At 41.3% G+C, this 57,671-nt stretch carries 59 protein-coding genes and 3 pseudogenes (2 of these 62 only partly in view); 13 read left to right on the top strand and 49 right to left on the bottom strand.

The annotated features are described in order from the left end of the window. The 32 genes from BTR_RS06680 to BTR_RS06835 all read right to left on the bottom strand — a co-directional run. Positions 1-626: the 5' portion of a baseplate assembly protein gene (locus tag BTR_RS06680; protein WP_012231802.1), read on the bottom strand. The gene continues 241 nt to the left of window position 1, outside the view; only the first 626 of its 867 coding nucleotides appear in the window; the start codon lies at positions 624-626; the stop codon falls past the left edge of the window. Beyond that, positions 613-999 carry a GPW/gp25 family protein gene (locus BTR_RS06685; RefSeq protein WP_012231803.1) on the bottom strand — a complete coding sequence of 129 codons (387 nt, stop codon included), beginning with the start codon at positions 997-999 and terminating at the stop codon, positions 613-615. Before BTR_RS06685 ends, BTR_RS06680 begins: the two co-directional genes overlap by 14 nt. 3 nt (positions 1,000-1,002) lie before the next feature. Further along, entirely contained in the window at positions 1,003-1,203 is a 201-nt protein-coding gene (locus tag BTR_RS06690) for a hypothetical protein (RefSeq protein WP_012231804.1), read from the bottom strand. 12 nt (positions 1,204-1,215) lie between these two features. Continuing rightward, entirely contained in the window at positions 1,216-1,809 is a 594-nt protein-coding gene (locus BTR_RS06695; RefSeq protein WP_012231805.1) for a phage baseplate assembly protein V, read from the bottom strand. Continuing rightward, positions 1,806-2,327: a hypothetical protein gene (locus tag BTR_RS06700; RefSeq protein WP_038473602.1), complete on the bottom strand. Its 522-nt coding sequence runs from the start codon at positions 2,325-2,327 to the stop codon at positions 1,806-1,808. The genes BTR_RS06695 and BTR_RS06700 overlap by 4 nt, the downstream gene beginning before the upstream one ends. Then, positions 2,324-2,818 carry a phage virion morphogenesis family protein gene (locus tag BTR_RS06705; RefSeq protein WP_012231807.1) on the bottom strand — a complete coding sequence of 165 codons (495 nt, stop codon included), beginning with the start codon at positions 2,816-2,818 and terminating at the stop codon, positions 2,324-2,326. Before BTR_RS06705 ends, BTR_RS06700 begins: the two co-directional genes overlap by 4 nt. A 1-nt stretch (position 2,819) precedes the next feature. Then, complete coding sequence (locus BTR_RS06710) at positions 2,820-3,245, bottom strand: gp436 family protein (protein WP_012231808.1); 426 nt, start codon at positions 3,243-3,245, stop codon at positions 2,820-2,822. Between the two features lie 15 nt (positions 3,246-3,260). Beyond that, complete coding sequence (locus tag BTR_RS06715; protein WP_012231809.1) at positions 3,261-4,226, bottom strand: major capsid protein; 966 nt, start codon at positions 4,224-4,226, stop codon at positions 3,261-3,263. A 12-nt stretch (positions 4,227-4,238) separates the two neighbouring features. Continuing rightward, positions 4,239-4,580, bottom strand: coding sequence for a DUF2190 family protein (locus BTR_RS06720; RefSeq protein WP_012231810.1), 342 nt, complete (start codon positions 4,578-4,580; stop codon positions 4,239-4,241). Beyond that, positions 4,577-5,626 carry a phage protease gene (locus tag BTR_RS06725; RefSeq protein WP_012231811.1) on the bottom strand — a complete coding sequence of 350 codons (1,050 nt, stop codon included), beginning with the start codon at positions 5,624-5,626 and terminating at the stop codon, positions 4,577-4,579. The genes BTR_RS06720 and BTR_RS06725 overlap by 4 nt, the downstream gene beginning before the upstream one ends. A 611-nt stretch (positions 5,627-6,237) precedes the next feature. Further along, positions 6,238-7,443 (bottom strand): phage head morphogenesis protein, encoded by a 1,206-nt coding sequence (locus tag BTR_RS06730; protein ID WP_012231812.1) that lies wholly within the window; start codon positions 7,441-7,443, stop codon positions 6,238-6,240. Then, positions 7,436-9,013, bottom strand: a complete 1,578-nt coding sequence (locus BTR_RS06735; protein WP_012231813.1) for a DUF935 domain-containing protein — start codon at positions 9,011-9,013, stop codon at positions 7,436-7,438. Before BTR_RS06735 ends, BTR_RS06730 begins: the two co-directional genes overlap by 8 nt. 12 nt (positions 9,014-9,025) lie before the next feature. Then, positions 9,026-10,648: a hypothetical protein gene (locus BTR_RS06740; protein ID WP_012231814.1), complete on the bottom strand. Its 1,623-nt coding sequence runs from the start codon at positions 10,646-10,648 to the stop codon at positions 9,026-9,028. Beyond that, positions 10,641-11,222, bottom strand: a complete 582-nt coding sequence (locus tag BTR_RS06745; RefSeq protein WP_012231815.1) for a phage protein Gp27 family protein — start codon at positions 11,220-11,222, stop codon at positions 10,641-10,643. The genes BTR_RS06740 and BTR_RS06745 overlap by 8 nt, the downstream gene beginning before the upstream one ends. Then, complete coding sequence (locus BTR_RS06750) at positions 11,185-11,541, bottom strand: VpaChn25_0724 family phage protein (RefSeq protein WP_012231816.1); 357 nt, start codon at positions 11,539-11,541, stop codon at positions 11,185-11,187. The genes BTR_RS06745 and BTR_RS06750 overlap by 38 nt, the downstream gene beginning before the upstream one ends. Continuing rightward, entirely contained in the window at positions 11,538-11,852 is a 315-nt protein-coding gene (locus tag BTR_RS06755) for a DUF2730 family protein (protein ID WP_012231817.1), read from the bottom strand. Before BTR_RS06755 ends, BTR_RS06750 begins: the two co-directional genes overlap by 4 nt. Before the next feature lie 9 nt (positions 11,853-11,861). Then, entirely contained in the window at positions 11,862-12,086 is a 225-nt protein-coding gene (locus BTR_RS12640) for a hypothetical protein (RefSeq protein ID WP_038473613.1), read from the bottom strand. After that, on the bottom strand, positions 12,052-12,393 hold the full coding sequence (locus BTR_RS06765) for a hypothetical protein (RefSeq protein WP_012231818.1): 342 nt from the start codon (positions 12,391-12,393) through the stop codon (positions 12,052-12,054). Before BTR_RS06765 ends, BTR_RS12640 begins: the two co-directional genes overlap by 35 nt. Continuing rightward, the gene (locus BTR_RS06770) at positions 12,386-12,673 is read right to left on the bottom strand and encodes a hypothetical protein (RefSeq protein ID WP_012231819.1); all 288 of its coding nucleotides are present in this window, start codon (positions 12,671-12,673) and stop codon (positions 12,386-12,388) included. Before BTR_RS06770 ends, BTR_RS06765 begins: the two co-directional genes overlap by 8 nt. Then, positions 12,670-13,251 carry a glycoside hydrolase family 19 protein gene (locus BTR_RS06775; RefSeq protein WP_012231820.1) on the bottom strand — a complete coding sequence of 194 codons (582 nt, stop codon included), beginning with the start codon at positions 13,249-13,251 and terminating at the stop codon, positions 12,670-12,672. The genes BTR_RS06770 and BTR_RS06775 overlap by 4 nt, the downstream gene beginning before the upstream one ends. An 86-nt stretch (positions 13,252-13,337) precedes the next feature. After that, complete coding sequence (locus BTR_RS06780) at positions 13,338-13,745, bottom strand: helix-turn-helix domain-containing protein (protein ID WP_012231821.1); 408 nt, start codon at positions 13,743-13,745, stop codon at positions 13,338-13,340. Positions 13,746-13,751: 6 nt separating this feature from the next. Further along, the gene (locus tag BTR_RS06785; protein ID WP_012231822.1) at positions 13,752-14,369 is read right to left on the bottom strand and encodes a regulatory protein GemA; all 618 of its coding nucleotides are present in this window, start codon (positions 14,367-14,369) and stop codon (positions 13,752-13,754) included. A gap of 10 nt (positions 14,370-14,379) precedes the next feature. Further along, the gene (locus BTR_RS06790) at positions 14,380-15,003 is read right to left on the bottom strand and encodes a DUF3164 family protein (protein WP_012231823.1); all 624 of its coding nucleotides are present in this window, start codon (positions 15,001-15,003) and stop codon (positions 14,380-14,382) included. 14 nt (positions 15,004-15,017) lie between these two features. After that, the gene (locus tag BTR_RS06795) at positions 15,018-15,269 is read right to left on the bottom strand and encodes a hypothetical protein (protein ID WP_012231824.1); all 252 of its coding nucleotides are present in this window, start codon (positions 15,267-15,269) and stop codon (positions 15,018-15,020) included. After that, positions 15,266-15,535 carry a hypothetical protein gene (locus BTR_RS06800; RefSeq protein WP_012231825.1) on the bottom strand — a complete coding sequence of 90 codons (270 nt, stop codon included), beginning with the start codon at positions 15,533-15,535 and terminating at the stop codon, positions 15,266-15,268. Before BTR_RS06800 ends, BTR_RS06795 begins: the two co-directional genes overlap by 4 nt. Beyond that, on the bottom strand, positions 15,532-16,563 hold the full coding sequence (locus BTR_RS06805; protein ID WP_012231826.1) for an AAA family ATPase: 1,032 nt from the start codon (positions 16,561-16,563) through the stop codon (positions 15,532-15,534). The genes BTR_RS06800 and BTR_RS06805 overlap by 4 nt, the downstream gene beginning before the upstream one ends. A gap of 357 nt (positions 16,564-16,920) precedes the next feature. Continuing rightward, the gene (locus BTR_RS06815; protein ID WP_012231827.1) at positions 16,921-18,891 is read right to left on the bottom strand and encodes a transposase domain-containing protein; all 1,971 of its coding nucleotides are present in this window, start codon (positions 18,889-18,891) and stop codon (positions 16,921-16,923) included. Next, positions 18,888-19,346 (bottom strand): hypothetical protein, encoded by a 459-nt coding sequence (locus BTR_RS06820; protein ID WP_012231828.1) that lies wholly within the window; start codon positions 19,344-19,346, stop codon positions 18,888-18,890. Before BTR_RS06820 ends, BTR_RS06815 begins: the two co-directional genes overlap by 4 nt. Next, entirely contained in the window at positions 19,343-20,359 is a 1,017-nt protein-coding gene (locus BTR_RS06825) for a ParB/RepB/Spo0J family partition protein (protein WP_012231829.1), read from the bottom strand. Before BTR_RS06825 ends, BTR_RS06820 begins: the two co-directional genes overlap by 4 nt. Then, entirely contained in the window at positions 20,359-20,757 is a 399-nt protein-coding gene (locus BTR_RS06830; protein ID WP_012231830.1) for a hypothetical protein, read from the bottom strand. Before BTR_RS06830 ends, BTR_RS06825 begins: the two co-directional genes overlap by 1 nt. Further along, positions 20,741-20,878 carry a hypothetical protein gene (locus BTR_RS13140; RefSeq protein WP_169309789.1) on the bottom strand — a complete coding sequence of 46 codons (138 nt, stop codon included), beginning with the start codon at positions 20,876-20,878 and terminating at the stop codon, positions 20,741-20,743. The genes BTR_RS06830 and BTR_RS13140 overlap by 17 nt, the downstream gene beginning before the upstream one ends. Positions 20,879-20,954: 76 nt before the next feature. After that, positions 20,955-21,248 (bottom strand): helix-turn-helix domain-containing protein, encoded by a 294-nt coding sequence (locus tag BTR_RS06835; protein WP_038473706.1) that lies wholly within the window; start codon positions 21,246-21,248, stop codon positions 20,955-20,957. A 152-nt stretch (positions 21,249-21,400) separates the two neighbouring features. Between BTR_RS06835 and BTR_RS06840 the strand changes: the two genes are divergently transcribed. Next, positions 21,401-21,931 (top strand): helix-turn-helix domain-containing protein, encoded by a 531-nt coding sequence (locus BTR_RS06840; RefSeq protein WP_012231832.1) that lies wholly within the window; start codon positions 21,401-21,403, stop codon positions 21,929-21,931. A 460-nt stretch (positions 21,932-22,391) separates the two neighbouring features. Beyond that, positions 22,392-23,144: pseudogene (locus BTR_RS06845) on the top strand (MFS transporter); the annotation flags it as partial. A gap of 44 nt (positions 23,145-23,188) precedes the next feature. Here the strand turns inward: BTR_RS06845 and BTR_RS06850 are convergent. After that, positions 23,189-24,388: an MFS transporter gene (locus BTR_RS06850; RefSeq protein WP_012231928.1), complete on the bottom strand. Its 1,200-nt coding sequence runs from the start codon at positions 24,386-24,388 to the stop codon at positions 23,189-23,191. Positions 24,389-25,579: 1,191 nt separating this feature from the next. Then, a complete protein-coding gene (tgt, locus tag BTR_RS06855) occupies positions 25,580-26,698 on the bottom strand; it encodes a tRNA guanosine(34) transglycosylase Tgt (protein WP_012231929.1) in 1,119 nt (372 codons plus the stop codon). 1,147 nt (positions 26,699-27,845) lie between these two features. Here tgt and BTR_RS13835 point away from each other — a divergent pair. Continuing rightward, a complete protein-coding gene (locus tag BTR_RS13835; protein ID WP_012231930.1) occupies positions 27,846-28,034 on the top strand; it encodes a putative integrase DNA protein in 189 nt (62 codons plus the stop codon). A 58-nt stretch (positions 28,035-28,092) separates the two neighbouring features. Next, complete coding sequence (locus BTR_RS13840; protein WP_012231931.1) at positions 28,093-28,221, top strand: hypothetical protein; 129 nt, start codon at positions 28,093-28,095, stop codon at positions 28,219-28,221. Between the two features lie 462 nt (positions 28,222-28,683). Here BTR_RS13840 and BTR_RS06870 read toward each other — a convergent pair whose 3' ends face one another. The 5 genes and pseudogenes from BTR_RS06870 to ssb form a co-directional block, all read right to left on the bottom strand. Further along, positions 28,684-29,196, bottom strand: a complete 513-nt coding sequence (locus tag BTR_RS06870) for a peptidylprolyl isomerase (protein ID WP_012231932.1) — start codon at positions 29,194-29,196, stop codon at positions 28,684-28,686. A gap of 18 nt (positions 29,197-29,214) precedes the next feature. After that, on the bottom strand, positions 29,215-29,817 hold the full coding sequence (locus BTR_RS06875; protein WP_012231933.1) for a peptidylprolyl isomerase: 603 nt from the start codon (positions 29,815-29,817) through the stop codon (positions 29,215-29,217). Next, positions 29,807-30,326 (bottom strand): annotated as a pseudogene (coaD, locus tag BTR_RS06880) (pantetheine-phosphate adenylyltransferase). Before coaD ends, BTR_RS06875 begins: the two are co-directional and overlap by 11 nt. A 24-nt stretch (positions 30,327-30,350) precedes the next feature. Next, positions 30,351-33,134, bottom strand: coding sequence for a DNA gyrase subunit A (gene gyrA, locus BTR_RS06885; RefSeq protein ID WP_038473713.1), 2,784 nt, complete (start codon positions 33,132-33,134; stop codon positions 30,351-30,353). Positions 33,135-33,374: 240 nt separating this feature from the next. After that, the gene (gene ssb / locus BTR_RS06890; protein WP_012231936.1) at positions 33,375-33,881 is read right to left on the bottom strand and encodes a single-stranded DNA-binding protein; all 507 of its coding nucleotides are present in this window, start codon (positions 33,879-33,881) and stop codon (positions 33,375-33,377) included. Positions 33,882-34,213: 332 nt separating this feature from the next. Here ssb and uvrA point away from each other — a divergent pair, with 332 nt between their 5' ends. The 4 genes from uvrA to BTR_RS06910 all read left to right on the top strand — a co-directional run bounded on the left by uvrA (position 34,214) and on the right by BTR_RS06910 (position 40,706). Then, the gene (gene uvrA / locus BTR_RS06895) at positions 34,214-37,129 is read left to right on the top strand and encodes an excinuclease ABC subunit UvrA (protein WP_012231937.1); all 2,916 of its coding nucleotides are present in this window, start codon (positions 34,214-34,216) and stop codon (positions 37,127-37,129) included. Positions 37,130-38,190: 1,061 nt separating this feature from the next. Continuing rightward, positions 38,191-38,529 (top strand): P-II family nitrogen regulator, encoded by a 339-nt coding sequence (locus BTR_RS06900; RefSeq protein ID WP_012231938.1) that lies wholly within the window; start codon positions 38,191-38,193, stop codon positions 38,527-38,529. Between the two features lie 57 nt (positions 38,530-38,586). Next, complete coding sequence (gene glnA / locus BTR_RS06905) at positions 38,587-39,996, top strand: type I glutamate--ammonia ligase (protein WP_012231939.1); 1,410 nt, start codon at positions 38,587-38,589, stop codon at positions 39,994-39,996. 164 nt (positions 39,997-40,160) lie between these two features. Then, the gene (locus tag BTR_RS06910; RefSeq protein WP_012231940.1) at positions 40,161-40,706 is read left to right on the top strand and encodes a hypothetical protein; all 546 of its coding nucleotides are present in this window, start codon (positions 40,161-40,163) and stop codon (positions 40,704-40,706) included. A 10-nt stretch (positions 40,707-40,716) separates the two neighbouring features. On the opposite strand, the gene BTR_RS06915 is transcribed toward BTR_RS06910, so the two are convergent. Beyond that, entirely contained in the window at positions 40,717-41,499 is a 783-nt protein-coding gene (locus BTR_RS06915) for an ATP12 family chaperone protein (RefSeq protein ID WP_012231941.1), read from the bottom strand. A gap of 750 nt (positions 41,500-42,249) precedes the next feature. On the opposite strand from BTR_RS06915, the gene BTR_RS13270 reads away from it, so the two are divergent. Genes BTR_RS13270 through BTR_RS06935 form a run of 5 tightly spaced genes read left to right on the top strand, consistent with a single transcriptional unit; the run spans position 42,250 to position 46,204 of the window. Next, entirely contained in the window at positions 42,250-42,444 is a 195-nt protein-coding gene (locus BTR_RS13270; protein WP_049776840.1) for a hypothetical protein, read from the top strand. A 53-nt stretch (positions 42,445-42,497) separates the two neighbouring features. Continuing rightward, on the top strand, positions 42,498-42,806 hold the full coding sequence (locus BTR_RS13275) for a prephenate dehydratase domain-containing protein (RefSeq protein WP_012231942.1): 309 nt from the start codon (positions 42,498-42,500) through the stop codon (positions 42,804-42,806). Then, positions 42,793-43,998 (top strand): DUF6421 family protein, encoded by a 1,206-nt coding sequence (locus BTR_RS06925; protein WP_012231943.1) that lies wholly within the window; start codon positions 42,793-42,795, stop codon positions 43,996-43,998. The genes BTR_RS13275 and BTR_RS06925 overlap by 14 nt, the downstream gene beginning before the upstream one ends. Then, positions 43,995-44,942, top strand: coding sequence for a DMT family transporter (locus BTR_RS06930; RefSeq protein WP_081458164.1), 948 nt, complete (start codon positions 43,995-43,997; stop codon positions 44,940-44,942). Before BTR_RS06925 ends, BTR_RS06930 begins: the two co-directional genes overlap by 4 nt. After that, complete coding sequence (locus BTR_RS06935; RefSeq protein WP_012231945.1) at positions 44,939-46,204, top strand: ATP-grasp domain-containing protein; 1,266 nt, start codon at positions 44,939-44,941, stop codon at positions 46,202-46,204. Before BTR_RS06930 ends, BTR_RS06935 begins: the two co-directional genes overlap by 4 nt. Before the next feature lie 861 nt (positions 46,205-47,065). Here BTR_RS06935 and BTR_RS06940 read toward each other — a convergent pair. The 9 genes and pseudogenes from BTR_RS06940 to BTR_RS06980 form a co-directional block, all read right to left on the bottom strand. Next, complete coding sequence (locus BTR_RS06940; protein ID WP_012231946.1) at positions 47,066-49,819, bottom strand: autotransporter outer membrane beta-barrel domain-containing protein; 2,754 nt, start codon at positions 49,817-49,819, stop codon at positions 47,066-47,068. A gap of 1,305 nt (positions 49,820-51,124) precedes the next feature. Next, entirely contained in the window at positions 51,125-51,574 is a 450-nt protein-coding gene (locus BTR_RS06945) for a hypothetical protein (protein ID WP_012231947.1), read from the bottom strand. A 146-nt stretch (positions 51,575-51,720) separates the two neighbouring features. Continuing rightward, positions 51,721-52,122 (bottom strand): hypothetical protein, encoded by a 402-nt coding sequence (locus BTR_RS06950; protein ID WP_012231948.1) that lies wholly within the window; start codon positions 52,120-52,122, stop codon positions 51,721-51,723. A 366-nt stretch (positions 52,123-52,488) separates the two neighbouring features. After that, positions 52,489-52,896 (bottom strand): hypothetical protein, encoded by a 408-nt coding sequence (locus BTR_RS06955; RefSeq protein WP_038473718.1) that lies wholly within the window; start codon positions 52,894-52,896, stop codon positions 52,489-52,491. Beyond that, positions 52,893-53,651, bottom strand: a complete 759-nt coding sequence (locus tag BTR_RS06960) for a hypothetical protein (RefSeq protein WP_012231950.1) — start codon at positions 53,649-53,651, stop codon at positions 52,893-52,895. Before BTR_RS06960 ends, BTR_RS06955 begins: the two co-directional genes overlap by 4 nt. Positions 53,652-53,663: 12 nt before the next feature. Then, positions 53,664-54,068: a hypothetical protein gene (locus BTR_RS06965; protein WP_012231951.1), complete on the bottom strand. Its 405-nt coding sequence runs from the start codon at positions 54,066-54,068 to the stop codon at positions 53,664-53,666. Beyond that, on the bottom strand, positions 54,065-54,832 hold the full coding sequence (locus tag BTR_RS06970; protein WP_012231952.1) for a filamentous hemagglutinin: 768 nt from the start codon (positions 54,830-54,832) through the stop codon (positions 54,065-54,067). The genes BTR_RS06965 and BTR_RS06970 overlap by 4 nt, the downstream gene beginning before the upstream one ends. A 12-nt stretch (positions 54,833-54,844) precedes the next feature. Continuing rightward, a complete protein-coding gene (locus tag BTR_RS06975; RefSeq protein ID WP_012231953.1) occupies positions 54,845-55,249 on the bottom strand; it encodes a hypothetical protein in 405 nt (134 codons plus the stop codon). Next, a pseudogene (locus BTR_RS06980) lies at positions 55,246-57,671 on the bottom strand (hemagglutinin repeat-containing protein) (its annotated part continues 610 nt past the right edge of the window); the annotation flags it as partial. The pseudogene BTR_RS06980 and the gene BTR_RS06975, both read right to left, overlap by 4 nt.

Raw genomic sequence — 57,671 nt, forward strand, 5'->3', positions numbered from 1 at the left:
CAAAGATCAGCCGAAATATCGATCACCCGCTGCACGGCACTTTTGACCAAGAGAGTATCATTGGTCATTTTTACCTGTTCTTCATCAAGGGCTGCTTGCACCTTGGCAATCAAAGCCTCATCAGCCACCCCTGATGGGCTGTCACTAAAAAGCGCCACATGAATGAGCGGGCTTTTACCCTCACGATAAACAAAAGCATCTTTGACATGGATATCGCTGGAGAGGGCAAAATATTGGTAGCGGGGCACTGTGCCCCCTGTGGAATGCCCTTGCCTATTTAAGCGAATGCGGCGGCGAAACCGCGCATCATCTTCATCTAAAAGGCGCGTAACCCCATGAAAATCTCCCAAATGGTCTAAACTTGTCCCACGCGCAAATTCCAGTAAATTGTCTCGCGCTACTTCATTAATCCGTTGGCGCAACAGCAACTCTTCATAAGCAGCCGCTTGTAATTGTATGACCACGGGGTCATAAGCGGTCTTTTCCACATTATAGGGAATATGATGAGCTGCAAAAACATCCACCAAACGCGCAATCTTTTGCTCTAAAATTACTTCAACACAAAGCTCTTCAATAATTTGTGGCAGAGGGAGTTGTGAAAAGGGTAAATGTTCAAGCTCTGCCATAAAAAACCTCTAAAGGAAATTGCCTCTCTTGCCCATGGGACCAATCCCCCAAATGTCCATCGGGATAAAAAACACCCCTTAAAACAAAGTGGAATGTCCCCTCGCGCGTTGCTTTGGTCAGATCAATCCTTTGCAATGAGAACCCAGGCTCTCCGCATTCTGGATTATCGAGCGCGCAGGCAATGGCTTGATAAAGACGTAAGATTGTTGCAGGATCAGCATTGGCATCTTGGAATTCTCTGACATCACACCCATAATGGCGACGCAAAACCCGTGTTCCTATCCTTGTCATTAAACATTTATGGAGTGATTGTTGGCAATGATCCCAACCATATAAGAGAGAGCCATCCTTTTCGCTCACCCCACAACGCATGGTTTAAGCCCCTTTGCTTGTCTTTGTGGTAGAAACGGTTGGGGCCGCAGCAACAACGGGGGCTGTTTTTTCAGCAATCTGACCAAGAAGCAAAGGGTATTTTGCTGCCTCACCGCTTAAACGGATTTCTTCACCCTTGCCTGGTGAACGGTTGCCTGCAACAAAATCGGCATTGGTTAAAACAACATAAGTGTTCTCATGCATGATAAAACTCCTTTAAAGGGGGGAAGAGGTTGTGGAAGGACCGATTTTGACCCCGCCGTGTTTATGGCTTGCGCCAACAGAAATTTGATTGTGCTGCAAATCTTCTGCTTCAATCTGTACACTGCCCGTTAATGCAACACGGGTTGCTTGATGAGAAAGCACCAGACCTTGTGCACTCAAATGGATTTGGTTTTCTCCATGGGAGAGAATAAGTTCATCTTTTGTCATCCGCAAAGCGCCCCCCGCATAACAGAGCGCAAGCTCTTGCGGCGAGCGTGCGGGGTTAGGCATATCCTCACTATAGCTATCGCGTACAACCAGAGAGGCGGAGCCAATTTCACCATGGGGGTTCAACAACCGCACCGGATCACCAACATTGAAAGGCATATTGCTGGAAACAGCCCCCGCCGCTTCTTGTGCTTGCAGCCAAGGCGATAAAACCGCTTGTCCATTGGCACTCTCAGAGAAAAGTTTCACCCGCACCCTATGACCATCAACTTCTGCAACCCGCCCGATCATGTGTTGGTTGGCAAGACAGCGTTCAAGCGCATCAAGACGCTTCATAATTTGTCGAAAGGTATCGCTTAAGAGATGTGCATCATTCATGCCCCCACCTCATTGTCTAAATAAATCAACCCAGCTTTGAGTTGTCCCGCATCAGCAAAAATATCCTGTCCCAAATGATATAAATCTTGGTGCCATTCCACCACACTGATCGATACACCACGCTGCTTAATCGCCGCAGAGATAATGGGATCAATTGACACATCCCGCGGGGCACTTAAATGTGTCAATCCCCACAATTGTCCGCTATGGCATAAAACCGCGATAGCTTCTGCCAAAAGCCAACTTTGGATATCACGCTCTTTACCCGTGGTAATAATAAAAGCCCCTAAATGGAGATCCGCACTCTGCTGTCCAGACGCCACAGAAGTTAAGCGACTTTCTAAAACCGCAACACGCACAGCTGGTGCCACAAGCATTTGTGTTTCAAGCTCTTCTAAATTAAAGCGTCCAAATTGACAGGCACAATCGCGCACATCTGGCAAAGCGCGTTTAAGGCTCTTTATCACCGCCTCACGAAACGCATTAATACGCCCTGCTTGCTTGATCATTTGACTCACGAAAAGATCCTTCCCAACCAATCCTCTGCTGCTTTGACAATTTCCACTTTATTTTGCTCTGAAAGCCCCAAATAAGGGCGCGCCGGCATGGTCACTTGCGGCACACACACAAAACGCTGTGCTTTGCTGCTTTTCAGAAAAAAGCGAAGGGTTTTGCCATTTTTGGGGCGAATAACCCCACCCAATTGATGAATCCGCGCATAAACCAACCCACTCCCCACCATCACCTTTTCTGGTGAAGCTTTCATATCAATGGAGCGTGAGAGCGCCCCACTGGCAAAAAGAATGGAGGTACGGGCATGATTGTTTTTCCACTTTTCTCCTTGGGGAGAGGTTTTTTCACTTTGAATCCGCCGCCTTGTGCTCTCTTGAATGAGGCGTCCAACCCCTTGTGCTAAAGTCCCCATCGAGCTATCAGCTCCCTTTTGTAAAAAGGATAAGGCCGCTTCAAGCCCTGTCTCTTTAATCTCAATATGGGTTGAAACAGACATGTTACCTTCCCATCAAACGCGGTTTAGCAGTAAAAAAAGCCCCATCACGCACGGGACCATCTTCGCTCATAATTTTAGGCTCATCGCCCCCCAAACCCGCCTTGCCTTCCGCAATGCGTTTCAGCAAATCAACCGCCTGTTTGTAACGATCTTCAATGGTGGTGGTCAGTGCCGTATGGCGTATGGCTAAATTATAAACAGCAATATTGACACAAATCATGCTGAGAGCCGCCGGCTGTCCAACAATGGGGACACAGTAGCGATGAGACAAATGCACATCAATCTCACCACTTGCTTGGTTTAGAGCAAGGGCAATAGCTTGATCTAAAAGCACTGGATCAGAATTCTCATCATCAAAAGCACATAAGTCTTTTAAGAAATCATCACCCCAGAGCTCTTCAATCAATGTTTTGCTTGCATACGCCATCTTTTAAAGATTCCCTTAAACAACATCTTGCAGCAACACACCGGCATCTTTTGCAGCGACCAATTCACACACCCGTTCACCCACACGCACCCGTTTACCACCCGATAAACCAATATCTGGATCAGAGATCACCCCAGAGATACGCTCACCCAATTGAGCACTAAAGCCCCAGCTAATCACCGAACCATCCGCCTGTTGCTTGGTAGGATCAATATAAAGCAGAGCAATCTTATTGCCCCAAACGCGCGCCAATTGCGCCGTACGCCCTTTGCGAGCTAAATTCACTTGCGATTCACCAATGAGTAAACGATCGGGGTGTATTTCCATCAGATCAGCAAATTGCGCTTTGGTGACAAAACCATCAGCAGTACCACCCCCTTTAACGGCTTTGATGATTTTAGGGTGGCGTTTGAGTTTTGACCAAACAACTTTGCCCATCACAAGGGTGTTGGGCGTATAGATGAGACTTTTATCCATGGCCTCATCTAAAACAGCATAAGGGTCTGATTTCTCATAATCACTAAACTTATCCTCGCCTTTAAGCGTCATCACCCGCTCTGGCGCATAATTTTTATTGTCTTGCACAAGCGCTGCCACCCGCACTTCACGCCCCAATTCCAGCAAATTGGCAAGTCCTTCCACAGCTGTCTTTTCGGGGTTATAACGAGAGCGCTTTTCTGCCCGTGCGCGAGCTGCTGCCTCAATATCGGAATTGGGAATGAGATCATCAAGCCCGTAATCTTTGACACTGGCTTCCCGTTCAAAGGCAGAAAATTCTACCACATTCGGGCGTCCTTTTCGCCCAACCTCAAGTTCAGGAACGGTAAAATTTTCCGCTAGAGGAAACTCACTATATTTAAACACCTCACTTAAAACAGAAACGCGGGGCAAAACTTTATCGCCAATAAGAGAACCTGCTGGATTGCGATACCCAATAGCAATGGCGGTAAGTGTTGGATCAATGGGAAAAGGTCTATTCATTTTTAGCCTCGATTAATTAATTTTAAAAGAAATAACATCACCAGCAGAGCCATCACTCATGGCAATACCAATGGTGCGGTCTGCTGCTTCTGCCTTTATGGCGTGCCCTTTGGGGTCAGAGGTCAAAAAATCACCAAAGGAAACATTGCCCCCACAGATCACTTCGCCCCAGCCACATTGACCAACATCAAGCATCTCACCAGCCTTTGCACTCAAAGAGCCGGCAGTGCCTAATAATTTATCACCCTTTCCAGAAGCCGTTGCCACCATTCCCTCAGTTCGTGCTGCAACAATGCAATAAGGTGAAATTTCCCCAGCAGCGCGAAAAGATTTAATCAAAATCATCGTACTCATAATGGGCGCTCCTTTTGTTCACAAATATGATCGACCGCTTGGCTAATAGTGATGTCGAAGCCTTTTTTCTTCTGCTCTTCCTGATAATGACGTGCCGCAACAGCAACCTCTTCTGGCGCAAGCTTTGGTTCTTGTGCTAAGGCACACACTTCTAGAGGGCTTGTTGAGGCAAGCGCCGGCAATTTTTCTATCAAACTTTTAAAATGCTCCATCCCCCCTTCAAGGCTACAGAGCGCACGATATTCTGCGCGGGCTGCCGGCAAAATCTTGCCCTCTTCAATGGTCTTGTCTAAAAGACTCTCAATGGCACTGTTTTTTTGCTCTTCTTGCAAAAGCGCTAAATCTTCTCGCGCTTTTTTTAATTGGGTGCAAAGTTCCACGCGTTCCTTTTCGCGCGCTTTAAGCGTTGCTAAAACCTCATCCGCTTTAGCATCTTCTGCCAACGATAGTGCACTGGCAATGGCTGTCAAATCCATCATTTTCTCCGTCAAAGTTATAGGGGGTATTTTGGGCTGTTCACGGCTTAAAGCCGTCATCACAAGGGCTGGACGATTGACCAGTCCAGCACCGGCTAAATTTAAAATTTCACCTTTCTTGGAATGGCGAAACTCAGGCGAAAGATAGCGATATTCTCGAGCAATAATTTTTTTGGTAGCCATATCTGTCCATTTAACCCGTCCCCAAATCGCACCATCCCGCTCTGCTAATTCTTCAATCCAGCCGCTTGCCGGCGCTTCCAAGCCATTTCTCGCACGGTGATGTTGTCCATGCTCATAATCAATCACAAGCGGTCCTTTATTGGCTGCAAAGGCTTTTAAAATAGTTTGCGGATTATAATGCCATTGTCGTCCATCACGTGCCTTCACATGGGGCGCTTTGGGCAACAACTCTACCCACTCAGGCGCTTGGCTAATGGTGGCGTCTTCAAATGAAATGTCTTGGCATAAAACGTCTGGACAGAGATCTATTAACGCAGCATGAAATGTCTCATCATAAAATGTCTGGGCATCCCCATCTTTTTGATCTTCGTGAAATTCCTGTTCCATACATTGCCTATTGCTTTACAATTGTCATTGGCAATACAATGCATGAAACCGCTTCACCTTATAAGTCTGACAGTGTCAGTCAAAAGAGCATTTCTCAAAAAAGCACTCTTTTCCCTATTATTCTCCTTGTGAGAGAAACCCCCGTGCTAAACCATCCCATAAAATCGTTTTCAAAGGCACTTCAAAGGCGATAGAGCGCCGTTGTGAAGTGAGAGGTACAAATTATCACTCCACACAACAAAGCCTCTCTCAAGCCGTTTTTTTTTAAAGATTGCTTTTGAACGTTGAAACTGTTAGATTACCCACGAGGCGTGAGCCAGTTTTGCCAGGACGGTTTTACCGGATCTGCGAGGAGTTGACCGCCCTCCACGCCTTCCCGTTTTCCCCATCTCGACCCTTCTCCGCAAAGCCAACATGGTTTTTCTCAAAGTGCGTTTTTTTAAAGATTGCTTTTAAACTTTTAAACTGTTAGATTACCCGCGAGGCGTGAGCCAGTTATACCAGGACGGCTTTGCCGGATCTGCGAGGAGTTGACCGCCCTCCACGCCTTCTCATTTTTCCTCACACACCAGTTCCTTCTTTGCAAAGCCAACAGAGCTTTACGGTGTTCTTTACAACAACCGTTCATCCTTCTTTTCAGCCGCATCCAATAAGCGTCCAATTTCTCTAGAGCTCTTTTTATGCATGGAGGTCAACCACCATTCTTGTTTGCTTGCTACCCATTTGACCACAAAGCGCCACCATGCCCCACCACTTTCACCAAAAAACATAACACCCTGCGTATCTTTGCGTCTGATAACGCCATGGGGGCGAATGAGTGTTTGAATGGCACCACGAAAATCCTCCAAGTGAAGAGCTCGTGCTTGATGCTCTAACAAAATATGTTTTACGCTGTCTGAAGATAAGCGAATAAGAGAGTCCTCCGCTGCAAAAACATCACGCACCTTTTGGATCATGGGGGCAATGGGAATAAATCCACGTGGCATATGTCCTTCAAACATGGCTTCCAAAAGGGGTGAGCCCACAATATCTTCAATGGCAATGCGTTTCTGATTGTCCCCCATGGCGTCAATTTTATCACTCAAAAAATTGCTTAAATTTTGCGCACGATGTTTTCCAGGATTCAAATGCCAACCAGGATCAATCCCCTTTGGTATCTTTTCAACGCGCCCCGTCCGCTTATTGCGCCAAACCCGCGTCTCCACATGGGGTGGCGCTGCCCCCTCTTCATAGCCTAAATTGTCTGCTTCATAACGGCTTACCTGTCGCACACTGCATTTACACCGCCAGCCATTGGGTGGATAAAGCCAATCCCAAATGGGATCATCAACAGGTGCCGTAAACCCCACCCAACTTTCATGTTCCAAACGCTTATGTTCTGAACTCGACAACGCATAGGTGAGATAAGGCAAAAATTCTTTATTATTTTGTGTGCGCTCCCACTCACCTGCCGCATGCGCACTCATGGTATTGGCCCAATAAACCGTTTCTAAGCGCCGCGGGCTGCCCAATTGCACCACACTCTTTTCACCCGTTTTCGGATCACGCGCTAATTTTTTCCCCCACCACCCTTTTTCCTGCAAAATCGGCATTAAATTTTTTTGAAACTCTTGAAAAGGAACTTGATGCTTTATCGCTTCTCCAACCGCTTGCTTAAAATCCTCTAAAATATCATAGCCTACCGATTTTGCCACCGTAAAGGAAAAGGCATGTTCTTCTGGTGCTATATCCCGCCAATCAAAACTTGGAACAAGCGCTTTGGCTTCAAAATAACGGGTCACCTCTTTAGGGGCCGTTTTAAAAAGTTCCTCATCCATGATACCCCAACCCACGTGCAATCATCTGCACCTTTGCCAAGCGTGCTGCCAAGGCATGATGATCCATCTCACCCAACAATTCATCTAAGCCTTTAAGGATATCCTCATAACTTTTAGCCTCTCTCACAAGCTTTTTAAAAGGTTCTAAAAGGGGTTCTAAATCCTCTTCCCAGTCGCTTAAAGCTTCTTCAGAAAGCCGATCCAATTCGTCGTGATGTTTCACGCCCTGCTCTCTTTCGCCCTGCTTTCTTGTCACAGAAATATCAACAACACCCCCACAATCAGCACAAACATCTGCCTTTTGTTGCCCGGCATCATCAGCTGTAAGGGAAGGAGCCTTTAAAACATCCTCTCCCTTTTTGGGTTGCGAAAAGCCAATCTTATTGCGCACTTCTTGCGCCCCCACACACAATCCTAAAGGAACAAGTTTTTCCAAAGCATCACTGATGGCTTTAATATCTTCATTTTCCGAAATCGGCCAATAGACAAGCGGAGTGCGCTCTTGGGGTCCAAAATTAATCTCAACAAAGGGAACGATTAAATCACGATTAGTGGTCAAGGCTAATTGGCGTGCATCAGCTCTAGCAATATCATGGCGTACATTTTCATGAATGCGGGCTTGCGAAAAAGACGAACCATCGTCTGTCGTCATGGTTTGCCCCAATACCCCTTTAGAAATCTGCCGATCTAAATATTCAGCCTTCGCGGCAAAAACCGCATTGCCACTGCCCCCTGCTGCTTCAATAAACTCAATCTCCATCTCTTTGGGAATAATCGCCGCCGCATCACTGGATAAATCACGTACCGCTTGAATCAGAACCCGCCGCTCCTCATGAGAAGAGCTTGCCCCATATTTACCAACACGCAAAGGCATGCCATAAACTTCTAAAAATGCCATCCAATCTTTCAGCGTATAAGACTTGAAGAGAAAAGCCCAAGCCGCAAGACGTGCAAGTCCAGAACGAATAGGCAAACCGCTTTTAAGCTTGGGTCTGTGAATAGAAAATTTATAAGCAGGCAATTCACTTCCATACAAAGACCCCTCTTCTTTTAAACGCAAATGAAAGCCATCCCGCCGATCCAATTGAAAAAACCGCTGGTCACGCCATTTCCAAGCAACCGGCCACCATTCCTTAGCACTCTTGTCCCACAAAGTTTCAACAACCGCATAGCCTTTTCCCAAAGCATCTAACAAATCCGCCACATAATCATCAACAAAAGTCGGTGCACTGATCACTTCCCGCACCGCATCCGCTATCTTTTTATCCAATGCACTGTTGCTTGCGGCAATCACCCCAGGCTCCACCCCTGTGAGAGCATTTTTACGCATGCCAAGCACAGCACGATAATGCAAATCGCGCTCTTCCATATCATCAGCAAGTTGAAAAAACTGTTCTGGAGCCCCCCTTGCTGCCTGCTGCAAAATATCAGCAAGTTGCGCAGGCGTCAAACCACTCACAACAGTTTGTGACCACACATCACGAACACCCCCAATGGTAGGGCTTGCAACTTCCCGTTCCAATCCCTTTATCTTAAGAGCCCTGCCCCATTGGTCTAAAAGTTGTACCATTTCATCATCCCATCAATAAATCTTTGATCGCATCGTTGAAACAAAAGCGGGTGAAAAGAGCGGACTTTCATCAAAACCATAAACCTCTCTCACAGGCGTATATTCGTAAATTTCCGGCGTCTGCCGGCTGGCAAAATAAGCCAAAGCGCAAGCAATCGCGCTATCACCATGACGCATAAAACCATCACTGCCTTTAAAACGATGATTGTCTGGAATTTTCACAATGCCATTGACATAAGCAAGCGCTTGATGATCCGCAACAATATCGCTATCGCGCGGCAAAACAATGGACCCATCCCCAAAAGCTTCCAAATAAGCCGGCATTTCCTTGCCATACCAACTTTGTGACAAGGACACTTCCTTGACAAGACCCCCATAACGCTGTGCCGCTTTTTCCGCTAAATAAGCCCCATTGCCCCGCGCATCTAACGCACCACCCAACAAACGTGGCAAACCACCCACAACATAAAATAAAATCTCTCTTTGTTGATCAAACGGCATATTGCGCAATTCCACCATAAACCGCACACGGCGCACCAAATCTTGTCCCACTTCCATCACCACAATGGAGGTGGCATCACCAGACCTAGCAAAATCAACACCAAAAACATGTTGACGCCGCCGATCAAGCCTAGAATGCAAAGGCTTGATATGCTTCTCACACCAAGAAAAAGCAACAATACTTCGTTGTTGTTCCGATTGATTTTTAAAATCATCCACACAAGCAAAACGCAACACCGCAATATCTTTCGCACAACAATTTTCAATCTGCAAACGCGTTAAAGCCGCCCCTTCTTGATCCGCCGGTATGGCATCTAACTCTTGGCGCATCGCACTCAAACGCACCCCATAAGAGGCACGAATTTGCTCTTCCCATTGTTGTTCTGCTCCCCTACTCCACACCGCCCCCTTCATGGCACAAACCCGTTTAAACAAACCATTTTTAACAGCCTCACCAAAAGGGTAACGATGCAGAGAAAAAGGAACCTTGCCTGCTTTTGCCTCACGGATCAGTTCATTGAAAGGATTAAGCACACCATTATGGGTGGAGATCACACGGATTTTACCCCCCCAAATAAGCAAAGCATTCACCGCATCTAAAACAGCGCGCACATCTTGATGAAACGCCGCCTCATCAATCACCACAATGCCCTGTAACCCCCGAATATTTTCAGGGCGGCTTGAGAGCGCTTCAATACGAAACCCAGAAGCAAAGCGCACCCGATAAGCAGAGATATATTTCGTGGAACCATCCGCCCTTTGATCTGGAAATAAAAATTCCTCTACATCACCACTGTGGCTTGTGATTGCCGAAGCAAAATTGCTCACATAGCCAATAAATTCACGCCCCTTATCTTTGGTGTCACCAATATAAAAAACATTATCGCCCCCAGCCTTAACGCTCGCTGCCGCAATCAGTGTATCATCCAAAGCTTCTGCAAAAGTAATGCCGGTCCGCCGCCCCTTTTCCACCAATTTTAACACAGACTTATCCTCAATCCATGCCCGTTGATGCGCCATCAAAACACCTTCCGCTAAGGGATCACTCTCTTTGGGAAAAGTGCTCCTCTGCCAAATGTCAAAGTGTGCCTGATCTTCAACAGCAGGGCTTCCACCCATCTGCCCTTCAGCCATGTTTTACCCCCAACACCTGCGCACGAATAGCCCGCGCACGCTCTTCTGAAAGCCCCGCCGCTGCCGCTGCAGCGTCAACCGCTTTGCTTGCTTTTTGGGTAAAATCCTTTTCTAATCTTTGCCGTCTGGTGGTCGACAAATGTTCAGCCGCCAAAACCCCTTTAAGCGCATTGGCCAATTCTTGGGCTGCCTTTGGTGAAAGGCTTTTTCCACTGCTCAACGTGGAAAAAATAAGCTCTTTAATCGCGGCGGCCGTCAACAGAGTAATATTATCAGAAGCCTTGGCATCAAAGCGTTGCGAAAGGCTTGCGGCAATTTCACGGGTTTGCTCCAAGCGCCTTGACATCACAGCCAAACGCAAAGAATAACGATTAAAACTGGAAAAGGAGGGAATAGAAAAATTGAGACCCGTTTCTTTTTTTAAAGCCTTCAAAGCCGCTTTAAATTCATCATAAATGGCTTTTTGCGTCTTTTCACGCCCATTTAAAGCCTCAGCCGCCTCTGCAATAATTTGATCACAAGCTTGCGGCAATAAATCAATCGCCGTTAAGCGTCCACGCCCGACCTTGCGCATCTTTCACCTCGTCTTTTATTGATGAACGTTTAGGCCGCTTAATCCCCTCAATCGAAAAGCTCCGGTCTAAATGACGTGCCCCCCGTTCCGTTAAAGCCGCAAGCAAAACAGAACCCACACATTTTAACGTAACAGCCCCTTGATCTTCCATAAAAGCCAATTCATTCCGGACAAAATCACCATCCCGCCGGATACCGTAACTATATAAAAGCCGCTCAATCATCGCACTCGATAAGGTTTCGCTCCGCTCACAAGCAAGCCCTTTTAAAATAATCAACCGCGCTTCTTCACGGATGATTTTATCCATATCTGCTTTCATTTCTTGGCATTCTCCAACAAAAATTCTTGTAAGCGCTCACCAATGGCTGCCACCGGTTGTAATTGGGCAGAAAGCGTATTGAGGCGACCATTCAATTTCTCCATATTCACTTCCAGCCTTTGCAGCGCATCACGATCAGGCAAAAAATCCATCTCTGTCTCTAACTTTTGCACACGCTCTTTAAGCACCGTGATGTCTTTCAACATTTCCCGCGCACCAGAAGAAAAATAAGCTTTTAAAACCCCACAAATGGCAACAATGGATAACAACAAAGACAACCAACCATTGGCCACACTAATATCTAAATTCACGCCCCCTCCTCATCTCATTAAAATCGCTTTAACCGCAGCTCTTCTGCGCTGTTCGCAGACTAATAAAGCAGCCCGATCACGCCCCCAATAATGCACCACTTCTTGTTCATTCAAAGCACGTTCCGGCAACAATGAAGGCTGGTGACACGCCATGCGAACAACAGGTGGCAATTCAGCCGATAAAAACGGATAAGAAAAGCTATCCCTTAGCTTGGGTGTTGAGCAAGCGCACACGCTCAAGCCCAAGACAACCGCTAGGAACAGTTGGCAAAACTGCATTGATCTCCTCCATTTTTGTAAGCTTTTGTTCCAAACTAGAAATCACCGCTTGTGCTTGAAGCCCTGCTTTTTGCGCAGCCTCTCTTTGCCTCTCTTGTTCAAGCCGTGCTTGTAAAGAAACCTTGGCAATCTCCAAGCGCCAATAGGCATCACGCGCCTTTTCCGCCTTTAAAACTTGCGCTTTCATAAAGCCAAAAGCCGCCAACATCACACCGCCCCAAAAAAGCAATCCCAAAGACAGTTTTGAAAGTGGGCTAAACATGGCGCTTATCACTCCACCCCGTTATCTCCACCTCATCATAGACGCTGCTATGCTGCTTATGAGAATGTTTCCTATTGGAAAAATCCACAGAACCAAAACCGCGATGCACCCCCAAATTCCCAACGATAATCGCCACCATGGAAGGAATAGAAATCGCTGCCATATCAACAATACGTGGTGCTCCCCACAAACCACCAGCAATCAGCAAAAAAATAACCCCCCAAGCAAACCAAAAGGACCACCATAAATAACGTTTCGAACCACGATAAGAGGGTTTCATGCTTCCACCTCGCCTCCAATCCCCAAAAGCTTTTTGGCGCGGTTCAAATAGGTCAAGCGGTGCACAAGTCCATTTCTTCCCCCATTAATTGCCTTGGTAATCCCCACGACATCATCTCGATCAGCAAGCTTATTTAAGCCTTTCATCTGCCAAAACCAAACAGCCGACCAAAGGGCTGCAGGAAACTTTTCCAGCACTTCTGGAAATGCTTCACAATCAACCGCTTGTTCATCGATTAAGCGCCAAAACTTCGTAAAACGACGGTAATTATTGCGCCCCGTCAACTGGATCAAACCACGCCCCTTAAAATGCACCCCATCACCAGGGTTGACATTACCTAAATCACGCCGCCCCTCATAAGCGCGCCCTGAGGCATATTCACGCAGGGTAAAAAAGCCATCACTCTCATGCGCACATTGGCTTAAAAAATGTGCAATACGCAAATGCGTCGTGAGTTCCCCATAAGATAAAGCTTTAGGCAACACGCGTGCCATTTCAACAATAATAAAATCTTGGCGCGCATGATGCGTCAGTTTAGGCGCAAGTTGATGAAGAAAAGAGGCATCTATTGAAATCATAACAAACCACTCAATGAATAAAATTCATTCGCAGTTTACGAAATCTCACGCCCCCCATATAAGCCTGACACTGTCAGTCAAAACTCTCAATACTCATAAAACTCTGGAAATAATAAACCTTGGGGCTCTTTTGAAGAAATTCTCTTCTTTAAGCGATAGGCTGTACGCACATGCATACCAGAAACTGCTGCTGCAGCATCTACCGACCAGCCTTTTTGCAGCGCTTGCATCATTTTTTGCCGCCGTTCAGCATCTCTACCAAGGGGGATAAGAAGGCGCACACCCGAACCATTAAAACAAAAATGGTTGATCAATTGCTCCGCCTCTTCAAACCCAACAATTTCAATCAACCAATCCGCATTCTCAAGACGCCCAGGGATATAAACTTCTCGTCCGCCAAAAGCACGCATCATATTCCATGCTGCTTCACTGCCCGCAACATCAGCTATTTCACGCAATAAGGCAGGAAAATCGCTATAGATTTCCTCTTGCATACATGCTTACCCCTCGCTTTTAACACCTTTACGGATTTTCCGCCCCCAAACATTCATCACTTCTCTAAAGTCGCCCCCACTCATCTCACCCAAAGCTTTACCACTTAACGCCATAACACTTTGATGAAAAGCCCCAAGCTCAAACATAGCATCGGGATTCAAACACTTCCATTGGGCACACAAAATGGAAATGCTTGGTTTCTTCCTCCATGAATCTTCGCGGTTTTTCCCTCTCCAGTCAACCCCACCCTCACGCTGCAACCAACCTTTCAACGCCTCAATGGCTCTGCATGCATCATCGCTATCGCGTAAAAAACGAATATGATCAATCCCTGTCTGTCTTTTCACAAAGGCAAGCAACGCCTTATCTGAACGATCACGAATAATGCCAAGATTCCACCCAGCAATCCAGAGCGCCTGGAGCTTCTTAGCATATTTCCCCTCTAAACGCTTCCCATTCGGCTTAAAACCAAACGCTTTCATTTCAGCGATAACCAAGTGCTTTTCTGAAAAATTCAAATCTTTCGCCGATTGCTTGCCTGTCAAGCGATAGAGCAGTGCGCGATAGGTCTCATCATCAAGACCTAACGCGCGTTTTCCCATATGAAGGACAGCTAAAGACATCTCTCCCCCCTCATGTCTTCGCCAGATCAATGGTCACAGCACGCCAAGCGCTTTCTAATGTATCGCGTTCATAAAAACGCACATATTCCTTAGATGTCGTCACACGGATCGCTTCACGAATGGCACGCATCGCCTCTTTCCAGCGTGGATCATCAATATCCAAACGCAACAGCATAAAGATCTCGCCCCGATTCACCTTGCCTTCTTTATCCGTATTAAAAGCACGCGTAATAATCGCACGGATTTCAGGGCGTGCATCCGCAGACCATTCATTCAAACACTCATCAAGAAGGCTTTTGGCAATTTGCAATTGCGGTCCAAAATCAACACTTTCCTGAACTTGCACCTTAATACGTTGCAAACCATCAAAGCTTGTGTAAGTACAATTGCCCTTTTTGCCACGCCGCTCCACACCATATTCTTGCGCAAGCAAGCTATCAAAATCACTCAAATCCGCAATCGTATGGTTGTTAAAACGTGCAATCCTTGCCGATAATTCTTTCGCAAAACCCATAATTTTGCGCACCGTTTCATCCTCTAACAAATCCGCAGGGCGGATCAGGTTTACCGGCACCAAAGCCCCTTTCGCATCCTTCATATAACGCGTACCTTCAAGTTCAATTTGTGGATTCATCACCAACTTCCTCCTTATGTTTCTTGAAACCGGCGAAACGGCACAACTTCACCTCGATGAGGCACACATCCCGCTTTCAATTGCCAACGACACCGCAAAAGCTCATGACCTAAAATGTGGTTATAGCCCGCAAGGCGACGCAAATACTCAGTCAATTCTCGAACATCTTGTGCATGCAAAAAAATACCATTCATCTCATACTTCAAAAAGCCAGAGCGCAAAGCAATCAAGCAATCTCTTACCATATAAGGGTTACGTTCCATCATTTGCTTCCTCCAAAATCCATATAAATCACACGATTGCTCTTATCTTCATCTCGATCAGAGCTGTCACACTCAGCCAAAACTTCTGCAACTTGGCCTTCCAAAACCGCATCCGCTTCCCCCAAACGGTGAACACTCAACTCCAATTCAAGCAATAACGCCAAATCAACACACAATTTAAGCTTTTCTCCAATATCAAAACCGCATTGATAATCGTCATAAAGACCAACAAGCGTATCGGATAATTCTTTGTCGCATAAAGAGATCATGCCAATTCCTCCACATCGCGGTTTTTCCATGCCGCTTTGACATGTTTCAAAGTCACCTCACACCCATCTCCAAGCGCTGCCATGCGTGCTAACATCATCGTCTTATCAATCTGCCGTAAAGCCCCAGCTTTCAAACCAATCCCTGTCAAAAACTTTATTGCACCAGCATCTTCAATTCCCCAATCGTGAATGCGCGCCGCAATATCTTCGCTATAAGGCTTGCGACGCTTTAGATGCATTGCCAAGCGGCTTTTAATTTGTGCATAAGAAGGACCATTTTGACGATGAACAAGGCGCCCTGAAATCTCATCATTCCCCACCAAAGCGAGCCCTGTGCCATTGATATCAACAAAATGACGCAACTGATTAATCGCCTCATCTGTTAAATTTTGCGCTTCATCCACAATCAGCAGTGTCCCCCCACCAACACGCTCTAATCTCTTGCCAATCGCACGCGTTAAGCGGGTGGGGTTATATTCCACCACTTCCAATTCCGCTGCCATATCATTCAAAATACCATGAACACTGCGCGTATGCGGGCTTGCTGTCACAAGGTAAACATGCGGGCGGGTTGCGCGGTAATGCCGGCAGGTTTCTGTCTTACCATTGCCCGCATCAAGCGTAATCATCACCATATCACCCGTACTTTGCGCCAGTGTTAGCGTGTCAATGATTTCACAAGCTATACGGTTCTTTTGAAACGCAGGCTTTTCGGGGATCTTCTCCAAAAATCCCGCTGTTTCTTTTAAAGCCTCAACCCATTGGTGAACCTTCGCATTCTGTTTACCCAATTGCCCCGCATAACTGCCCGCATACCACTGCGAAAACGTCCCATCCGGCATGCCGATGCGCCGCGCCACTTCTGCTTTCGTCCAATCATTCATTTGTGCCAGAGCTCTTACCGAATCCACAAGCGTGTTCCATAAAGCAATATCATCACTATTGCGGTTTTGCGCTGCCCCATCGGGCTGCTTTTTTGGGCGCGCCCAAGGATTTTTTTCAACCGTTGCATTTATCGCGTACTTCATGTATATTCCCCTTTCGTATTGATTTAGATATCGAATGGGTAGGGCTCCAACCTACCCATTCATTTTGCTCCTCAAGCCGTACGCGATACAAAATCGGCTTCCTTGAAAATCCCCCTCTCCTTTTGGGAAAGTTGAATCACTCCATGTTCCTCACCTGGTCAGGCAAAGGCATCTGAAGATTTGCCTAAAAATTTGATCGTATTGATTGAAAGATTGAAAGGATTAAGACTCCTCCCCCCTTTCTTTAATAAACGCTTCAAGCCGTACGCCATACAAAATCGGCTTCCTTGTCCCCCCTTTCCTTCCTTCTCCCCTTTTCTTGTGAGAATTCTTGGCAAATCCCCCCCCTTTCCTTTCCTATCGTTTAGGAAACTTTATCACTTCACGCCCCTCATCAGAGGCGGAAAACCGTCTTAAAGCTTTGTGCAAATGTTGACTAAATTCTTGGGGTTCCAAAGCCTCATCATCCTGCACTTTCACGGCTAAATTCCCCGCATGGTTTGGCATCAAGCGGCTAACCTTTGGCTTAACAACAAGCTTGGATTTTGAACCATCATCCTTTTTCTCAAGGCGCCCATAAACATCAGCCAAGTGATCAGGTGCAAGCTTTGCTGCCAATTGTTTTTCTGCTTTAACAGCTCTCACATATTCTTTACGCAAACGCCCATTCAAACGCGCTGCCTGCTGGTCATAAAAGCCCACATCTGCAAGACATTCTGCCATGCAAAGCAACCGATTGTTCAAATCATAAACCCGCAAATCTTGGTGCAAATAATCCGGATCAAAGCGTACAATAACCTTCTTCCCCGCATACTCATTCAATGCCCGCGCCCAATAACGATTGCCATAAAAATGAATCTCCCCCGTCCCCTTTTGTGTACGCAATGCCTCTGAGGTCAAAAGCCATAAAGCACGCTGTGCTGCCGTTGCCTGCCGAATAATCGTCCCCTCTGCTGTCAAACTTTCTGCAAAAGTCTCATCAAAACTGCGCCCCGCACATGTCAGCGCCTTGCGCCCTGCTTGTGCATTATGCGCCACAATCTGCGCACCAACATGGGCTTTAAACGCTTCAAATTCTATCGCACGTTTGCCATAATCTTCAGGCTTGGCATCCGGCTTATTGCCCGTATAAGCCCCCGCACAAAAAGGATGCTTCGAAATCGCCTCTGCCAAATCACGCCATGCCCGCTCAATCGGTTTCGACTGCCCGCTATAAGGAGTCGTCCATTGCAATTGAATGCCCAAACTGGTCAAAAGACCCTGCGGTTCATCCGCCTTAATCTTAAAACGAAAGCGGTTTTGCACACCCCCAGAAATCCACTTGCTGGTAAAAGCACGCCCATTATCTAAGGTCATACGCTCCGGTATCCCATAAGCCTCCACCATATCACCAATCACCAAACGCACGATTTCCCAAGTCTCCGCATCCGATAGGCGCCATGATAAAATCTTGCCTGAATAAAGATCTTGTATCGCTATCAGATAAAGCCGCACTGGCTTTAAGCTCCACGGAACACGCACAAAAACATCCAACTTATGCCCGTCCATATTCACCGCTTGCAAAGCATGCAAACTCGAGCGATCACGCCGTTGTGCCGGATAAAGCTTCTTGGCCTTCTCCTCACCCTCACGCGCCAACACCACAACCGCTTTGGAAACTTGCGCTTTAAAACGCCGCCGTAACGCCCGCTCTGAAGGAATAGGCTCCCACCCTTTCTCACGCGCCACCAAAACCATACGTCGATAACATGCCGAAAAAGCAGGGCGGGACGAACGCAAATAATCCGAACACAAAACCTCCCATGCCTCCTCATGACACTCAGCCCATTGCGAAAAACGCTCCTCACCATAACAAGGCGCCAGCGCCGCTAACCAATCAGTGCGCTCATACCCTTCCACCATCTGCCGCCAATTAAAAAGCGACATCCGGCTCACCCCAAACTGAACCGCGCACAAACTTGCCGCATCATGCACCCCCATACCGGCTTGAAGTAAATCCTCCATAGAACAAAGCGCCTTCAAACGCTCTTCACAGCGCCTTTTATGCACCTTTGAAAGCCCTTCATAACGCGCCCAAACACTTGTCTTTTGATCGCTTTCTTTTACACACCCCCCACCAGAGCGCACTAACAATGCCGCCCGCGCCACTTCCGGTAATAAGGAAATGTGAACCTCTACAACAGGACGAGAAACCCCTTTAACTTTACGTGTCAATTCACTTTGATGTCGCCATGTGGTTGCTAAAATCTTACGCAATCCGCCCTTACTCTTTGGCAATCCTGGCAAAGCCGCCTTGGCTAATTCGGCAATACTAAACCATTCCTTCATGGCTGCCCCCTTTTAATGCGCACTGGTGTTGCACGCATGGCTTTCAAGCGCGCTGCAATCTCACGCTGTTCCTGCTGCAATCTTGCAATCTCTGCCAAACGCGCTTCATCCCCTTGCAACAACAGCAAACCATCTTCACTCACCACCTCATCCCAAAGCCAAAAGGCGCCCGTCGCCCGCACAAAAGCTTTAAAGCGCGGCAAGGAAATATCCACCTGCTTACTTTCCGCTACATAAGCATCCAAGCTTGCCTTACTCAAACACCCAATGCCTAAATAATGCGCCATACGCTCTGCAACCTCACTGCGCTCATAGCGGCATTCTCTCAAAGCCCGCGCCATCGCCCGCTTAATGCGCGAGCGAAACCGCTCTAAATCAATTTGCGCCACCGGTTCACGACAAGGGAAAACCGGACGTTGAAAAAAATCAAGTTGATGAGAACCACGCGTCTTCATGCCTGCTCCTCCCCCGATTGCTTGTTCAAATAATCATAAAACCGCGCCCGTGTCTGCGCATCTGCTCTCTGCCACACCCCCAACAATTGAGCAAAAATCCGTTCTTGTTCATTGATTTGCGGCGGCGTATTAACCCCATTGACCAAATCAACAGCCCGCCGCAAATCCCCCTCAACCTGTTGCAAAGCAATCGCCACCCGCCGTTGCGAAACCGGCTCCATCTTGGCAAGCTTTAACAATTGCGCTTGATTATCTGCCAATGCAGTCCCACGCAAAACCGCCCGCAACTCCGGCTGTAGATGCTGAGCAATGCTGTTAAGACGTCTTACTGATTTTGAAGACAAACCAATACGGTCCGCCACATGTTCGGCAAAAGATAAAACTGTCCCTTTGCCATTTAAATCACCTTCATTTGGCAAAGGGTAAACTTTACCCTTTGCCACTTTGTCTCCTTCACATCCAGTTTCATGATGCTCTGAAAAGCCTTCTTTTGGCAAAGGGACAACTTGTCCCTTTGCCACTTTGTCTCCTTCACACCCAGTTTCATGATGCTCTGAAGAACCATCTTTTGGCAAAGGGTCAACTTGACCCTTTGCCACTTTGTCCTTTGTATATTGATTACCGTGGTCACCACCACGTTGAATCCCCCCGTACTTCTTTTCCCACAATTCGCGGTACGTCTGCACAAACAAAGCGCGGTCAATCACTGACAATTCATTGCGAAACAAGTTTTCTGCCACTTCTAAAAGCGCAGCATTGTTCTTATCCGCCTGCACCACAACCGCATCAATTTCGCTATAGCCTAAAAGCTCCGCAGCCCGTAACCGGTGCGCGCCAGCAATCAGCGTGTAATTGCCTTCCTTAGCATTGGGGGTATGGCGCACAGTAATCGGATTCATCAATCCCTCCCGCGCCATGGATTGTGCAAGCGCCTTGGCATGCTCATCATCCACAGGGCGTATACGTTCGGGAACAACAATCAAATCTAAAGCAATCTCTTGAAACTGTGCCATCACGCCGCCGCCTTTTCCATTTCTCGTAAGAACAAATCCATCGCACGCCCAGCCCATCTTCGATAGGCTTTCGCAAAAACTGGTTCTTCCAAACGCCGATTAATCACTTGAAGTGACAGAGAAATAGAAGTCCGTTGCCGTTCTTGTATAGCGACAATACGCCGCCGCGGTACCTCAAACTGATAATGCAAAATATGAATAGCAATCTGTCGTGCTAATGCCGCATCAAATAAGCCATGCGGGGGGGCAATAATATATCGGATTGGCAAATGCCGAAATCCACCACTTACTGCCTTAAAAGAACAGGAAAGCATAATTTGTAATCGTTCAACTTCCGAATAAGGATTAACGATATCGCGTCTGACATCTGGGGTCCATAAATTATAAGCAGCAACCATAACCACCCCCGATAAAGAAAACTTGACCAGCTAATCCTAAAAAACAACCCATCCAATCGGCTGCTCCATGATGCAACGCTATGCAATTTATCTTGCCTATTTCGTATTGATCTTTAGACATTGATAAACCTTTTCATCTTATGGTAATTAAATTCATGGCAAATGCGTATGACACACGCAAAGCCGTGTAACGAAGTTCAAGCAGCATTACCGCGCAATGCGGACTGTGTACGCGAATCCGTATTAGCGTGTTTTGCTGCTTTAAAAATACGACGGCGGCTTTTAGGGTAGCGGTCGCTAAAAACCTGCTCGACGGGCAAGCCAATAAAATCGGCAATAGCACGTTCTGCTTTCTCATTGGGCCGTGTCCAGATGTGTTGAACACTGGATGAGGAGAGTTGATACGCTTTCGCGAGCTCCGCCAAGGTCATATTCCGGCGGCGTAGCTCGGCTAAAATACTATGGCGATCCCATTTTTGTGTGGTTGTCATAACTTTCGCTCCTGCTTCAAACGGATGCTCAAACCATCCGTTTTTTGTGGGGTTAAATGTACAATAAACGCCCTCAGTATCGGGCTGTAATATGAGATATAAGCCAAATATTTGTCTTTGTAAACAGTTTTTTGGCATTTGGAGTAATTTTTTTGGCACGCCCTGAAAAAGAACCAAAAACAGAACTGGCACAACGCCTACGTGAAATAAGACGAGTCCTCGGAAACGAAGAACGTGGAGTTTTTGCGCAACGCCTTAATTTACAACGCACTACTCTGGCCAATTATGAAACCGGAGCACACGAGCCAACATCCTCAGCAATTAACGCCTATCATAGAGTCTATAACATTAATCCTCATTGGCTTGTTACGGGCGAAGGCGAAATGTTTAGCGATATGGAAAAAGCGAAAGCAGCAGGTTTTAAACCACAAACGATCCCTGCTGGATTGATGAAAAAGCTCGGTCGCATAGCTTATACAACCTATCGCGATGAAAAAATAAAACTCCCCCCTGAAAATATAGCGGAATTAGCGGCAGAGCTTTGTATAAAGTTGCAAGAGCTTGTCCAAAACATCAATGATATGGAAGAAGTCGAAGCAACTTTTCCTCTTCTTAAGATTCATTTAAAGCGTCAAATAGAAGCTGAAAAAGAACACTCCAAAGCTACACAAAATTCGGCTTAATGCTCCTCTAAAATGAAAAATACAGGCGCGTTTCTCTTTACATTAAAAAATTATAATAATGCATTGTTTTTTAATAATTATATCCCATAAAAATAGAAACGCGCCATATGGCGCATATCTTTTTTGCTTTTTTGGTCATTTTTGGTTGATTTTGGAGTCGATTGAACTTTTGGATTGATTTTTTTCAAAGGGTCTTCAAAGGCGGTTTTCTGGGCTTTCACAGACTTTTAAAAAATCTTCAAAGGATTTTCAAAGACCTTTCAAAGGCTTTTCTCATTTTTACAATGAAAACGCGCTTTTTACCATTTTTCGCATTTTTTGATCATTTTAGGTGTCAAAATCTATTTTGACAAAACGCGCATTTAATGCTAAATTTTATGCATAAAAACAACAAATTATCACCTATTCCTAACTAATCCCACCTCTTCCCACTTAATCCAAAACCTACTGTCAAACTACATCGACGATGGCAAAAGTTTGCGGACTCGTTATCGGATTTAGTCTTCTCTTGGTTCTAGCAAAAATCGAATCATCATCCCTTCATCCTATGTTGCCACACAAAACCTTTTCTTTTTCTTCTGAAATTTTTCCTGTTTACGCGTTGATACTTGTTATGACAACAGTCGTATACAGTATGGAACTTTATTTTCCACTCTTTCTTCAAGAGCTCCATGGGCAAGCGCCACTTATTGCTGGTTATATAGCAGCACTTATTAGCCTAGGGTGGACATGTGGTGCCCTCTCAAGTGTTGGTGTCTCCGCAAAAAAAATTCGCAACATCATCGTATACTCCCCCTTATTAAAACTGTTAGGCATTACTATTCTTTTATGGCTCATTCCAACAAAAGTTTCCACCCTTCAATATATTTTTATTATTTGCTTAGCACTATTTTCTATTGGGATCAGTGCAGGCATAGCATGGCCCCATTTGCTCACAAGGATCTTACAATGTGCAAATGATGAAGATGCTCTTCGTGCCAGTGAATCCCTTACCTCTGTACAACTATTTTCAGCGGCTTTAAGTGCAACTCTAGCAGGAGTCATCACCAATCTTGCTGGACTCTTTAATCCTGGAGGAACAATAGGGATGATCTTAGCAGCAAAAACTCTTCTTATAGTGCTTATGGGGCTTTTATTTTGTCTTGCTATTCCACTAGCGCTACGCATTTCTTACTGCATATTTAAAAATCCAACAGGACATTCCAATAACTAAAAATAAATATAAAAATTCCTTCTTTATTCAAAATGAGAAAAATATTAAGCATGCTTCTCCATAGACCATGAGATGCAAAAAATCATTAATCCACACAAAGTTAAAACACTCCCTAAAACCGCTGTATATTCGTAACTATAGCCCAATTTTAAAACCAATGCTCCAGCTTCTGCACCAAGAGCATTAGCAATATTAAAAGCAGACTGCATTAATGCTCCTGCCAAAATCTGTCCCTGTAGTGCAACATCCATAATTTTTGTTTGTATAGAAGGCATAGCAGCAAAAGAAGTCCCAACAAAAAAGCACCCTATTGCTGCTGTTAACGGAGCATAGGATAAAAAGAAAAAAAGAAAAAAAACAAATACACTCCAAAGCATAGAAAAAAATATCATCGGCGAAATGCCTATTTTAATAGCCAATTTAGGCCCCAAGAGATTTCCACCCACCATTCCCAATCCAACTAAGGGCATAATCAACGGCACCCACTCAAGCGAAATACCAGAAATATGCATGAGTGTTGACTTAATATACGTAAAAACAGAGAATAATCCTGATGCTCCCACCGAAACCATTGCCAAAAGAAGCCACACCTGCTTTTGCTTTAATGCCCCCATTTCGCGTAAAGGGCTCGTTCTTGGCGAACTTGAATCGCAAGGTAAAAAATTCCAAATAAGCAAACAACACAATAAAGCAATCATACCCACAAGGATAAAAGCAATCTGCCAACCAATAAGTTGACCAATCCAAGTAGCCCCTGGTGCTCCCAAAACAGTTGCAATCGTTAGGCCAAGCATGACAGACCCAACAGCTTTAGAACGTTCATTCATTTCTACCATTGAAGCGGCGACCATAGCCGCAAGTCCGAAATAGATTCCATGGGGAAGACCACTAAGAAAGCGTAATGCAACTAATATGCTAAAATCAGAAAAAAAAGCACTCGCAATATTTGCTAAGGCATAAAAAAACATCAACCCTATCAAAACAGTTTTACGCGATATCTGAGCTGTTGCAACAGCTAAAAGAGGTGCTCCAATCACAACCCCTAACGCATAAGCAGAAATATATTGACCCGCAGTAGGAATATCAACATATGAACTTCGCGCCATCTCTGGCAAGAGTCCCATTGCAACAAACTCAGCAGTCCCAATAGCAAAACTCCCCACGGCAAGAGCTAAAATTGCTAAACGCCGTATTCTCGAATCAATCCCCAATGCAAAAACGTTTTGTTTATGAAAATCCTTCATATCATCACTTCTGGATAAAAATTTTAGCTGTAGATATCTGTAATACGTAAAAATAAAAATTCAAAACATTGTTACACGCACGCCAAATCGTCCCCAATAAAGTTTTAGAAACATTTTGATATATAAGCATTTTATGGAGTTTTAAGTAAAATTAATGGAAGATCTTTTAAAAACCTAACAGCTATAGGTTATAAATGTATTTAACTACTTTTATGAGGCCAGCCAGATAATAAAGTCAGATAATAAATTTTTCCTTCTCTTTTCAATAGTTTTAATTCTACACTAAAATCTTTATTTTAGAAAGATATACCACACACTATAAACGACTCTAAAATTTATCGAAGAATGTATTTGAAATAAATGAACAATATCTCATCATCATCTTTATACAAGTATAAAACTTCTCCACAATTTATTGTTTCTTCGTTTTTATGATCTGAATACCCCCCTTCCAAATCGATAAGCGATGATTTCAACGAGTACGCTATCCTTATGCGTTACTGCAAAATCTTTTAAAGATTCTCATGATAATAGTGCTTGAATTCCCCATTGATTAAATAATCCTATTCTAGAGATATTGCCCCCTATCTCATCTCATAGAGGAAGAACCTAAGATAGTTTTTTATTTAATGTATTATCTGTAAATTTGAAATATTCACATAATATATTATTATTTTTATATAAATTCTTATAACAAAATAATAAAATAATTACTTTTTGATTAAAAATATTTAATCAATATTTTATATGAGTAAAGTTATTATTTTAAATAATAAGTATATAAATTATAAATTTAAAAGATTATAATATTACTTTATTATTATTTTAATTTTTTAAGATCTTATCTGTTCTACTGCATGTAACACATTTTTTACCTTGATCGATAAAAAACACAAAAGAACTCATAAAAATACAATTTTCATACTTCTTTAAGAGTTCGCTAACGCCTCATTAACATTGTTGCTTTAAACAGTCACCAGAAGCAGGAATAAACTGTTTTTCTCCGGATCAGGTAGCGCGTACCGGAGTAACAGTTTCTGTTTTATATGATAATTACAAAAAGAACATGTGCCCCATAAAAGTGTACCTTTACATCTTAAGATAGTGCACTTTATATTTGGGGAAAGTGTTTATAATTTCATTTTTGCGTAAAATTTGGAAGTAAAAAACGCACTATTAGGTGAGGAGTGTTTAGCGTCCTTGTGCCCACAAAGCACGCGTTTCAGCGCAAAAATCAGCATAACAACCTTCTTCAATGGCATCACGAATTCCTTGCATCAGTTGTTGGTAATAAAAAAGATTATTCCAAGTCAACAACATACCACCAAGAGATTCATCAGATTTGATCAAATGATGCAAATAAGCACAACTATAATCATTTGCTGCCGGACAAAGTGACTGTGGATCAAGAGGATGAGGATCTTCTGCATAACGTGCATTACGCAAATTAATTCTCCCAAAGCGTGTAAAAGCTAAACCATGACGCCCTGCACGCGTTGGCATAACACAATCAAACATATCAACACCACGTGCAACACTTTGTAAAATATCATCAGGTGTTCCCACTCCCATAAGGTAGCGTGGTTTATCTTCTGGTAAGATCGGACAAGTAACATCCAACACTGCTGTCATAACACTCTGCGGCTCACCAACTGCAAGCCCTCCAATCGCGTAGCCTTTTAAATTCATTTCTTTTAATGCTTGAGCAGAACGTTCACGCAGTTTCATATTATCACCACCTTGAACAATCCCAAACAATGCTTTATCTGGCTGATTCCCAAAAGCTGTTTTACAACGTTGTGCCCACCGCAATGAAAGTTCCATAGCCTCTTCTATCTCTTTTTCAGTTGCCGGTAATGCAATACATTGATCTAACTGCATCTGGACATCCGCATCAAGAAGTCCTTGAATTTCGATAGAACGCTCTGGACTCATTTCATAGTAGGCTCCATTAATGTAAGAGCGAAAAATCACACCTTGCTCGGTAATTTTTCGGATGCCCGCCAATGACATAACCTGAAAACCGCCAGAATCGGTTAAAATAGGTCCATTCCAGCGTGAAAATTCATGTAATCCCCCCAAACGTGCAACACGTTCAGCTCCTGGACGTAACATTAAATGATAAGTATTCCCCAAAATGATATCCGCTCCAAGCTCACGTATTTGGTCCATATACATAGCCTTAACAGTTCCTGCTGTTCCAACAGGCATAAAAGCAGGTGTACGAACACATCCCCGTCCAGTAATAATTTCACCTCGACGCGCATATCCATCTTGAGCAATTTTTCTATAATGAAATGTCTTTATCATCACTCTCGTCTTTTTGATTCCATCAATGCATATCTCTATAGAAAGGAAAAAATACCTTCCTTACGCGTATTGCCATAAGCATTATGAATTAATTGTTGATTCGATCGATATTGTAACCAGCATAAAAAATTAAACGAGATAAAAGAACATTTGTTGTGAAGAAATCACCATAATAAAGAAACAATCTGACTTCAGAAAATAGCCAAAATATCATATCTCAAAATATCGACACTTAACGCACCACAGCCTTAATAGAACTATGAAATTATTATCTTCAATAATCTCATCTTTACGTACTTTCATAAGCAATAATTCTGTACGACTAGAAGAAAATTTTAATGACATTGTACAACTGCCAGTATTCTGCATTCTTATTTTGGAAAACGCCATCCTCACGCTTAACGAAAATGCAAATTAACACTATCATCATAACCGCTCTCAATATTGCTCTTAGCACTTAAGAGCGTTCATAAGAGGTATTTTTATTCCAATCATTTTTCGATACATCAATCCCACTTGTGGCATACAAAAAGAATGATCGTGATTAATTCACTCCCATCAATAATCATCTGATACCCCCCACGAGAAAGAGAACTACTTACAAACCGATACACGCAGATCTCTTGTAAGATGGAGAAAAAATCAATACCAAAGAGGTTGAAATAAGAGAATCTTACAATATTTAGAGTTCTCATTTAATGTACAAGATGATAAACTATCATTATAAACCACTGCATTGATATATAATGCAACCTATCTATAAAATTATTCAGAGTTTTTTATCCCCCCTATCTTTGCTACATTTTATTTAAAAATAGAAAAGATCATATTTTTAATATCTTGCAAATACATTATATAATATAATGTTAAAAATATAGAGCTCTCCAAATGGTATATACACTCATTATCAATATAAAAAATTTATTTATAATGATAATTCACTATTTTGTGTGTTGAGTGAGAGTCCCGAATATCGTAAAATTCTCCTATTTCAAACCTGTTTATCTTGAATCAATCAAAACCACTCCCTTACTGGTCATAAGCGGAATGAGTATATGGATCAAAGTTTGTATAAAAAAGGAATAAAAATGGTTCTTATGAACGCTCTCAAGTACCAAGGACTGTTGTAACATTGGGGGCTGACAAAGTGTGTGATGGTACCGGCTTGCTTCTTCATAAGTATAAAGATGGAGGTAATCAATGGATTTATCATTATATCCTTCACAGGTACCGCCATGAAATAGGCTTAAATGCCTTAAGAGATGTTTCTTTAAAAAAGCTTATGAATGTGCAACTGGATGGCGCTCTGTTCTTCGTGAGAGGCGTCCCCCATTAGAGAACGCAATAAACAAAAACGGGAGGCAATAAGCAATCTCCATTATTTCAAAGACATTGTGTTAGATGCTTTTGAAAGTCATAAAGCTGAATTAAAAGGAGATGGTAAAAATGGAGATTGGTTTTCGCCTTTACAACTTTATATTCTTCCTAAATTAGGCTATCTGCTCGTTTCAGAAATTACATAAACAGAGATACGCAATGTTCTTACTCCTATCTAGCATATAAAAGCTTCAACAGCAGAGAAAGCACTAAATCCCTTAATCTTTGTTTCAAACATGCTGCCGCATTAAGATTGGATGTTGATATACCAGGAGCAATAACAGCACATGCTTTTCAGAAAAGTAGCATTATAAAAGCATCAAGAAACCGGCAATGAATCGGAAAGAAGTGCCGATTTTTTTTATAAAACACTTTGCAAAAGAACAATTCTAACAAAAATGGTTTGATGTTTTCTTATCCTGACAGCTGTCCTTACTAATCCTTGACATCAATTCGTGAAGATCAGATTGAAGGGAATAATGAAGAATTCTCGACTCAAGAATATGAAAGATAAGCATGATATTACAAAAGAATTTCGTATGCCTTTATTGATCAAAAAAGAGGTTTTTCTTTTAGTAATTTACAATTGAAACGCGTAATGATTGATACTACTTTTCATCCGCAGCAATAACAGCTTTGGTAATCGTATCAGGATCTGCAACAGGTTCACCACGTTTAATTTTATCAACATTTTCCATACCCTCAACGACCTGCCCCCATATGGAGTATTGACGATCAAGCCACGGAGCATCTGCAAAACAAATAAAAAACTGAGAGTTAGCAGAATTTGGATTCTGACTCCGTGCCATAGAAACTGTACCACGCTTATGAGAAAGATTTGAAAACTCTGCTGTTAAATTTGGTTTTTCTGAACCACCCATCCCCGCACGTGATAAATTAAACTCTTCACTATCCTTCTTGCCAAATTGCACATCACCAGTCTGCGCCATAAAACCATCAATAACACGATGAAAAATAACGTTATCATAAGCGCCTTCACGAACCAGCTCTTTAATACGTGCAACATGACAAGGCGCTAAATCAGCAAAAAGCTCGATAACAACTCTGCCCTTCGTTGTTTCAAGGACCAAGGTATTCTCTAGATTTTTATTCTCAGCCATATGAAAAACTCCTTTGATTTATCTCTCAATTTGTAAAGTAGCAGCATGAATAACATCAGGATTTGTTACAGATCCATTATTACTTGCAGTGCCTTTTTTAATTTTATCAACAACATCCATTCCCTTTATAACCTCTCCAACAACCGTATACTGACCATTTAAAAAAGCAGCATCATCAAAACAAATGAAGAATTGAGAATTTGCGGAATCTGGATCTTGTGAACGTGCCATCCCAACAGTACCCCGTTTAAACGGCTGCTTTGAAAATTCAGCCGGTATATTGGGATAATTTGAACCTCCCATACCAACGCGTTTCAGATCAAAATCTCTACTGCCTTTTTTTCCAAACTTGACATCCCCAGTTTGTGCCATAAAGCCAGGAATAACGCGATGAAAGACAACATTATTATAAGCCCCCTCCTCTGTTAGTTTTTTGATTTGTGCAACATGTTTTGGCGCCAAATCAGGACGCAAACGAATAATAACATCACCATCTTTGAGAGATAAAACAAGCAGGCTTGCATCACTTGTTGGACTTGCTGAGCTAGAATTATCAGCAACAGCGTGCAATGAAAAAAAGCAAAAAACACACATCAAAACAGCAAAAATTCTACGATACACAATTACTCTCCCCTAACAGACTGAAATTTCGAATGCAAAGCTTGTGCAATATTGGACGGCACAAATGGTGTCACATCTCCTCCCATAGAAGCAATTTGACGGACCAATGTAGACGTTATCGCACGCCCAGAAACGCTTGCCGGCAAAAAAACAGTTTGCAATTCAGGAGCCATAATGCCATTCATCCCTGCCATTTGCATTTCATAATCAAGATCAGTCCCATCACGCAACCCACGAATGAGAAATGAAGCACCAACTTCACGCGCCTTCTCAATGAGAAGATTATTAAATGAAAGAACCTGCAACCGATTAGAATCTGCACCGAGCAAGTCTTTTCCTACCTGCGTAATGAAATCAACACGCTCTTCAAAGCTAAAAAGTGTCTTTTTATTAGCCTGTAGTCCTATAGCGACGACCACCTTATCAGCTAACACAAAACACCCTTTCAAAACATCAAGGTGACCGTTTGTAAGAGGATCAAAGGAACCTGCATAAAAAGCAATTTTCATGATTTCACTCCACCCTCTTCAAAATTATTCTTCTTCACTCATATTAACGATATCAGAATGCTTCTCACCTTCATCCTCTAATGAACGCGTATCATCTTCAGGTTCAGAAATACGCTCAACCGATACAACTCTTTCACCTTCGGCTGTATTAAAAATCGTCACTCCCTTAGTTGAACGCCCAGCAGTACGAATTCCCTCAACGGGGACGCGAATAAGCTGTCCCCCATCTGATACCAACATAATTTGATCTTGCGCCTTCACCGGAAAAGCCGCTACTAATTTACCAATTTCAGCTGTTTTAGAGGGGTCTGTTGCACGAATCCCTTTTCCACCACGCCCCGAAATCCGGAATTCATAAGAAGAAGAGCGTTTACCATAACCAAATTCACTCACCGTTAAAAGCATTTGTTCACGCGCATGAAGTTCGGCATAGCGTTCATCTGTTAAGTCTGTTTCACCTCCTCCATCTTCTTCATCAAGAGAGATAATATCTTCAACATCAGCATCTGCACCAGCAGCACGCCGTTCATTCATCACACGTTTAATATAAGCAGAACGCTCAAAGGACGTTGCCTCAACATGTTCTAAGATTGTCATCGAAATGACTTTATCACCTTTAGCCAAATTGATACCACGAACCCCTACAGAATTACGCCCTGCAAAGACACGAACATCCAAAACTGGAAAACGGATACATTGTCCATTGGCTGTTGTGAGAACAACATCGTCATGTTCGGTACAGGTTTCAACCGAAAGAATTTCATCTTCTTCATCAAGTTTCATGGCAATTTTACCATTACGATTAACCTGAACGAAATCTGATAACTTATTACGACGCACAGTTCCACGGGTTGTTGCAAACATAATATCCAATGCGCTCCAGCTTGCTTCATCTTCCGGTAAAGGCATAATCGTTGTAATGCGTTCACCTTGTTGTAAGGGCAGCATATTAATCAAAGCTCTCCCACGCGATTGCGGCGTCCCCAACGGTAGTCTCCAAACTTTTTCCTTATAAACAATCCCACGTGATGAAAAGAAAAGAACCGGTGTATGCGTATTAGCGACAAACAACCGCGTTACAAAATCCTCATCCTTCGTGGACATACCAGAACGCCCCTTACCACCACGACGCTGTGCACGATAGGTATTAAGAGGAACGCGCTTAATATAGCCACTATGGCTCACCGTTACCACCATATCCTCTGGAGCAATAAGATCTTCACTCTCCATCTCAGCGCTACCAAAACCAAAGACGGTACGTCGCGGCGTTGCAAATTCCTCACGAAGAGCACTCAACTCGTCCTTAACAATGTGCATAATGCGTACACGCGATGCCAAGATATCAAGATAATCAGCAATATCTACGCCAATTTTATTCAATTCATCAGCAATTTCATCACGCCCAAGGGCTGTCAAGCGTTGCAAACGCAATTCTAAAATAGCACGCGCCTGTTCTTCAGAGAGATTATAAGTACCATCCTCATGAATAATATGACGGGGATCATCAATAAGTTTAATCAAAGGCGCAACATCCATCGCTGGCCAACGTCGCTCCATTAATTGCGCACGTGCTGTCTGTGGATCGGGCGCTTTGCGAATAAGCGCTATGATTTCATCAATATTGGCAACAGCAAGAGCAAGACCAACCAAAACATGGGCCCGCTCACGTGCTTTACGCAAAAGATATTTTGTTCGCCGGCTAACAACCTCTTCCCGAAAAGCAACAAATGCACGAAGCATATCAAGCAACGTCATTTGTTCAGGTTTTCCCCCATTTAACGCAACCATATTACAACCAAAAGAAGTTTGCAGCGGCGTATAACGATATAATTGATTTAAAACAACTTCCGCAACAACATCTTTTTTCAACTCAATAACGACACGATATCCATCACGATCAGATTCATCACGCAAATCAGAGATTCCCTCAATGCGCTTATCACGCACCAATTCGGCCATTTTCTCAATCATTGTTGCCTTATTAACCTGATAAGGAATCTCACTGACAATAATTGCCTGTCGACCACTGCGAATTTCTTCAATATCAACTTTAGCACGCATAATGATGGAACCACGCCCTGTTTCATAAGCTGAACGGACACCAGAACGTCCGAGGATAATCCCCCCTGTAGGAAAATCTGGACCAGGAATAATTTCAATTATTTGATCAAGTGTGATATCGGGATTATCAATCAGAGCAATACAACCATCAACAACTTCACTAAGATTATGGGGCGGAATATTGGTTGCCATTCCCACAGCAATCCCCCCTGATCCGTTAACCAAAAGATTGGGAAAACGCGCTGGTAAGACAACCGGTTCACGTTCACGCCCATCATAATTATCCTGAAAATCAACAGTATCTTTATCAATATCAGCTAAAAGCTCTTCTGAAACTTTTTCTAAACGACACTCAGTATAGCGCATTGCCGCAGGAGGATCACCATCAACGGAACCAAAATTCCCTTGGCCATCAATCAATGGATTTCTCAAAGAGAAGTCCTGCGCCATACGCACCAAGGCATCATAAATCGAAGCATCACCATGGGGATGAAATTTTCCCATAACCTCCCCAACAACACCAGCAGATTTACGATACGGTTTATTAAAAACAAGCCCCATCTCATTCATAGCATGAAGGATACGTCGATGAACAGGTTTAAGACCATCACGGACATCAGGGAGTGCACGCGAAACAATTACGCTCATCGCATAATCGAGATAAGAGCGTTGCATTTCATCAATAATACTGATTGGCTCAATACCGCTCAGCACATCACGTTCTGGCTGTGGAGTAAGATCGGTCACAATTTCAAAACTTTCAAAAAAGAATCATTTTACTTTGTTTATATCGATTTATATCGAAAAACACACAAAAATGCTAATTTCTCTCTCATAATAAAAAAGAAAATTAACAATATTTTTCAAGATGTTATTAATTCCTATTAGAAATTATCAATAATAATAAACAGTTTTCACTTCGCTAAACTTCAAAAATCCGAAATAGACAAACTATAAAGAACGCGTAATAGTGTAATGTAAAGACTCTTAGAAAGGAACGTCATCATCTAATTTGTGAGAAAAACTTTCTCCTACTTGGCTATTATTTTGACCAAAAGTATTTCTCTGATTTGAGCTACTATCCGCAAAGCCACCACTATAACTGCCCCCTTGACCAACTCCTTGCTCCCCACTCGCTCCCCCACGCCCATCAAGCATTTGTAATTCACCACGGTATTTTTGCAAAACAATCTCTGTTGTATAACGATCATTTCCATTTTGATCTTGCCATTTCCGTGTCTGTAACTGCCCCTCAATATAAATTTTGCTTCCCTTTTTTAAATATTGCTCTACAACTTTGACAAGGTTCTCATTAAAAATAACAATATTATGCCACTCGGTGCGTTCTTTTCGCTCATTTGTATTCCGATCACGCCAACTTTCCGAAGTAGCAATACGCAAATTTGCTACTTGATCTCCAGAATTCAAACGACGAATTTCAGGATCTGACCCGAGATTACCAATCAAAATAACTTTATTAAGGCTACCAGCCATCGCATAAACTCCAAAATTTTAATCGTAAAAATAGTCTTTATATATAACAGTTATGACCATCTTGACCTTCAATTTACAGGTCTGTAATTGACCTTCAATATGGATATTGCTATCCTTTCCCAATATTGGATCCGTATAATTATAACAAAATATGATAACAACGCATAGTTTATTCCATCAGTAGAGAATAAAAAGCTGCTCATTTATATTTTTTTTCACAAAACTTACACCTTCTTTCTGCGTTAAAGCAGTTAAACACATTGTAATTCTAAAAAAACAGTTTTATTCCGTCTTAAAGGCTCAATTTTTGTCACATATGCCAAGGATAAAATATGACTCATCAAAAATATATCTCCATTCGCGGTGCACGTGAACATAACCTTAAAAATATTGATCTCGATCTTCCTCGTGATAAACTCATTGTTATAACAGGACTTTCTGGATCAGGAAAATCATCTTTAGCTTTTGATACAATTTACGCTGAAGGACAACGCCGCTATGTCGAAAGCCTTTCAGCTTATGCACGCCAATTTTTGGAAGTTATGCAAAAACCTGATGTCGACCGTATCGATGGCCTTTCTCCAGCCATCTCCATTGAACAAAAAACAACCAGCCGCAATCCTCGTTCAACGGTCGGCACTGTCACTGAAATCCACGACTATATGCGTCTCCTTTTTGCACGTATTGGCATTCCTCATTCCCCTGCTACAGGACGCCCCATTGAAAGCCAAACAGTAAGTCAAATGGTGGACCAAATTATGTCCTTACCAGAAGGAACCCGAATTTTTATTATGGCTCCCTTGGTGCGAGGACGAAAGGGAGAATATAAAAAAGAACTAACAGAACTTTTAAAAAAGGGATTTCAACGCGCTAAAGTTGATGGAAAATTCTATGAAATCCCCGATATTCCAGCTCTTGATAAAAAGTATAAACATGACATCGATGTCGTTGTAGACCGCATTGTCGTACAGAAGGATATCACCTCTCGCTTGGCTGATAGTATAGAAACCTGTTTACAGCTAGCAAATGGACTTGCCATTGTTGAAATGGCAGACCAACCCTTGGCACAAAAAGAAACGGCAAAAGAATCGGCTCATAAGTCAAAAAATGACACACACAAACGGCTTCTTTTTTCAGAAAAGTTTTCCTGCCCTGTATCGGGATTCTCTATCCCTGAAATTGAACCACGTCTTTTTTCGTTCAATAATCCTTTTGGAGCCTGTCCTCTTTGCGATGGACTAGGAATCAAAAAGGCAATGGACCCACTGAAAATTGTGCCCAATAAAAATCTTACCTTAAAAGACGGAGCCATTGCACCTTGGGCTAAATCAGATTCACTTTATTATAGCCAAACCTTAGAAGCATTAGGAAAAGCTTACGGTTTCAAACTTACAGACCAATGGTGTAAACTCTCTGATGAGGCACAACAAGCTATTCTCTACGGTACAAAAAGAAATGAAATCTCCTTTATCTACAGGAATGATTCTCGTTCGCATAAAATGACTCAACCTTTTGAAGGAATCATCCCCAACATGGAGAGGCGCTGGAAAGAAACCGATTCTGCTTGGTCCCGTGAAGAAATTGAGCGTTATATGTCTTCTTCACCTTGCCCAGCCTGTCACGGTTATCGTTTAAAACCAGAGGCACTTGCTGTGAAAATCCACGGGATGCATATTGGGCAAATATCAGATCTTTCTATTCTAAAAGCCGATGATTGGTTTGCCAATATCCATCAATATCTCACAGAGAAACAACGTAATATCGCGGTACGTATTTTAAAAGAAATTCGCGAACGCTTAGCCTTTTTAAATCATGTAGGATTGGAATATCTTACCTTATCTCGAAATTCAGGGACCCTTTCAGGGGGAGAAAGCCAACGTATTCGATTAGCCTCCCAGATTGGTTCTGGTCTTACAGGCGTCCTTTATATTTTAGACGAACCATCCATCGGTTTACATCAACGGGATAATGAACGTCTTTTGGAAATGCTGCGCCATTTGCGCGATCTTGGCAATACCGTCATTGTCGTTGAACATGATGAAGATGCTATTCTCACGGCAGACCATGTTGTCGATATGGGCCCTGCTGCAGGCGTTCATGGTGGTAAAGTCATAGCGCAAGGAACACCGCAAGAAATTATAGAAAATCAAGCCTCTCTCACAGGACAATATCTTTCAGGAAAAATGGCTGTTAGAATGCCGACTGAGCGACGTAAAATATCAAAATCGAAAACCCTTAAAGTCATCGGTGCTAAAGGTAACAACCTTAAAAATATCAGTGCAAATATCCCTCTTGGAACCTTCACATGCATAACCGGTGTTTCTGGAGGAGGAAAATCAACATTTCTTATTGAAACGCTTTTCAAAGCAGCATCACATCAGATCATGGGTAGTCATCACAGCCCTGCTCGCTATGATAAAATCGAAGGATTAGAATTTCTGGATAAAGTCATCGATATCAACCAGTCTCCCATCGGACGCACCCCACGCTCTAATCCCGCAACCTATACAGGCGCTTTTACACCGATTCGTGACTGGTTTGCCGAGCTTCCAGAATCAAAAGCCCGTGGTTATAAAGCAGGACGTTTTTCATTTAATGTTAAAGGAGGACGTTGCGAAGCCTGTCAGGGTGATGGAGTCATCAAAATTGAAATGCACTTTTTACCAGATGTCTATGTCACTTGTGATGTCTGTAAAGGAAAACGCTACAATCGAGAAACATTAGAAATAAAATTCAAAGGGCAATCTATCGCCGATATTTTGGATATGACAATCGAAAAGGCAGAAGAATTTTTCCACGCTGTTCCCGCTATTCATAATAAAATGGAGACCCTCATTAAAGTAGGATTGGGTTACATAAAGGTAGGACAGCAAGCGACCACGCTTTCTGGTGGAGAAGCGCAACGTATAAAACTTGCGAAAGAACTTGCGCGCAAAACAACGGGACGTACACTCTATATTTTGGATGAGCCGACAACAGGTTTACACTTTCATGATATTTCCAAGCTTCTTGAAGTGCTCCATGAACTGGTCGAGCAAGGCAACACCGTCATCGTCATTGAACATAACCTTGACGTTATCAAGACAGCCGACTGGATTATTGATTTAGGACCAGAAGGTGGAGATCGCGGTGGTGAAATCGTTGCAGTTGGACGCCCTGAAGACATTATTAAAGTTCCCGCTTCCTATACGGGAAAATTTCTAAAAGATGTTTTACAGCGCCAATCTCTCTACAATTCAAACGCTTAAAAAGACTTACCTTTGAAAATACAGTATACGAACAAAGCCTGTATTTTTACTGTTATCTGTAAATTAATCTTTCATTCCAGTGCAGCAGCATGTTTGAAACAAGACTGAAACGATTGAGCACTTTATAAGCTGTTTCAGTTTTCGTATTGCCAAATAGGAATGCGTGCATAATTGCATATTTCTTATCTGTTTGTTTATATCTGAAATGATCAGACAACCTAATTTGGAAAGAATACAAAGTTTGAAAGGTATAAAAAAAATTTTATCTTTACCAGCTCCTTTTAATTCTCATCCTGATGACTTTCAAAAGCATCCGCAATAAGATCTTATAATAAGGATTGCATATTGCTTCACGCTTTCATTTATCGCGTTCTCTAACAAGATCACGCACCTCACGAAAAGACAAAATACCCCAAACGGAATATATTTGCGTTGCCAATTCCAGACGCTTGTTTTAGAGTAATATTTCTCAATACTCCCAAGCCCATTGCATGACATCTCCTGTGAATGGTATATCGATACATCCATCATTGTACATCAGCATCTTTATATTTAATAATGGAGCAAACCACCGCTATATGATATTAGCCAGCCCCCATCACTACCCCAAAGCCCTTACATTTGAAGTGCAGTCTATGATAGGTCTCTTTATTATTTCTCTCTTAGCCATTTTTATCCACACACCCGCACGATTTAGGATATACAAAGATATTGTTTTGATTGATTGACGATAAAAAGACCTAAAATGAGAAAATCTCACGCTCTTAGAATTTCTTATTCAATATGAGAAAACGTATAATTATTCTTATAAATCAACGTATTATTCAAAAAAAACAAAACTCCCTTATTATATTATTTTAATTCTGTACAAAAGAAGTGTAAGATTTTTTTCCAAAACAACAATATTTCACATTAATTCTACAAAAAAAATCTCCTCCAAGAGCATAAAGTATCATTATTGTCGACTTTTTGTGCACAAAGTATCTGTTGGACATCTTACAGTTGTCAATATAATGTGATGCAGTCTAAAAAGACAAAATAACGTTGGAGATCATTTCAGCATGAAAAAAATTGAAGCCATTATAAAACCTTTCAAACTTGATGAAGTAAAAGAAGCGCTTCAAAAAATTGGACTACATGGTATTACAGTAACAGAAGCGAAAGGTTTTGGTCGCCAAAGGGAACATACAGAACTTTATCGTGGTACGAAATATGTTGTTGACTTTCTACCTAAAGTAAAGATTGAAATTGTTGTATCCGATGAAAAACTAGAACAAACTGTTGATGCAATACGTAAAGCAGCGCAAACAAAACATATAGGAGATGGAAAAATATTTGTCTTTTCCATTGATGATGCCATTCGTATAGGCACTGACGAAACTGGAGTGGATGCTCTTTAATAGACAACAAAAATTCACTTTTTTATCACCCTCAACGCCATATTAAGGAAATTGAATATGACAACCGCATCCGATATTATCAAACAGATCGCAGACAACGAAATCCGTTTTGTTGATTTACGTTTTACTGATCCACGAGGAAAATTGCATCACATTACAATGGATATCGCAGAGATCAGCGAAGATACCTTTAGTGATGGTGTTATGTTTGATGGTTCTTCAATTGCCGGTTGGAAAACAATTAATGAATCTGACATGGTTTTAATGCCTGATCCCAAAACAGCGCATATTGATCCTTTTTTTGCTCAATCTACATTAGTCATATTTTGTGACATCCTTGATCCTGTCTCTGGTGAATTTTATCGTAGGGATCCTCGTTCTATCGCCAAAAGGGCTGAGGTTTATATGAAATCTTTAGGCATTGGCGATACAATCAATATAGGTCCAGAAGCAGAATTTTTTATCTTTGATGACGTGCGCTATAAAACGGACCCTTACAACACGGGGTTTAAACTCGATTCAAGTGAACTTCCTTCCAATGATGATACAGAATATGAAACAGGTAATCTAGGGCATCGCCCACGAATGAAGGGAGGCTATCTTCCCGTCCCGCCGATTGATTCCTGCCAAGATATGCGTTCTGAAATGCTCACAGCACTCAAAGATATGGGCGTACAAGTGGAAAAACACCATCACGAAGTGGCAGCGGGTCAACATGAATTGGGTATTCGTTTCGATACGCTCGTTCGCGAAGCGGATAAGATGCAAATTTTTAAATATGTCGTTCATCAAATAGCAAACAGTTATGGAAAAACAGCAACTTTCATGCCCAAACCGGTGTTTGGTGACAATGGCTCAGGTATGCACGTCCACATGTCTATTTGGAAAGATGGTAAGCCCATTTTTGCGGGAAATGAATATGCCGGACTTTCAGAAACCTGTTTGTTTTTTATCGGTGGCGTCATTAAGCATGCAAAAGCAATCAATGCCTTTACCAACCCATCCACAAATTCCTACAAGCGGTTGGTTCCTGGTTATGAAGCGCCTGTCCTTCTTGCCTATTCGGCACGTAATCGTTCTGCATCTTGCCGTATTCCAATGAGTTCTTCGCCAAATTCAAAACGCGTAGAAGTTCGTTTTCCAGACCCAACAGCAAATCCTTATTTAGCATTTGCAGCCCTCTTAATGGCTGGTCTTGATGGCATCAAAAACAAAATTCACCCTGGACATGCTATGGATAAAGATCTTTATGATCTTCCCTTAAAAGAACGCAAAGAAATCCCTACCGTTTCAGGAAGTCTGCGTGAAGCACTTGAAGCGCTCGACAAAGATCGTGGCTTTCTTAAAGCTGGTGATGTTTTTGATGATGATCAGATTAATTCCTTCATTCAAGTAAAGATGCAAGAAGTCTTGCGTTACGAAACAACGCCCCATCCTGTTGAATTTGATATGTACTATTCTGTTTAAACAATCATACCCATTTTTTTGATTTTTAAAATGGAGGTAAAAGCCTCCATTTTTGTGGATATTCTTCTCGTACAAGAGAGCAAATAGTGCAAAAGGCTTTTTACTTATCTACTTTTCCTTTATAATCATTCTGAATCTCTTCAAATGAATTAACAAGGTTTCTAATGGCGCGAATTTGTTTTCTCGTTTGCACTTTTTTATGCATTGTCCTTATCTCATCAAAAACTCAAGCACATGCAATTACAAATCAAAAACTCACAGCCCTTGAAAACGCAACTTCTTTTTATAGCAAAGCGCTTAAAAATGCCGATGCGAATGCCATCTTAAATGCTATCCCTCCCGAAATCATTAACAGTTTAACCGCTAAAAAAAATCTTAGTCAATCGCAATTTCGGCAAATTATGAAAAGCCAAATCGAACAGTTGTCAGAAAATTATAAGATTGAAAGTATCCACATTGACCAAAAACAAAAACGTGAAGGTACACTTGATAATGGCATTCCTTATTTTGTTATACCCGTTGAGCTTGTAACCACAACAAATTCTGGAAAAAAATGCTCTATTCAAACTGAAATTATTGCCCTATTTCATAATAATCAATGGTATTTTATCCGAGGGAATGACGAAGCAATCTTAAGTATAACCAATGAAGTATTTCCTGGACTTGAAAAAGTAAAAATCAATCCGCAAAAAATCACAAAAATACTATAGTAAAAAAAACTTATAAACAAGCTATGACAATTGTAGCAGCAGCCTTAAACTCAGCTTTTTTGTGAGCACGGTGTGCCATTGTCTCTTTATCTTTTCCCCATTGTTCCATCATCCAATCTTCATCTAAATGGGCAATAGACCAAGCATGATCCGCATCAATTTTTCCCGCAGCAACAGCAAGAGCAATAAGAGCAGATCCCGTTAAGGTTGTCATCATATGAAGTGCAGCAAGCATATAAGGAGACTCAACGCTACGCAAATAATGACTCACAGCTTGAAGTGCCTCTGGTGATTGTTCCACATGCATCAGCCCTTCTGTCAAATAAAACCGTGCACCCAGTTTTTCTTCTGCCCAATCTAATAAAGGATCCCATTGCTCAGATTGTTTTTGCACCAACTCTTTAGGTGTTTGTGCACGATAAAAGATCATATCACAGGCAACGAAACGCAATAAATCTTCAAAAACAACCTGCATATCATCAGCGATACCATCAATAACAGTATTCACCAGACGCGTCATTGGCATTTTTGTTGGATCAACAACGTGCTTTTGGCTCTCAAATTCCTGAGCAATGAACTCAGCAAACACTTCCGTTGGCACAAGAAAAGGGCGCTTTGCAGGCGTTTTAACGGGACGTTCATCCAATAAAATTGTAAAATCGCCCTCCTCACAAGCAATTTTCACTTGCTTATAAAACCGTTTGGGGTGTGATTGGCATGAAACATTTTGAGTATTCTGAACAGAACTATTTTTATTTAAGGGTCTATCAAAATGATTCAAAATTTCACGCATATTACTTCACCTCTGATATTTCAAAAAACGATTGATTTTCAAATCCCTATATATCTTATTTAAGATTTAAAGTGACTTCTTTCCCTATCCTAAATGAACGAAAAATCTTACCAATTCTAATCTGATTTTAAATATATCCTTTATTTAACGAACAAGACAATGATCTTGTCTATATATTCTAAAAACAGTTGTTAGAATAATTTTTGAAAAAGTTCTATCTTACTTAAAAAACTGAATGCATTAAATTTACTGATGAAAATGCGTTCATCACCTTCAAGTTATCCATCTACAAGAGCGGCTTCCACACACATTTCAGTCTTTTAAATGCTTTTCACAAAATTTTAAAGCAGAAAAACGTACATCCTTCAAAATATGGAGAAGTGTATTTTACTCATCAGTATACCTTTCAGCTGCAAAGGCACCCCAATTATTCGTCTCATATAGTTACCCATGCGTAAAGTTTTTCCTGCCTAATATCACAACCCTAAAAAGAAGTATTTGATAGTGTAATAGGATAACCATCATTGCCTCAAAATAGCTAAATTAGAATTATTCTTTGCACAATAAAACAATTTATTATTTAATTTTGTAGCATATTTTTATTAATATTGTTTAATAATATTTGTAACAATACGGTATTAACTCGTAAATTTGTATTAAAATATATTAAAAAATCTAAATTAAATTATAATTAACTAATTATTCTTAATATATTTCAGTAATTTATTTATATAATTAAAAGAATAGATCATGCAATCTGAAAATAATCCTTTTATCTATACACTTGGCCCTGCAGATACTAACTGTGCAGCTGCAGCACAATGGTGGCTTGACAATCACAATCAAAATATTTCATCCACTCACTCAAGATCTCGTATTATCTTATACGCAACTCTTGAAGAAGCATTTAATGAACTTGTTCAAAAAAAGATGGTTATCTCCTAAGCTGTGCTGCTTACCCTGATTTGCACACACTCATATTTACCCGTTTAGGTGACATGCAATTATTTGACAGCTTTATCATGCCTACTCACTCTATGGTTTTAGCTAAACGCAACAACGCTGATGAAATTAAAACCGTAGCGACTCATCCTGCCCCTCAATCTTTGGCTCATCAATACGACAAAATATTTGCCAACAGCAATGCTGATGCAGCCGTTCTTTGTAATGCTGAAAAAGCAGATGCTTGTATCACAACGTCAGTTGCGGCAAATCGCTATAAGCTAAGGATTATCGAAAATTTTGGACAAGTGCCAATGGCTTTTTTGCTCCATTCGTTAAAGTCAGCGCATCATGAAAAAATCTGAAGCACTTCTTTCCATTGTTAACTTGGTTGACAAATTCCGTATGCGCCAAGAACGAGATGGGAGTATTAAGGAACCAACTCTAGCAGATAATAATATGATCAGTGAATTGATCACTCTGCTGAATCACCATGCCAATATTCTGGACGGACTATCTCCAAAACTTTTAGCGATCACTTCTGAGGATCTTCATCAGTGGATGCTCAGTGGTTTCACTACTCCTCCTAAATTTGATAACACTTTAGCTGCTTTCAAAGCACCATTACCAGATGCTCCCTTGTTTTTCTTGGCTCCCATGCGTGCAACGAACGGTCCTGATCCAGAAGGATTCCGGCTGGAATTAGTTACAGGATATCGTCATGAAACGACCTATCTTGCTGATGCCTCAAAATATACCAATAATTATGTATCACCATTTCAATGTATAAAAATGGGAATAGCATCAAAGGGGTTTTTAGAAGGCAATTGCATTGTTCTATTCCCAGAATCTGTGGCAACCGCTAAAAAAATTGATAAGCAAGCATTTGCTTTGTTTTTTTTCAGCAAATTCTTTGATATTTACAACAAGCAGACAATTGTGGAAGCTGAACGTTTACTCGGTCGCGATAGTAAATTTCTGTTCGGTCAATTGTATAGTCGTAACTTATCTAAAGAGGACATTTATGATATTCGCTGTTTGTGGGGCTATTATCATGACTATGCACATCATACCGGACCGCGGCCATTGGATAAAAATCTATATATAAAATTAAATTGGTTTACAGGTCTTCTAGAAGAAATTAAAGTTGATTTAATTACAGTGCGTATGATGCTACAAAATCATCCAAAATTTTGGAAAGAAATAACTGAGTTTGTCCTCTTAGAACGCATATTCCGTTATCCAAAAGGTTCTGATCAACATATGACATTCGATGCTGGTACAGGAATCTTACTTTTTGAAATATTGATGCGTAACAAAGCATTGATTGAAACGGATCGGGGGTATCTTCAATTTGATTTGGAGCGTCTTGAAGCAGTAATAGTATTGATGATAGCAGATATAGAAGCACTTGAAACATTAGATGATGATGCTTATTTGGCAGGCGCTAAAGATTATATCCAAAATAATCTTGGAAAACCGCAAACTTCACAGTCAAGATTTAATTTTTCAACTTCATCTTATGCACAGCGCGTTATTGGGGGATTAAGTCATTGAGTTTCTTAAAAGGACGGTTATTCTTATTTACTTTTGCCATTCTCGCATTGTTTTCCATAAGTTGGTTATTATCTAAGAATTTGGTGAGCAATATACCAGTCATGCATGCGGTTGGACTGAGGTTGTTTGCTACTGCCGCCGCCTTATGGTTGATTGCACTATTGCGTGAGAAAGCTGTTTTCAGATCCCTACCATTACTTTCCATGATCCCTCCTTTTTTCATTCTATCAGTGTTAGGATTCTCGCTGTACTTTGTATGCAGCTTTGGTGCATTAAAATCGCTCAAAGCCAGTGATTTAACCATGGTTCTCGCCACTATTCCAGGAATTACCTATATATTGGGGATATTGACGAATAGCCTTATGTTTTCATGGTTCAAGCTTATCGGTATGATCATTGTCAGTATAGCTGCTATAGCATTCAATATAAACAGTGTAGAGGGGGAATATTACAGCCTCATAGGAATAGCTCTTGCTTTAACAGCAGCGCTTTCTTACTCTGCTTATGGCTTATTGTCTAAACGTTATCTTAAAAATTTACCTTTGCTCACCTCACTGGCTTGGATCACGACAATTTCTGCAGCGTCATTTATGCCGTTATTCATTTTTGATCCTGCTCCAATCTTATATCTTAATTTAGAAGATATATTTAAGATTTTGATTTTAGGAACTATTTGCTCAGCACCAGTTTACGTTTTGTACCAAAAAGTTTTAGCTGAGGGAGGTGTATTATACGCCAACACTATTGGTGTATTATCTCCTTTTGCAGTCGTTGCATGTGAATGGATAATTGGCTCGAGCACCTCTCTCAATATTATCAAAATAATTGCTATGATGATGGCTGTTATAGGAATGACACTCTTATTTATAGATGCATCAAAGGTATCTGAATGGCAACAGAAACGTCGTGCTCAAAATTCCAAATTTAATGAGGAAACACAATGAAAAAACTCGCGTTAGTTTGCCAACGCAATGCAAAACTACCATTTATATTTGAAGCTGCCAAGGCAGCTAATATCGAATTAGTAATGATCTATGATACCGCTGAAAGCGCTCCTACTCAACTCCCCGCAGCAGTAACTTCAACTTGGCAACTTCCTGTTTTTGATAAACCAGAAGCAGCTCTAGACACTTTTGCAATGGGAGTAAAAGAACGCAATATTGCTGGGGTTATGACCCTTCGTGAAGAAGCAATTCTATGGACAGCTTTGGCTTCAAAAAAAATCAACACTCCAAGTATTGAACCAGAAGTAGCAGCATTAACCAGAAACAAATATCTCATGCGTCAAGCTTTTTCTAAAGCAGGCTTAAGAACACCAAGATTTCTTTATATAGACAATCCAGAAGATCTATCACAAACACATGGCTTGGATTATCCGCTCGTTATTAAACCCGTCTCTGGATGGGCGAGTACAGGCGTAATGTTAGCTAAAAATTCCGCTGAACTTCCTGGCCTCATTAAAGCCGTATGGAATGTTCAGCATAAAGACATGGCACGTTTTAATGATAAAAATAAACCTATAGGTTTAGTCGTAGAACAGTATTTGCCAGGAAAAGAATTTGTCGTAGAATGTTTTGTTGATACAGCAGGTGTGCATGTTTTAGCCGTTGGCGACAAAGGACAACCTGAAGGACCATGGTTTGAGGAAACAATTTATCGTCAACGCTGTGATAGAGATGATCCTTTAATTATTGCTTTATGTGAGGTTGCATGCTCGGGCGTTAAAGCTCTTGGTATAAACATGGGTGCTGCCCATGTAGAGCTACGTCTCGATGCTCATAATTTACCTTATATCATTGAGATCGGCGCTCGTATAGGTGGATCAGGTGTCTCCCATTTTATTGTGGAACAAGGAACAGGAGTTTCATTTGCAAAACTCTGTATGAAAGCAGCTTTAGCGGAACAAACCCCAGACCTTCCTGATATACTCCCAGCTAAAAAAGTGGCTGCAAATTACATTATTCCTCTTCATGGTTATGGACGCTTCTGCGGATTTTTAGGTTTAGAGAAGGTTGTACAGCATCCTCAAACCACCAAAACTATAATTTTCTTTGAACCTGATCATATTTCACCACCTCCACCAGCATTTGGTGGATATCCTGGTTTTATTTTCTCTGTTCATGCCTCAGATCAAGAAGCGCGCGATTACCATAAATGGCTTGATAATACCTTAAGCATCCTATGGAAACACCATGTTGATCAATAACCCTATAAAGATTCCACTCAATCTAAATTTTTATATAAATTTCATCGATACAGGAAAAATCACAAGGCGATTTCCTAAAATTTCGCAAACACCTTTTTATTAAAGATGCATATTTCAAAAACAAAAGATTGAAAAAACTATAACCTATTTTTACAGCGCATTTTAATAGAAACTCTTCAATATTTCTATATTCGAAATAATGACGACCTATAATCGATTTTTTCGACATAATCACCCTCTTATCTCCACATCTCAAAAGAGAAAAAAGACCTTACCAACCCCACTCTGATTTAAGAATTATATTTTCATATCTATTTAACAGACAAGACAATGATCTTGTTCATATATTCGACAACAGCTGCTAGAATAATCTTTTTAAGAATTTATCTCGATTTAAAAACTGGAAATGTTGAATTTGATAGTGATAATTCACCCACAACCCTGCACACTTTCCATCTAAAAAGAGAGGCATATACTCTCACATATTTTTAAGATATTCCTCACAGAATATAACGCAAAGCAGAAAAGTGCACTTCACAAAAAATACGAAATGGTGCATTTACGCATCATCCATCTTTGCTTAACAGCAAACGCCCTCAATTAAAAATCAATACCTTCCTGCCTTTCTTAATGCCCCCGTCAAACGACGGTATTTTACAGTATATAGGACAACAATGCTGCTATTAAAAAACTGACGACGAATGCATCTCATATCTTGGTAAAACAACACAAACAGATTTAGAGTTTCACTGACACATTCTTTTCAAAGCATTTGAGTCCCTTATCAATGAAACAAAAAATTCAAAACAACGTGATCCTTTTATATTTATCAAAACACATGGATTATTTTAAAAAAAATTATTAAAAATGATAACGTAATCCACCAGAAAAACGCACGCCAGAAAAACCTGCCTTGGTTAGCTTATGCTGATAGCTAAGATCACTGTAAAGTGTAACTTTAGAGGAAAATTGTGCATTAATACCCAAACCTGTTTCTAAAGAAGAACCAAAAGCACCTAACTGGAAAACATCTTTTAGATGAACAAATTGTTTTTCACCAAAACGATGTGCAAAATGAATATTGCCCTTAAAGAAAATGATATGATCCTTTTCAGATGCTGTAAATATTTTACTTAAATATCCTCCAATACGCATCAACCACTGATCCCCTTTTTTCATCTCAACATCAAATCCATCAATATCACGAAACTTATCAAATTGAAGGTGTTGATAAATAAGCTGAATCTGCGGATCAAAAATAAGACCTTCATGTCCTGTCATAAACGCTTTACCAGCAGACAACGAAACATTCAGAGGATTTGCTTTTAATGTCGCCGTCTTACCCCAAGCATACGTAAGCACATCACCTTTCAAAAAACCATAAGATAAAAGACCGTCTACATAAAAACCAGTATTGTGTTCCACACTACCGTATGCCGTAAATAACCATTTATTAAACGGACTCTTTTGACTTTGTTTTACGTTACGAGGTTGTAAGGAAAGCTTCCCATAACTTCCCATCATTCCAAAAGATATCGTACTATATGCCCTCTCTATCGTTTTGAGTAAGATGTCTGTTTCTATAGCGTTATAATCAACATGACCATCGTAGCCATATTCAAGAGCAGAAAGATCTGAAACATACCGAGAACTCCCACCATAACCATAAACAGATAAAGCAAAATTTCCTTCAACTTTTAATAATTTACGAGAAATAGACCGCGTCGTTTGCAACTTCTTTTGTTGATTATTAATATCCATAATCCCCACATGAAACAAAGCATTTTGTAACAGAAGATAGGTCGGAACTTGTGGGACAACTTCCCTAATCTTTAGCTCAGAATGAGGAATAACAGACATCCCTAAAGCAGGCTGAATATACTTACTTTCAAGGCGAAAATCCCAAAAATCTCCCTCTCCTTCAACCAATCTTTGAGAAGTTTTTGCTGGTCCAAGAGAAGAAGCTGGACCATAGCCATTAAGATAATATTGGTAAGGCAAACCCTCTAAGGCAATATAAGCACGATTTAACTGAAAAGAATCCTCTGCCGCTTTTCCAGAAACCTGAATAAGTGAAATACTATGAGCATTTTCATCCGTTGCTATCTCCTCCTGTTTTCCTACAACAAATTGCACATAAACTGTCGTTTTTCCAGAAACATTACCGTGTATCAAAAGTCGATCAGTCTTTTTATTATCGAGCAAACCATCACTCTTGAGATGTGTATTGAGATAAATATCCGCCTTATCTTGCGCATTATAAACTTCTTTTTCTCCCTTCCCAATATAAAGTGTCTGATACTCGTGAAACATTGGGGAGGCAAAAGCAATAAAACTATCAGAAAGTTTTACAAATGAAATAAACGAACTTGTCCGATTTGCAGCGTGCGAATCTGTTTTTCTTCTTCCTGTCAAAAACCACTTTGATCCTTTTGTCAAATAAAGCTCAGCAATAGAATTATCATCAACACGAGTCCCCCCTATCAATGAAGAAGAATCTGCCAAAATCGCTACAGTCCCCCCTTTTTCAGCTGTTAACAATAAATCACCGGAAATTTTTGTGCCTTCTGTTACTCCAATATAACTCCGACTGTTATGACTATGAATAGCTGTTCCAGCTGGAACCTCAAAAACGGTCCTTTTCAAAAAAACAAGTCCCTGTTCGAACGCATTATTCTCTCCTCCCATTTCAAAATGCATACCATGCTTGTTTCCTATTGCCTTAATGGTTGAATCTTCAATATTAACCCGCGAAATTAAAATATTTCCTTTCCAACCGTCCCCAGATTGTGTGTTAAAATCTTGTCCAACAGTTAAAACATGAACATCCGTAGAAATAATATTCGTATTTTTTAAATAAATAGAACCCTGCTGTTTTACATTGAAAACTGTATGTGCAATTTTTTCATTTGTATTTTCTCTATCTTCTGTTTTTTGATGTTTTGAAGTAATGGTAACATTATCTAAAGTTGCACGCCCCCCTCTCCCCACATAAAGAGCAGCGGCATCATTCACATCAATAAATCCTCCTTTCATCTGAATATCCGCATCAGCACTAACGAAAAGAGCACTCTCTTGACCAAGACCCTGCCCCTCCACTTTAACTTTTGTATTCGTTAACGTAACAGATGCTCCTACTTTCTCTGCATAAGCAGCGACCTGAGACGCTTCAATCGTTCCACGATTGACCTCAATCATTCCACGATCAGCTTTAAGACCTATTGATACATTTTTAAAAGCTGAATCGCTCAAGACAATTTTTCCCCCTTGCGATACAACAGCACCATAAAGATCCTCTATACCCGCAATACCTTCAACCTCTATACGCATTGCCTGAATAACTGTATTTGGCTTCTGCACTCCTATAGCAGCAAGCAAAGTGAGAGAACTCCCCTTTTCATTCTTTGGTTTAACAGGTGTCGTGAACTTATATATTTTATCACTAATTGTATGCTTTGTACCATCACTGCATTCATAAGGTAATTTTTTTTCATCACATGACAGTGATACAAATGAGCGAGAATGCGCCTCAATATTTATGTTTAACAAAAAAGAAAAAATAGCTGCTGTAAAAACGCACGAGTACAAGCGATTATTAGATATCTTGATTACCATTGCTTTTCAAAACTTTCTTTTTTCAACAAAAACAAAAAATGCTGGCAAAACAATAAACTGCAAAATTAAATACAATAAGAATAAAATAAAAAGCTATTTTATTATTTTTCTGACAAATGACAGCACTTCATAATAGGTTTTGTATTTTATGTAAAGAAAGAACAAAAAATTTAAAAATATCATTGAGGATGACGATCCCTTTAAAGATTCATCCCCTAAAACGCTGAGAGTTATAGCACAAAGCGCTAGAAAACCAATCCCTCCAAAAATGCGAAAAAATGTGAATTTTGAGGAGATATAATATTCAACTTATCTCATTTCTCAAAAATAAAAATAAAACAAAATGATAATAATTTTAAAGATTCAAATGATCAAAATATGTTAATAAAAATATCATACAATGAGATACAGTAAAATCTATAACCACATCATTTCTTCAACCACAACAAAAAACCAAAGAAACGCTCACTGGGATATAAGCGAATGTACACAATTTCTAAATTAAAGTTGCCAGTTATCTAGCACAAAATTGAATAAACAAACAAAACTTCTTTTAATACCTATCATCAATGATGTGAATGAATCAATTGCAGCTTTGTCATCAGGTTTTGCATAATTTGATAGCAGGTTTTGCATCAATTTATTTTTTTTGAAGGGTTTTAAAAGGGGTTCTCAAAGGATTTTCAAAGATCTTTCAAAGCCTTTTCTCATTTTTTCTACAAAATCGCAATTTTTACCATTTTCCGCGTTTTTTTTTCCAATTTTAGGTATCAAAATCTATTTTGATAAAACGTGCATTTAATGGTAAAAATTGTACATAAAAACAAAAAATTACCACCTATTCCTAACTAATCCTACCTATTCCCACTTAATGCCAAACCTACAGTCAAACTACATCAATGAAATACTTTAGAAGATATCATCTAAAAACAGATCATAAAATGAAAAGCTATTTACATCAAAACCACTTGCATGACATTTTGAATTTTCAGATAAAAACTAAAATACAGTGAAACACTCACTATCCTGAAATTGAAAAGCATCAAAATAAAATTTCATAAAAATCTGTTCTATGAAAGCAATCTGCTTCTTATCGTTAAAGCAGATACTTTAGTTAAGCTATTTGGATCCCCTTTTTACATTGAATAAATCTCTAAACATTCCCCAATATCATCATCTGGCAATAACATCACTAGCACTCTCAGAACTGATAGATATCACTATACCAGGAGGGAAAAGAACTATATTTCTCTCCCTTTCCTCCATAATATTTTTCATTCAATTATTGCTTTCAAGATGAATATTTCATTTTTTCAAAGCTTTTTTTATTTTCTGGCGTTTTCTATCATTCTCAAGACGTAACATCAAATCTCGCTCTTGTTTGGTCGAATTGGTTACACCAAAAGTATCATTGTCCATAACCTGCTGATACCCTGCTACCATTAAGTTGACTAAAAATGAATCACTTCGTGGCGCTAATGAAAAATAGATTCCCTTTGAATCTTGTAATTTGTACCTATAACCTGCTTGAGTCATGCATTCATAAACTGCTGCAAACTCACTTACACGCGAATCCATACTTTCAGAAGAAGCATAGATCGGTTTCCAGCCACATTTTGACAGTGCTTGTTGGACCACAGACTTATCAACACCAGGCTTTTCCCATAATTCCAAGGTCGATGGGGGAGGTTTGCTAATACACCCAGCAGAGCTTAATAAAATGATAGAACTCAATAATTTCAATATTCTTTGCATCTCCCCCTCCTTCAATATCTACGATAGAAAGACTGATAAGTCCTCTCACATGCAAGATAACCCTCGTTAGCACATAGACATCGAAGAAACAATCCCCCCTGCAAAAACAAGAATGTAAGGATTTTTGATTACAGCAGCTTCAACACCTAAGGCTGACATTCAGGTTGTTCTTTGTGCTCTTCACAATGAGGACTATTCAAGCGCCTCTCTACATTTCGCTGAGGAATAACAGCATCAGGCTGACAAATCGGAAGATTCTCATATTTCTCACACCACTTCACCCTTCCCAATTTATCCTGAAAACCTGCTTGTATCATGCATGTATTCACAGACTCCTCTGCATTGAATTTCTCATCTGTACTTTTTTCTGTATCAAGACGACCATCAAGATGTTGCATTCCGCATTCCAACAGAGCTTTTTTGACCTCAAGTTGATCCGCACCGGACTTTTCCCATGTATCTACAGCTGTTCGAGAAGGCTGCTCTGGGTAACATCCAGCAATAACAAATAGGGCTATCCCGCTTAATAATTTTAAAATCTGCTTCATTTTCCTATCCTTAAATAATTTTGATAACACGAAACAATCTATAAATTATTTTACATGCTGTTTTTTCATTTCCAAAACAATGATGGACATTATCAATCTTTATATCATTTATCTTTTTCCGATGATTATGCCATTTGGTACTGTATCAAAAATACAGCAAAATTACTACTAAAATCATATTCTATCAATGTTATGCTTATAATTATTCTCAATATTTTGATTACAATTGAAATAGATATTTTTATAAATTTTTGCGCCTACATTGCCCCATAGATAAATAGCGTTGAGATAATTGGATGAAGAAAACAATCCCCCACAGGCATGAAAACACATGAATGTGGGGATTGTTTCCATCAACAGTAAAATTTAAGGATAGCATTCATATTGTTCTGGATGCTTTTTACAAAAAGGGCTGTTTAAGCGCTTCTTGACACTTCTCTGTGGAACAACAGCCCCTGGTCGACAAATCGGAAGGTTTTCGGCTTTATGATTTACACACCAAGTCCCCCCTCCCACATCATATTTATCATGAAAACCAGCTTGAATCATACAAGCTTCTATGGTTGCCCATGCATTGTTGCTTAAATTTCTGTTTTCTGGAAATACATCATAAGGAGCTGGCATGCCACATTCTAACAAGGCTTTTTTTACCTCAAGCCGATCTGCTCCTGTTTTCTCCCACACAGTGAAGTATCCTGCAGGAGGTTTATTAAACTGGCATCCCATTATAACTAATAAAGCTATGCAACTCAATAATTTAAAGATGTGTTTCATTTTTTCCTCCTTAAAGGGACTTGTACTCGATGGGAAAGTCCATATATATCTTGGCATTTTGGACCCGCATCTCCAAGGCAAGTATGGGGATTGTAAGGATTTGTGAACATATTCCATGTTTCTTTCCACATATTACTGCCAGCAGGTATTGTCTCGTAAGTATAGCCATTGCCGCCAATAATTCTGCTGACAAAATCGTATCTATGACCATCAAAACCTATCGTAGTTTGTTTGCCATCACTCACATAACCTAACAGACCGGATGCAACTAAAACATTAAAGGCTGGCCCATAGAGATTAATATTTGTGTTTCCGTTAGCTATCCCGTGCACACCTTCTTGTTTGAAAGAATACAGCATATTCCCCAATGTCATCGTCCCGCGACTATGGCCATAAAGTTCTAATCCTGTAAGACCATAGCGAGACATCAAATCTTTTGCTTCTTGTGTTGAATTGGTCAAACCCCAAAAGTTATTTTCCAGAAACTTCTGGTATCCCGCGACCAGAAGTTCTGAGATAGCAGAATCGGCTTGAGGGAACACAACAAAATAAAGCGGATTATTTTTATCCTTCGCATGTTGCTCTGCATAAACAGCGGCTTCCTCTGGTGGAGTAAAAATGCCATTAAAGGACACATGCACCTTGCCATCAGCACCCTCTTGCAAATGCTGCTTTTCTTCATCCGTTAAACAATGTGCGTGAGGAAACAATCGCGCCATTCCAAGTGAAGGCAAGGATGGCGGATTGTTGATCATCACTAGCAAGACTTAAGGTTTGCATTCAGGTGCATTTTTATATTTTTTACAAAAAGGGCTGTTTAAGCGCTTCTTGACACTTCTCTGTGGAACGACAGCACCTGGTCGACAAATGGGAAGGTTTTCGGCTTTAAAAGTATAACACCACCCCCCCCCTCTTTGATCTTTATAGCGGAATCCTGATTGAACCATACAGGCATGAATTGTTGCCCATGCATTGTTGCTTAGCTTTTTATTTTCTGGGTCGACATCATCAGGGGTTGGCATACCACATTCTAATAATGCTTTTCCTACCTCAGTAAAACCTGCTCCAGGCTTTTCCCACATCCCTAGATATGGTGTGGGAGTTTTATTAAACTGACATCCAGCGATACTTAACAAAGTTACAGCACTTAATAATTTTACGATGTGTTTCATTTTTTACTCCATGATTTACTTAAAGGAAATTGTTCACGATGAGATGAACCATAATCATATCTACATTTATAACCTGCATCTCCAAGACAAGTATGGGAACTTATGGGATTCATGACCACTCTCCACCATTCTTTCCACCAGTTACTGCCAGCAGGTATTGTCTCGTAAGTATAGCCATTGCCGCCAATAATTCTGCTGACAAAGTCGTATCTATTCCCATCAAAGCCAACAATGGTTTGTTTGCCATCACTCACATAATCTAACAGACCGGCTGCAACTAAAACATTAAAGGCTGGTCCATAGAGATTGATAGTCGTGTTTTCGTTGGCTATACCGTGAACACCTTCTTGTTTGAAAGAATTCAGCATATTCCCCAATGTCATTGTCCCGCGACTATGTCCATAAAGTTCTAATCCTGTAAGACCATAGCTATACATCAAATCTTTTGCTTCTTGTGTTGAATTGGTCAAACCCCAAAAGTTATTTTCCAGAAACTTCTGATAGCCCGCGACTAGAAGTTCTGAGATAGCAGAATCGGCTTGAGGGAACACAACAAAATAAAGCGGATTATTTTTATCCTTCGCATGTTGCTCTGCATAAACAGCGGCTTCCTCTGGTGGAGTAAAAATGCCATTAAAGGACACATGCACCTTGCCATCAGCACCCTCTTGCAAATGCTGCTTTTCTTCATCCGTTAAACAATGTGCGTGAGGAAACAATCGCGCCATTCCAAGTGAAGGCAAGGATGGCGGATTGTTGATCATCACTAGCAAGACTTAAGGTTTGCATTCAGGTGCATTTTTATATTTTTTACAAAAAGGGCTGTTTAAGCGCTTCTTGACACTTCTCTGTGGAACGACAGCACCTGGTCGACAAATGGGAAGGTTTTCGGCTTTAAAAGTATAACACCACCCCCCCCCTCTTTGATCTTTATAGCGGAATCCTGATTGAACCATACAGGCATGAATTGTTGCCCATGCATTGTTGCTTAGCTTTTTATTTTCTGGGTCGACATCATCAGGGGTTGGCATACCACATTCTAATAATGCTTTTCCTACCTCAGTAAAATCTGCTCCCGGTTTCTCCCAAGCAGTCAAATATCCTGAAGGAGTTTTATTAAACTGACATCCAGCGATACTTAACAAAGTTACAGCACTTAATAATTTTACGATGTGTTTCATTTTTTACTCCATGATTTACTTAAAGGAAATTGTTCACGATGAGATGAACCATAATCATATCTACATTTATAACCTGCATCTCCAAGACAAGTATGGGAACTTATGGGATTCATGACCACTCTCCACCATTCTTTCCACCAGTTACTGCCAGCAGGTATTGTCTCGTAAGTATAGCCATTGCCGCCAATAATTCTGCTGACAAAGTCGTATCTATTCCCATCAAAGCCAACAATGGTTTGTTTGCCATCACTCACATAATCTAACAGACCGGCTGCAACTAAAACATTAAAGGCTGGTCCATAGAGATTGATAGTCGTGTTTTCGTTGGCTATACCGTGAACACCTTCTTGTTTGAAAGAATTCAGCATATTCCCCAATGTCATTGTCCCGCGACTATGTCCATAAAGTTCTAATCCTGTAAGACCATAGCTATACATCAAATCTTTTGCTTCTTGTGTTGAATTGGTCAAACCCCAAAAGTTATTTTCCAGAAACTTCTGGTATCCCGCGACCAGAAGTTCTGAGATGGCAGAATCAGCTTGCGGAAACACAACAAAATAAAGCGGTTCATTTTTATTCTCCGCATGTTGCTCTGCATAAACAGCGGCCTCATAGGGTGGAGTAAAGATGCCATTGAGGGACACGTGCACCTTGCCATCAGAGCCGGCTTGCAAATGCTGCTTTTCTTCATCCGTTAAATAATGGAACTTAGGGATTTTTTGTCCTCGAGCGTCTCTTATAGGTACACCATTTTCATCTGTTTTATAGATTGTATTGCCCTGTTCATCACGGTCGACCACAGCGATGGGGTGTTCTTTGATAAACATGGTTCTATAGGAGTCATCGCTGTATTTAAACCCTTCTTCTAAGAGTTGTGTTGCCATTTCACGATTTTCATGGACGATTTGTTCCAGCTTGGCGACATCAAGCTGTTGTACCCCCTTATGGGCGTTGGCAGTATCACGGTTAAGGGAGGCGATGGCTTGTTCCACATCTTGCCCCGTCAACGCCTTTTGCCCTGCTTCATTTGTCAGCACAATGGTGCTATCACTAATGGCGGATTTGGTATAGCCTTCCTCTGAATCTTTGGCTTTTGCATGATCTAAAACATTCTTGGCAATGTTTTTTGCAACACCATATTTGCCTTGGTACATGGGGCCACCCGCAGAAATGCTGATCCCATCGCTGTTGGCTTGAGCATCAGCACTGTTGGTGATATCACTCGTTTTAATGGTTCCGGTGGTCAGTTTATTTTTGTTCGCCGGTGCGGTGCTGTCGATAATCCCCCCGGTCATAGTTGTTGCACCCGCCACTGTAATATCAAAACCGCCCTCACCCGCTTTGATGCCGGATTGTTCCACAACGCTGTGATAATCACTAGAGGTTTTATCCTTGTTAAAGGCAATATTGGTTGTGGCTGTACCATCCTTTTCTCGGCTATTATAACCAATGGAAACAGAGTTTTGCTTGCTGGAACTTTGTCCCGTATCACTGCGGCTGGTAATGGCAAAATCACCCCCTACTTCCATTTCTACACGCTCTCCAGAAACCACAGCACCTGCCAATGTGGTGTTTGCACCACTCGTTGTGTGAACTGTGCCGGTGCCAATAATATGGCTGTTCTTCTGGTGAACCTCCTCACTGGAACCCTTGCCCTTACCAAAAGAAGCATTCCCCATCCACCCTGTACCACCGGTACCATAACTATACCCAACATTCATTGAAGCGCTTTGCGTGTGGTTTTCTGTGCTCTGCGTGTTTTGCGCACTTTCAAAGATGATATCTTTACCTGCTTCCATGGTGATATTCCCGCTCTGTTCATCATTGCTTTGTATCGGGTTTGTACCAGCAATAATATCGGCTCCAACACCATGGATGCTGCCTTTGTAGGCTTGCATATTAACAGCGCGTCCTGCTTCTATTGTACCTGTTACCGCAGTAGAGGTCTGAACAGAGGCTTCTGCCTTCTCTGTCTTAAAGCCCACGGTTACGCTAGCAGAAACATCAGCAATATCACGAATAGACTGTTTGTTTCCACCTTTCATCCCATTATAAAGACCTTTGCCTTTGCTATAGAGATCATAGCCTTTTAGACCAGCAATAAGACCATTACCGATTTTGTGTTTTGTATCCCCATGACCAAAACGTTTGGCTGCATCCTTTACATCTTTTACTGTACCAAGAATGCCCACATTGACAGAGCCTGTCACACCAGCAAAGAACTTTTCATGCTTTTCTTGCGCATTAGAGGTATCATAGCTTTCCGATAGTGTGATATTATTACCAGCATCAATGTTGACATCACGATTTGCAGAAACATTTGCCGCTTGAAAATTCGCATCATTGCCGGCATTAAAATTTGCATCATTGCCCGCATGGAAATTGGACGGCGTATTCGTCTTTTCCCATTGATCGCCCGTAT

This window comes from Bartonella tribocorum CIP 105476 (assembly GCF_000196435.1).
GTDB lineage: Bacteria > Pseudomonadota > Alphaproteobacteria > Rhizobiales > Rhizobiaceae > Bartonella > Bartonella tribocorum.

Bases quoted from the DNA above. Each gene is read 5' to 3' on its own strand.
- BTR_RS06790 (WP_012231823.1), bottom strand. From the start codon at position 15,003: ATGAATCCACAAATTGAACTTGAAGGTACGCGTTATATGAAGGATGCG.
- BTR_RS06780 (WP_012231821.1), bottom strand. From the start codon at position 13,745: ATGCAAGAGGAAATCTATAGCGATTTTCCTGCCTTATTGCGTGAAATA.
- BTR_RS06695 (WP_012231805.1), bottom strand. From the start codon at position 1,809: ATGAATGATGCACATCTCTTAAGCGATACCTTTCGACAAATTATGAAG.
- BTR_RS06705 (WP_012231807.1), bottom strand. From the start codon at position 2,818: ATGTCTGTTTCAACCCATATTGAGATTAAAGAGACAGGGCTTGAAGCG.
- BTR_RS06740 (WP_012231814.1), bottom strand. From the start codon at position 10,648: ATGGCTGAAGGGCAGATGGGTGGAAGCCCTGCTGTTGAAGATCAGGCA.
- BTR_RS06825 (WP_012231829.1), bottom strand. From the start codon at position 20,359: ATGGCACAGTTTCAAGAGATTGCTTTAGATTTGATTGTTGTTCCCGAA.
- BTR_RS06775 (WP_012231820.1), bottom strand. From the start codon at position 13,251: ATGATTTCAATAGATGCCTCTTTTCTTCATCAACTTGCGCCTAAACTG.
- BTR_RS06950 (WP_012231948.1), bottom strand. From the start codon at position 52,122: ATGAAGCAGATTTTAAAATTATTAAGCGGGATAGCCCTATTTGTTATT.
- BTR_RS06925 (WP_012231943.1), top strand. From the start codon at position 42,793: ATGAAAAAATCTGAAGCACTTCTTTCCATTGTTAACTTGGTTGACAAA.
- BTR_RS06850 (WP_012231928.1), bottom strand. From the start codon at position 24,388: ATGAAGGATTTTCATAAACAAAACGTTTTTGCATTGGGGATTGATTCG.
- BTR_RS06800 (WP_012231825.1), bottom strand. From the start codon at position 15,535: ATGATCTCTTTATGCGACAAAGAATTATCCGATACGCTTGTTGGTCTT.
- BTR_RS13140 (WP_169309789.1), bottom strand. From the start codon at position 20,878: ATGTCTAAAGATCAATACGAAATAGGCAAGATAAATTGCATAGCGTTG.
- BTR_RS06970 (WP_012231952.1), bottom strand. From the start codon at position 54,832: ATGATCAACAATCCGCCATCCTTGCCTTCACTTGGAATGGCGCGATTG.
- BTR_RS06715 (WP_012231809.1), bottom strand. From the start codon at position 4,226: ATGAATAGACCTTTTCCCATTGATCCAACACTTACCGCCATTGCTATT.
- BTR_RS06870 (WP_012231932.1), bottom strand. From the start codon at position 29,196: ATGGCTGAGAATAAAAATCTAGAGAATACCTTGGTCCTTGAAACAACG.
- BTR_RS06785 (WP_012231822.1), bottom strand. From the start codon at position 14,369: ATGTCTTTAGCTGTCCTTCATATGGGAAAACGCGCGTTAGGTCTTGAT.
- BTR_RS06900 (WP_012231938.1), top strand. From the start codon at position 38,191: ATGAAAAAAATTGAAGCCATTATAAAACCTTTCAAACTTGATGAAGTA.
- BTR_RS06730 (WP_012231812.1), bottom strand. From the start codon at position 7,443: ATGGATGAGGAACTTTTTAAAACGGCCCCTAAAGAGGTGACCCGTTAT.
- BTR_RS06745 (WP_012231815.1), bottom strand. From the start codon at position 11,222: ATGCGCAAGGTCGGGCGTGGACGCTTAACGGCGATTGATTTATTGCCG.
- BTR_RS06725 (WP_012231811.1), bottom strand. From the start codon at position 5,626: ATGGAACAGGAATTTCACGAAGATCAAAAAGATGGGGATGCCCAGACA.
- BTR_RS06940 (WP_012231946.1), bottom strand. From the start codon at position 49,819: ATGGTAATCAAGATATCTAATAATCGCTTGTACTCGTGCGTTTTTACA.
- BTR_RS06915 (WP_012231941.1), bottom strand. From the start codon at position 41,499: ATGCGTGAAATTTTGAATCATTTTGATAGACCCTTAAATAAAAATAGT.
- BTR_RS06935 (WP_012231945.1), top strand. From the start codon at position 44,939: ATGAAAAAACTCGCGTTAGTTTGCCAACGCAATGCAAAACTACCATTT.
- BTR_RS06815 (WP_012231827.1), bottom strand. From the start codon at position 18,891: ATGAAGGAATGGTTTAGTATTGCCGAATTAGCCAAGGCGGCTTTGCCA.
- BTR_RS06955 (WP_038473718.1), bottom strand. From the start codon at position 52,896: ATGAAACACATCTTTAAATTATTGAGTTGCATAGCTTTATTAGTTATA.
- BTR_RS06690 (WP_012231804.1), bottom strand. From the start codon at position 1,203: ATGCATGAGAACACTTATGTTGTTTTAACCAATGCCGATTTTGTTGCA.
- BTR_RS06835 (WP_038473706.1), bottom strand. From the start codon at position 21,248: ATGACAACCACACAAAAATGGGATCGCCATAGTATTTTAGCCGAGCTA.
- BTR_RS06960 (WP_012231950.1), bottom strand. From the start codon at position 53,651: ATGATCAACAATCCGCCATCCTTGCCTTCACTTGGAATGGCGCGATTG.
- BTR_RS06735 (WP_012231813.1), bottom strand. From the start codon at position 9,013: ATGGTACAACTTTTAGACCAATGGGGCAGGGCTCTTAAGATAAAGGGA.
- BTR_RS13275 (WP_012231942.1), top strand. From the start codon at position 42,498: ATGCAATTATTTGACAGCTTTATCATGCCTACTCACTCTATGGTTTTA.
- BTR_RS06830 (WP_012231830.1), bottom strand. From the start codon at position 20,757: ATGGTTGCTGCTTATAATTTATGGACCCCAGATGTCAGACGCGATATC.
- BTR_RS06720 (WP_012231810.1), bottom strand. From the start codon at position 4,580: ATGAGTACGATGATTTTGATTAAATCTTTTCGCGCTGCTGGGGAAATT.
- uvrA (WP_012231937.1), top strand. From the start codon at position 34,214: ATGACTCATCAAAAATATATCTCCATTCGCGGTGCACGTGAACATAAC.
- BTR_RS06750 (WP_012231816.1), bottom strand. From the start codon at position 11,541: ATGAAAGCAGATATGGATAAAATCATCCGTGAAGAAGCGCGGTTGATT.
- BTR_RS06685 (WP_012231803.1), bottom strand. From the start codon at position 999: ATGCGTTGTGGGGTGAGCGAAAAGGATGGCTCTCTCTTATATGGTTGG.
- BTR_RS06765 (WP_012231818.1), bottom strand. From the start codon at position 12,393: ATGTTTAGCCCACTTTCAAAACTGTCTTTGGGATTGCTTTTTTGGGGC.
- BTR_RS06770 (WP_012231819.1), bottom strand. From the start codon at position 12,673: ATGAAACCCTCTTATCGTGGTTCGAAACGTTATTTATGGTGGTCCTTT.
- BTR_RS13270 (WP_049776840.1), top strand. From the start codon at position 42,250: ATGCAATCTGAAAATAATCCTTTTATCTATACACTTGGCCCTGCAGAT.
- BTR_RS06805 (WP_012231826.1), bottom strand. From the start codon at position 16,563: ATGAAGTACGCGATAAATGCAACGGTTGAAAAAAATCCTTGGGCGCGC.
- tgt (WP_012231929.1), bottom strand. From the start codon at position 26,698: ATGATAAAGACATTTCATTATAGAAAAATTGCTCAAGATGGATATGCG.
- BTR_RS06820 (WP_012231828.1), bottom strand. From the start codon at position 19,346: ATGAAGACGCGTGGTTCTCATCAACTTGATTTTTTTCAACGTCCGGTT.
- BTR_RS06795 (WP_012231824.1), bottom strand. From the start codon at position 15,269: ATGATGGAACGTAACCCTTATATGGTAAGAGATTGCTTGATTGCTTTG.
- BTR_RS06965 (WP_012231951.1), bottom strand. From the start codon at position 54,068: ATGAAACACATCGTAAAATTATTAAGTGCTGTAACTTTGTTAAGTATC.
- BTR_RS06945 (WP_012231947.1), bottom strand. From the start codon at position 51,574: ATGCAAAGAATATTGAAATTATTGAGTTCTATCATTTTATTAAGCTCT.
- ssb (WP_012231936.1), bottom strand. From the start codon at position 33,881: ATGGCTGGTAGCCTTAATAAAGTTATTTTGATTGGTAATCTCGGGTCA.
- BTR_RS06710 (WP_012231808.1), bottom strand. From the start codon at position 3,245: ATGGCGTATGCAAGCAAAACATTGATTGAAGAGCTCTGGGGTGATGAT.
- BTR_RS06910 (WP_012231940.1), top strand. From the start codon at position 40,161: ATGGCGCGAATTTGTTTTCTCGTTTGCACTTTTTTATGCATTGTCCTT.
- glnA (WP_012231939.1), top strand. From the start codon at position 38,587: ATGACAACCGCATCCGATATTATCAAACAGATCGCAGACAACGAAATC.
- BTR_RS06975 (WP_012231953.1), bottom strand. From the start codon at position 55,249: ATGAAACACATCGTAAAATTATTAAGTGCTGTAACTTTGTTAAGTATC.